This is a genomic window from Rhodopseudomonas rhenobacensis (assembly GCF_014203125.1).
Taxonomy (GTDB): domain Bacteria; phylum Pseudomonadota; class Alphaproteobacteria; order Rhizobiales; family Xanthobacteraceae; genus Rhodopseudomonas_A; species Rhodopseudomonas_A rhenobacensis.
This window is the reverse complement of sequence record NZ_JACHIH010000003.1, coordinates 1-55,812: the sequence shown is the minus strand read 5'-3', so window position 1 is coordinate 55,812 and position 55,812 is coordinate 1. Positions and strand designations below refer to the sequence as shown.

At 66.6% G+C, this 55,812-nt stretch carries 53 protein-coding genes (1 of these 53 only partly in view); 28 read left to right on the top strand and 25 right to left on the bottom strand.

Going from position 1 to position 55,812, the window contains the following annotated elements:
- The 5 genes from anfO to nifH all read right to left on the bottom strand — a co-directional run.
- Positions 1–399, bottom strand: partial view of a Fe-only nitrogenase accessory protein AnfO gene (gene anfO, locus HNR60_RS03845; RefSeq protein ID WP_184254482.1) — the 5' portion only. Its footprint begins 342 nt before the window's first position; the window shows 399 of its 741 coding nt (coding positions 1–399); its start codon is at positions 397–399; its stop codon lies beyond the left edge, outside the window.
- A gap of 4 nt (positions 400–403) precedes the next feature.
- On the bottom strand, positions 404–1,792 hold the full coding sequence (gene anfK, locus HNR60_RS03840; protein WP_184254480.1) for a Fe-only nitrogenase subunit beta: 1,389 nt from the start codon (positions 1,790–1,792) through the stop codon (positions 404–406).
- Positions 1,793–1,802: 10 nt separating this feature from the next.
- Positions 1,803–2,228, bottom strand: a complete 426-nt coding sequence (anfG, locus tag HNR60_RS03835) for a Fe-only nitrogenase subunit delta (RefSeq protein ID WP_184254478.1) — start codon at positions 2,226–2,228, stop codon at positions 1,803–1,805.
- Between the two features lie 10 nt (positions 2,229–2,238).
- Positions 2,239–3,813, bottom strand: coding sequence for a nitrogenase iron-iron protein, alpha chain (gene anfD / locus HNR60_RS03830; protein WP_184254476.1), 1,575 nt, complete (start codon positions 3,811–3,813; stop codon positions 2,239–2,241).
- 62 nt (positions 3,814–3,875) lie between these two features.
- Entirely contained in the window at positions 3,876–4,703 is an 828-nt protein-coding gene (gene nifH, locus HNR60_RS03825) for a nitrogenase iron protein (RefSeq protein ID WP_011475083.1), read from the bottom strand.
- A gap of 465 nt (positions 4,704–5,168) precedes the next feature.
- On the opposite strand from nifH, the gene HNR60_RS03820 reads away from it, so the two are divergent.
- Entirely contained in the window at positions 5,169–6,107 is a 939-nt protein-coding gene (locus tag HNR60_RS03820) for an efflux RND transporter periplasmic adaptor subunit (RefSeq protein ID WP_184254474.1), read from the top strand.
- A 6-nt stretch (positions 6,108–6,113) separates the two neighbouring features.
- Here HNR60_RS03820 and HNR60_RS03815 read toward each other — a convergent pair whose 3' ends face one another.
- Positions 6,114–6,977, bottom strand: a complete 864-nt coding sequence (locus tag HNR60_RS03815) for a caspase family protein (RefSeq protein WP_184254472.1) — start codon at positions 6,975–6,977, stop codon at positions 6,114–6,116.
- A gap of 365 nt (positions 6,978–7,342) precedes the next feature.
- Here HNR60_RS03815 and HNR60_RS03810 point away from each other — a divergent pair, with 365 nt between their 5' ends.
- From HNR60_RS03810 to HNR60_RS03800, 3 genes are all read left to right on the top strand, one after another.
- Positions 7,343–9,079: a hypothetical protein gene (locus HNR60_RS03810; RefSeq protein WP_184254470.1), complete on the top strand. Its 1,737-nt coding sequence runs from the start codon at positions 7,343–7,345 to the stop codon at positions 9,077–9,079.
- Positions 9,080–9,445: 366 nt separating this feature from the next.
- Positions 9,446–10,174 (top strand): thermonuclease family protein, encoded by a 729-nt coding sequence (locus HNR60_RS03805; RefSeq protein WP_184254468.1) that lies wholly within the window; start codon positions 9,446–9,448, stop codon positions 10,172–10,174.
- A 52-nt stretch (positions 10,175–10,226) separates the two neighbouring features.
- Positions 10,227–11,408, top strand: a complete 1,182-nt coding sequence (locus tag HNR60_RS03800) for a pyridoxal-phosphate-dependent aminotransferase family protein (RefSeq protein WP_184254467.1) — start codon at positions 10,227–10,229, stop codon at positions 11,406–11,408.
- Between the two features lie 239 nt (positions 11,409–11,647).
- Here HNR60_RS03800 and htpX read toward each other — a convergent pair whose 3' ends face one another.
- Positions 11,648–12,586 carry a zinc metalloprotease HtpX gene (gene htpX, locus HNR60_RS03795; RefSeq protein ID WP_184254465.1) on the bottom strand — a complete coding sequence of 313 codons (939 nt, stop codon included), beginning with the start codon at positions 12,584–12,586 and terminating at the stop codon, positions 11,648–11,650.
- 244 nt (positions 12,587–12,830) lie between these two features.
- Here htpX and HNR60_RS03790 point away from each other — a divergent pair, with 244 nt between their 5' ends.
- Positions 12,831–14,204 carry a cytochrome P450 gene (locus HNR60_RS03790; protein WP_184254463.1) on the top strand — a complete coding sequence of 458 codons (1,374 nt, stop codon included), beginning with the start codon at positions 12,831–12,833 and terminating at the stop codon, positions 14,202–14,204.
- On the opposite strand, the gene HNR60_RS03785 is transcribed toward HNR60_RS03790, so the two are convergent.
- The gene (locus tag HNR60_RS03785) at positions 14,176–15,225 is read right to left on the bottom strand and encodes an adenylate/guanylate cyclase domain-containing protein (protein WP_184254453.1); all 1,050 of its coding nucleotides are present in this window, start codon (positions 15,223–15,225) and stop codon (positions 14,176–14,178) included. The genes HNR60_RS03790 and HNR60_RS03785 overlap by 29 nt on opposite strands.
- Before the next feature lie 43 nt (positions 15,226–15,268).
- Entirely contained in the window at positions 15,269–16,111 is an 843-nt protein-coding gene (locus HNR60_RS03780; RefSeq protein WP_184254451.1) for an SDR family NAD(P)-dependent oxidoreductase, read from the bottom strand.
- Between the two features lie 170 nt (positions 16,112–16,281).
- On the opposite strand from HNR60_RS03780, the gene HNR60_RS03775 reads away from it, so the two are divergent.
- From HNR60_RS03775 to HNR60_RS03760, 4 genes are all read left to right on the top strand, one after another.
- A complete protein-coding gene (locus HNR60_RS03775; protein WP_246432802.1) occupies positions 16,282–18,111 on the top strand; it encodes a putative bifunctional diguanylate cyclase/phosphodiesterase in 1,830 nt (609 codons plus the stop codon).
- A gap of 422 nt (positions 18,112–18,533) precedes the next feature.
- Complete coding sequence (locus HNR60_RS03770; protein WP_184254449.1) at positions 18,534–18,974, top strand: hypothetical protein; 441 nt, start codon at positions 18,534–18,536, stop codon at positions 18,972–18,974.
- Positions 18,975–18,985: 11 nt separating this feature from the next.
- Positions 18,986–19,333 carry a c-type cytochrome gene (locus tag HNR60_RS03765; protein WP_184254447.1) on the top strand — a complete coding sequence of 116 codons (348 nt, stop codon included), beginning with the start codon at positions 18,986–18,988 and terminating at the stop codon, positions 19,331–19,333.
- A gap of 38 nt (positions 19,334–19,371) precedes the next feature.
- Positions 19,372–20,640, top strand: a complete 1,269-nt coding sequence (locus HNR60_RS03760; RefSeq protein WP_184254445.1) for an acyl-CoA dehydrogenase family protein — start codon at positions 19,372–19,374, stop codon at positions 20,638–20,640.
- Positions 20,641–20,669: 29 nt separating this feature from the next.
- Here HNR60_RS03760 and HNR60_RS03755 read toward each other — a convergent pair whose 3' ends face one another.
- Positions 20,670–20,915, bottom strand: coding sequence for a hypothetical protein (locus tag HNR60_RS03755; RefSeq protein ID WP_184254443.1), 246 nt, complete (start codon positions 20,913–20,915; stop codon positions 20,670–20,672).
- A 259-nt stretch (positions 20,916–21,174) separates the two neighbouring features.
- Here HNR60_RS03755 and HNR60_RS03750 point away from each other — a divergent pair, with 259 nt between their 5' ends.
- A complete protein-coding gene (locus tag HNR60_RS03750; RefSeq protein WP_184254441.1) occupies positions 21,175–22,317 on the top strand; it encodes an SbmA/BacA-like family transporter in 1,143 nt (380 codons plus the stop codon).
- Positions 22,318–22,488: 171 nt separating this feature from the next.
- On the opposite strand, the gene HNR60_RS03745 is transcribed toward HNR60_RS03750, so the two are convergent.
- Entirely contained in the window at positions 22,489–23,340 is an 852-nt protein-coding gene (locus tag HNR60_RS03745) for a dienelactone hydrolase family protein (RefSeq protein ID WP_246432801.1), read from the bottom strand.
- Positions 23,341–23,534: 194 nt separating this feature from the next.
- On the opposite strand from HNR60_RS03745, the gene HNR60_RS03740 reads away from it, so the two are divergent.
- Positions 23,535–23,756 (top strand): DUF2093 domain-containing protein, encoded by a 222-nt coding sequence (locus HNR60_RS03740; RefSeq protein ID WP_184254437.1) that lies wholly within the window; start codon positions 23,535–23,537, stop codon positions 23,754–23,756.
- A 4-nt stretch (positions 23,757–23,760) separates the two neighbouring features.
- On the opposite strand, the gene lpxK is transcribed toward HNR60_RS03740, so the two are convergent.
- The 5 genes from lpxK to HNR60_RS03715 form a co-directional block, all read right to left on the bottom strand.
- Positions 23,761–24,777, bottom strand: a complete 1,017-nt coding sequence (lpxK, locus tag HNR60_RS03735; protein ID WP_184254435.1) for a tetraacyldisaccharide 4'-kinase — start codon at positions 24,775–24,777, stop codon at positions 23,761–23,763.
- Positions 24,770–26,074: a 3-deoxy-D-manno-octulosonic acid transferase gene (locus tag HNR60_RS03730; RefSeq protein ID WP_184254433.1), complete on the bottom strand. Its 1,305-nt coding sequence runs from the start codon at positions 26,072–26,074 to the stop codon at positions 24,770–24,772. The genes lpxK and HNR60_RS03730 overlap by 8 nt, the downstream gene beginning before the upstream one ends.
- Before the next feature lie 108 nt (positions 26,075–26,182).
- A complete protein-coding gene (locus HNR60_RS03725) occupies positions 26,183–26,425 on the bottom strand; it encodes a DUF4170 domain-containing protein (protein ID WP_184254431.1) in 243 nt (80 codons plus the stop codon).
- A 40-nt stretch (positions 26,426–26,465) separates the two neighbouring features.
- Positions 26,466–27,281 (bottom strand): 3'(2'),5'-bisphosphate nucleotidase CysQ, encoded by an 816-nt coding sequence (locus tag HNR60_RS03720; RefSeq protein WP_184254429.1) that lies wholly within the window; start codon positions 27,279–27,281, stop codon positions 26,466–26,468.
- Positions 27,268–28,665: a metallopeptidase TldD-related protein gene (locus tag HNR60_RS03715; protein WP_184254427.1), complete on the bottom strand. Its 1,398-nt coding sequence runs from the start codon at positions 28,663–28,665 to the stop codon at positions 27,268–27,270. Before HNR60_RS03715 ends, HNR60_RS03720 begins: the two co-directional genes overlap by 14 nt.
- A 284-nt stretch (positions 28,666–28,949) precedes the next feature.
- Here HNR60_RS03715 and HNR60_RS03710 point away from each other — a divergent pair, with 284 nt between their 5' ends.
- Complete coding sequence (locus HNR60_RS03710; RefSeq protein WP_184254425.1) at positions 28,950–29,474, top strand: DUF6101 family protein; 525 nt, start codon at positions 28,950–28,952, stop codon at positions 29,472–29,474.
- Positions 29,475–29,488: 14 nt separating this feature from the next.
- Here the strand turns inward: HNR60_RS03710 and HNR60_RS03705 are convergent, their stop codons facing one another.
- The 4 genes from HNR60_RS03705 to HNR60_RS03690 form a co-directional block, all read right to left on the bottom strand.
- Positions 29,489–29,980 carry a hypothetical protein gene (locus tag HNR60_RS03705; protein WP_184254423.1) on the bottom strand — a complete coding sequence of 164 codons (492 nt, stop codon included), beginning with the start codon at positions 29,978–29,980 and terminating at the stop codon, positions 29,489–29,491.
- The gene (locus HNR60_RS03700; protein WP_184254421.1) at positions 29,947–30,276 is read right to left on the bottom strand and encodes a hypothetical protein; all 330 of its coding nucleotides are present in this window, start codon (positions 30,274–30,276) and stop codon (positions 29,947–29,949) included. The genes HNR60_RS03705 and HNR60_RS03700 overlap by 34 nt, the downstream gene beginning before the upstream one ends.
- A 186-nt stretch (positions 30,277–30,462) precedes the next feature.
- Positions 30,463–31,395: a 4-hydroxybenzoate octaprenyltransferase gene (gene ubiA, locus HNR60_RS03695; RefSeq protein ID WP_184254419.1), complete on the bottom strand. Its 933-nt coding sequence runs from the start codon at positions 31,393–31,395 to the stop codon at positions 30,463–30,465.
- 10 nt (positions 31,396–31,405) lie between these two features.
- On the bottom strand, positions 31,406–32,065 hold the full coding sequence (locus HNR60_RS03690) for a hypothetical protein (RefSeq protein WP_184254925.1): 660 nt from the start codon (positions 32,063–32,065) through the stop codon (positions 31,406–31,408).
- A 237-nt stretch (positions 32,066–32,302) separates the two neighbouring features.
- On the opposite strand from HNR60_RS03690, the gene HNR60_RS03685 reads away from it, so the two are divergent.
- From HNR60_RS03685 to HNR60_RS03645, 9 genes are all read left to right on the top strand, one after another.
- A complete protein-coding gene (locus tag HNR60_RS03685; RefSeq protein WP_184254417.1) occupies positions 32,303–32,755 on the top strand; it encodes a MarR family winged helix-turn-helix transcriptional regulator in 453 nt (150 codons plus the stop codon).
- 64 nt (positions 32,756–32,819) lie between these two features.
- Entirely contained in the window at positions 32,820–33,392 is a 573-nt protein-coding gene (locus HNR60_RS03680; RefSeq protein WP_184254415.1) for a cysteine hydrolase family protein, read from the top strand.
- Positions 33,393–33,400: 8 nt separating this feature from the next.
- On the top strand, positions 33,401–34,675 hold the full coding sequence (locus tag HNR60_RS03675) for an MFS transporter (protein WP_184254414.1): 1,275 nt from the start codon (positions 33,401–33,403) through the stop codon (positions 34,673–34,675).
- A 55-nt stretch (positions 34,676–34,730) separates the two neighbouring features.
- Positions 34,731–35,483: a 16S rRNA (uracil(1498)-N(3))-methyltransferase gene (locus tag HNR60_RS03670; protein ID WP_184254412.1), complete on the top strand. Its 753-nt coding sequence runs from the start codon at positions 34,731–34,733 to the stop codon at positions 35,481–35,483.
- A 119-nt stretch (positions 35,484–35,602) separates the two neighbouring features.
- The gene (locus HNR60_RS03665) at positions 35,603–36,769 is read left to right on the top strand and encodes an ATP phosphoribosyltransferase regulatory subunit (protein ID WP_184254410.1); all 1,167 of its coding nucleotides are present in this window, start codon (positions 35,603–35,605) and stop codon (positions 36,767–36,769) included.
- Positions 36,766–37,740, top strand: coding sequence for an ATP phosphoribosyltransferase (gene hisG, locus HNR60_RS03660; RefSeq protein WP_184254408.1), 975 nt, complete (start codon positions 36,766–36,768; stop codon positions 37,738–37,740). Before HNR60_RS03665 ends, hisG begins: the two co-directional genes overlap by 4 nt.
- Positions 37,741–37,830: 90 nt before the next feature.
- On the top strand, positions 37,831–38,862 hold the full coding sequence (locus tag HNR60_RS03655; RefSeq protein ID WP_184254406.1) for a glycosyltransferase family 2 protein: 1,032 nt from the start codon (positions 37,831–37,833) through the stop codon (positions 38,860–38,862).
- A complete protein-coding gene (locus tag HNR60_RS03650; protein WP_184254404.1) occupies positions 38,859–39,752 on the top strand; it encodes a ChbG/HpnK family deacetylase in 894 nt (297 codons plus the stop codon). Before HNR60_RS03655 ends, HNR60_RS03650 begins: the two co-directional genes overlap by 4 nt.
- 108 nt (positions 39,753–39,860) lie before the next feature.
- On the top strand, positions 39,861–40,706 hold the full coding sequence (locus HNR60_RS03645; protein ID WP_184254402.1) for a DUF2076 domain-containing protein: 846 nt from the start codon (positions 39,861–39,863) through the stop codon (positions 40,704–40,706).
- A 293-nt stretch (positions 40,707–40,999) separates the two neighbouring features.
- Here HNR60_RS03645 and HNR60_RS03640 read toward each other — a convergent pair whose 3' ends face one another.
- Both HNR60_RS03640 and HNR60_RS03635 read right to left on the bottom strand, forming a co-directional pair.
- Positions 41,000–43,186 (bottom strand): tetratricopeptide repeat protein, encoded by a 2,187-nt coding sequence (locus HNR60_RS03640; RefSeq protein ID WP_184254400.1) that lies wholly within the window; start codon positions 43,184–43,186, stop codon positions 41,000–41,002.
- Between the two features lie 78 nt (positions 43,187–43,264).
- Positions 43,265–44,065, bottom strand: a complete 801-nt coding sequence (locus HNR60_RS03635; RefSeq protein WP_184254398.1) for a L,D-transpeptidase — start codon at positions 44,063–44,065, stop codon at positions 43,265–43,267.
- Here HNR60_RS03635 and HNR60_RS03630 point away from each other — a divergent pair.
- On the top strand, positions 44,049–44,324 hold the full coding sequence (locus HNR60_RS03630; protein ID WP_184254396.1) for a hypothetical protein: 276 nt from the start codon (positions 44,049–44,051) through the stop codon (positions 44,322–44,324). The two genes, HNR60_RS03635 and HNR60_RS03630, sit on opposite strands and share 17 nt — an antisense overlap.
- A 59-nt stretch (positions 44,325–44,383) precedes the next feature.
- Positions 44,384–45,163 (top strand): protein phosphatase CheZ, encoded by a 780-nt coding sequence (locus tag HNR60_RS03625; RefSeq protein WP_184254394.1) that lies wholly within the window; start codon positions 44,384–44,386, stop codon positions 45,161–45,163.
- A gap of 277 nt (positions 45,164–45,440) precedes the next feature.
- Here the strand turns inward: HNR60_RS03625 and HNR60_RS03620 are convergent, their stop codons facing one another.
- Positions 45,441–45,950 carry a hypothetical protein gene (locus HNR60_RS03620; RefSeq protein ID WP_184254392.1) on the bottom strand — a complete coding sequence of 170 codons (510 nt, stop codon included), beginning with the start codon at positions 45,948–45,950 and terminating at the stop codon, positions 45,441–45,443.
- A 315-nt stretch (positions 45,951–46,265) separates the two neighbouring features.
- Here HNR60_RS03620 and HNR60_RS03615 point away from each other — a divergent pair, with 315 nt between their 5' ends.
- From HNR60_RS03615 to HNR60_RS03600, 4 genes are all read left to right on the top strand, one after another.
- Complete coding sequence (locus tag HNR60_RS03615) at positions 46,266–46,562, top strand: co-chaperone GroES (protein ID WP_184254390.1); 297 nt, start codon at positions 46,266–46,268, stop codon at positions 46,560–46,562.
- A gap of 94 nt (positions 46,563–46,656) precedes the next feature.
- A complete protein-coding gene (groL, locus tag HNR60_RS03610) occupies positions 46,657–48,309 on the top strand; it encodes a chaperonin GroEL (RefSeq protein WP_184254388.1) in 1,653 nt (550 codons plus the stop codon).
- 177 nt (positions 48,310–48,486) lie between these two features.
- The gene (locus HNR60_RS03605; protein WP_184254386.1) at positions 48,487–49,680 is read left to right on the top strand and encodes a hypothetical protein; all 1,194 of its coding nucleotides are present in this window, start codon (positions 48,487–48,489) and stop codon (positions 49,678–49,680) included.
- 132 nt (positions 49,681–49,812) lie between these two features.
- Positions 49,813–51,273, top strand: coding sequence for a phytoene desaturase family protein (locus HNR60_RS03600; protein WP_184254384.1), 1,461 nt, complete (start codon positions 49,813–49,815; stop codon positions 51,271–51,273).
- Between the two features lie 10 nt (positions 51,274–51,283).
- Here HNR60_RS03600 and HNR60_RS03595 read toward each other — a convergent pair whose 3' ends face one another.
- Together HNR60_RS03595 and HNR60_RS03590 are read right to left on the bottom strand one after the other, a co-directional pair.
- Positions 51,284–51,691: an META domain-containing protein gene (locus tag HNR60_RS03595; protein ID WP_184254382.1), complete on the bottom strand. Its 408-nt coding sequence runs from the start codon at positions 51,689–51,691 to the stop codon at positions 51,284–51,286.
- Positions 51,692–51,987: 296 nt separating this feature from the next.
- Positions 51,988–53,652: an L-lactate permease gene (locus HNR60_RS03590; protein WP_184254380.1), complete on the bottom strand. Its 1,665-nt coding sequence runs from the start codon at positions 53,650–53,652 to the stop codon at positions 51,988–51,990.
- 269 nt (positions 53,653–53,921) lie between these two features.
- On the opposite strand from HNR60_RS03590, the gene HNR60_RS03585 reads away from it, so the two are divergent.
- Positions 53,922–55,661 (top strand): SbmA/BacA-like family transporter, encoded by a 1,740-nt coding sequence (locus HNR60_RS03585; RefSeq protein ID WP_184254378.1) that lies wholly within the window; start codon positions 53,922–53,924, stop codon positions 55,659–55,661.
- Positions 55,662–55,812 lie beyond the last annotated feature (151 nt).

Genomic DNA, 55,812 nt, shown 5'->3' with positions numbered 1-55,812 from the left:
GGCTGCTGCGGCCTCGCGCTCCGCCACTTCGTCGAGCTTGGCCAGCACCGGGCCCTCGCCTTCCCAATTGTGGAAGCCCATGTCCTCGAGCAGCACGTTGTGGATGCCACGCAATCGCTGGCCGATGAAGACGCCGCAATGCGCGAGACCGCCGATCGCGCCCTTGAGTTGGCTCTTGAGGTGCGCGAGGCCGTGGTCGCGCTCGAGCGCCAGCGAGGTTTCGCTGACGCAGCTCCATCGTCCGTCAGCCCGCTCATAGAGCCGGACGAAGCCCGGCTCGAAAAAGCTGATCAGTTCGCCCGCGGCGTCGACGAAGGCTGCGATCCGCAGCCGGCCATCCGGCGCCGGGGCGCGGCGGAGCGCGGAGGCTCCGCCGCAGGATGAAGAACAACCACCCATGACATCACCACACGTTCAACAGCCACTCTTTATTCTTCTTGTGCTCCATGTCGGTGAACAGCGCATTGGCCATCTGCTCGGCGAGCCAGGTGGCGCCGCCGTAACCGACCACGGGGTTGCGGTAGATGCCGGCCCGGTCGTAGGTCGGGAAACCCACCCGCACCATCGGGATGTTGTAGTCGATCGAGATGAAGCGGCCCTTGGAGTGGCCGAGGATCAGATCGAGTTCGAGGCCTTCGTTCTTGATCCGGTTCTCCAACTCCCAGAAGTCGGCGTTGGTGATGATCTCCATCGGATAATCGACGTTGTCCTGCAGCGCCTTGATGCGGGGATCGTTGACGTAGCCGGCGTTGTCGTCGCCGAGCAGCAAGAGCTGCGGCCTCATCTCGAGGTCGAGGCAGTATTCCGCGAGGCCGATCACGAGGTCGGCGGCGCCGTAGATCGCCACCTTCTTGTCGGCGAGGAACATGTGCGCGACGTCAGAGATGGCGTCGAGCGCGATGCCGCGTTCCTTGACCAGGCTCGCCGGGATCGGCTTGCCGGTCACCTGCGACAGTTTCTTCACCAGCGCGTCGGTGTTGCGGATGCCGATCGGCGTCGGCCCGATGGTCGAGGGGATCTTGAACTTCTTCTCAAGATACTGCGCCGCCTTGCCGCCCTCGTAGCGGTTCAGCGCGAAGGTGTGCATCGCCGAGCCGGTGGCCTCGAGGTCGGCGATCGTGGTGTTGCCGTGCGAGACGGCGGTGCCGTCGGGCATCAGCGGGCTGTCGAAGCTCTCGATCTCGAACAGCACGTTGGCTTCGACGCCGAGTTCGGAGACCAGATGCTTGAGCTCCTTGACGTCGCCGGGATTCACCCAGCCGGTCAGCAGGTTGATCTTCTCCGACGGCTCGCCCTTCTTGGCGAACTTCTTGACGAAGTCGCGCACCGCGACGTCATAGCCCGACACCATGGAGCCGACGAAGCTCGGCGAGTGGATGGCCAGCAGATGCACCTCGCGGCCGGCGTATTTCTCGGCGAGCAGGCCCTCTTCCAGCTTGGTGATCAGGCCGTCGACGTCGTCGCCGATCACTTCGGTCGAGCAGGTGGTGATGATCGGTACCACTTTCACATGCGGGTAGCGCATCAGCAGCACGTCCACCGCGGTCTCGACGCGGTCGAGCGCACCGAACACCGCGCCGTCCTCGTGCACCGACGACGACGCGATCTCGAAGCTCTCCTTGAGATGCTGCGAGATCAAGAGGCGGACGAACATCACGCAGCCCTGGCCGCCGTGCACGATGCCGATGCAATCCTTGACGCCGATCGAGGCGAACTGCGCGCCGGCCGGCTGGCAGGTGAAGATCGGGTTGATGGTGCCGACGCGGTCCTTGACTTTGACTTGGCAATTCATGGCAATCTCCTCAGTAGTTCTGGACCGTCAGCTCTTCGTTGAGCGAGCCATCGATGGTGAGCCAGTCGATGCGGGCGTGCAGCTTGTCGATCAGGGGTCGGATCTCGTCCTTGCCCATCTCGGCGAGCCAGCCGCAGCGCTCGGTGAAGTTGCGGGCCAGCAGCACCGCGTCGACCCAGTAGCACTTGTCGAGCGGGGTCGGATTCTCCACCTCCTCGCCTACCAGGAGCTGCGCGGTCTTGCCGAGGACGCCGGCGTTTTGCTTGCGGCGGTCCCAGCCGCGGGAGTTGAACTGCCACAGGCAGTTCTTCATGATGTAGTTCTCCAACTCCGAGACCTTGGCGCGGGTCTCGGCGTCGACGTCGGCGAGCGGGTCGTGGTCGTAGAGCTTGACGTAGTTGGCGCGCGCCACGTCTTTCTTGCTGTTCTTGGCCATGGGATTCCCCTTACTCGGCGGCTTCGGCGGCGCTGCGACGCGGGTACACCGGATAGTCGGCGTCGGTCTTGGCGCGGATGGCGGCGATCGGATCGAACTTGCCGGAATAGCCGGTGATCGGCGACGCCTTGGCTTCGTCGGACAGATTGGCATCCGACAGCATCCGGCGGGTGACGAAACCCTTGTCGGTCGCGTAGTCGTCCTTGGAGATGTCGATCGCCGACAGCTGATGCATCGGCGAATACACCGCGTTGTAGATATCGCGGGCAAAGCGTACCCAGCCCTCGAAACCCTTGTAGGGGCCGTTGTGATAGGCGTGGGCGTTGAGATAGGGCACGCGCATCTTCTTGGCGACTTCGCCGGGGCGCTTGCCGGTGAAGATCACGTCGGGCTTCAAATTGCGCAACGCTTCCTGGTTTTCGAGTTCGTTGGGATCGTCGATCGCCAGCGCGCCTTCGCCGCAGCGCGAGACGCCCTTCTCCATGTCGCCCTGATGGCCGAACTTGGTGTAGACCGAGACCACCTTGACGCCCATCTCTTCCTGGATGGCATGCGCCCAGTGCCACAGCTTGGAGCCGCCCGGCCACAGGCAGACCTTCTTGCCCTGCAGGCGTTCCTTATACCAGGCGAGTTCGGGGCCCCACTTCGCGGTTTCCTCGGCGATGATCGCCTCGGCGCGGTCCTCGATGCCGAAGAACAGCCCGATCTTGCGCAAGCTGTCGCCGAGCGCCTTGTGGCCGAAGCCGTCGATGTCGAGCCGCGGAATGCCGTAGCGCACCCGCAATTCGTCGCAGATGTATTCGGCCGACCGGGCGCATTCCAGCACGTTGAGGTGGGCGCCGTGCATGGTGCGCAGATCGTCATAGGAGCCGTTGCCGGTGAAGGTCGATAGCACCTGGATGCCCATCCGCTTGAAGAAATCGACCATGATTTCCTGGTCGCCCTGGATGTTGTATTCGCCGACATAGTTGATGACGTAGTCGCCGGTGATCTTCGGCTCGATGGTGCCGACCTTCTGGTTGATCCAGGCGATGTTGATCTTGTGATGGCCGCCGGATTGGCTCGGGCCGGCGAAGCCCGGCGAGTTGCAGACGAAGATGTCGACGTCGGGCAACTCTTCCTTGACTTCGGCGGCGATCGCGTCGACGTCGTCGCCGATCAGCGCGGTGGCGCAGGTCTGGTAGATCGTCATCCGCTTGATCTCGGGGAACGCCTTGAACGCCTCGAGGATGTTCTGCTTCAACAGCTTCTCGGCGCCGAATACGATGTGCTTTTCCTTCACGTCGGAAGCGAAGGTGTATTTCAGCTGATAGTCATTGTTGTCGCTGATATAGCGTTTGGTCTGCCAGGTGTCGTAGGTGCAGCCGACCGGGCCGTGACTGAGATGGATCACGTCCTTCATCGGCGTGCCGATCACGTGCTTGGCGCCGCAATAGGCGCAGCCGCGCTCGGAGATCGAGCCGGGGATGGTGTTGAGATATCCCTTCGGCAGGCAGGACGTCAGATCCTCCCCCGGTCCCTTGACGACCGCGTGCTGCTTGCGCTCGGGGATGCATTTGCTGACTTCGAACTCATGATAGGGCATGGGCCTCGCTCCATGAAAGGGTTGGGGGACCGCGCGCCGGGGCGACCGGCGCGCGTGGGGGCTCAGTCCATCAGGCCGTATTTCACGACCATGGCTTCGAGTTCGTCCATCGCCATCGGCTTCGGGATCACGAAATCGGTGTTCTCGATGATCTTGCGGCCGAGCTCCTTGTATTCGTGCGCCTGGTTAGCGTCGGGCTGGAATTCGGTGACCGTCTTCTTGTTAAACTCAGCCTTCTGCACGATGTTGTCGCGCGGCACGAAATGGATCATCTTGCTGCCGATCGCCTTGGTGAATTCGGCCAAAAATTCCTTTTCGCCGTCGACGTTGCGGCTGTTGCAGATGATGCCGCCGAGCCGGACGCCGCTCTGCTTGGCGTATTTGGTGAGACCCTTGCAGATGTTGTTGGCGGCGTAGATCGCCATCATCTCGCCGGAGGCGACGATGTAGACTTCCTGCGCCTTGCCGTCGCGGATCGGCATCGCGAAGCCGCCGCACACCACGTCGCCGAGCACGTCGAAGAACACGAAATCGAGGTCTTCGGTGTAGGCTTCGTTCTCTTCCATCAGGTCGATGGCGGTGATGACGCCGCGGCCGGCGCAGCCGACGCCGGGCTCCGGACCGCCGGACTCGACGCAGCGGATATCCTTGAAGCCGGTCTTCACCACCTTATCGAGCGTCACCTTCTCGGCGCCCTCGACCCGCAGCGTATCCATCACGGTCGCCTGCGGCAGACCGCCGAGAATCAGACGGGTGGAATCGGCCTTGGGGTCGCAGCCGTGAATGAAGACGTGCTTGTCGTGGAAATGCGCCAGCGCCGCCGCGGTGTTCTGGGTGGTGGTCGACTTGCCGATGCCGCCCTTGCCGTAGATCGCAATCTTGCGTGTCACTTTGAAAACCCTCCGGGTTGATCGATGGATAGTTGTCGCTCGCCTCACAGCGCGATGCGGGCTCGGGCGAACGCTACGAGCTCAGCATTGGTATTGCAGAGGTCGTGCCAGCCGCCCGCGGCCGACGAACATTCGGAAAATCAGCGGATTTGTTGGGGTTCGCGCGCGGGCGGACGCGGCGTTTCGACCGCGATGTCATTTTCGGAAGCGATTTTTCACGTCCTGGTACGAAGTGGATCGACGCGGGAAAACGCGCCGGACGGTTCCGCAAGAAATGTGATGGATATATTCATCTCAATATAACGAGCTGGCACGGCCGCTTCGGGGGCGCGACTTGTGCTCCGCGCGAAACCGATCAGGGGCATCCGCGCGGCGCGGCCGCATCGTCACGGCGCCCTTGGCGCGCCGCCGTGGCTTCATTAGAGTCGCGCCATGCCGGACCCCGGCGCCTGGAACCCTCCGACGATGATACGTTCAGACCCCGACCAGGCTTTGCGCCCGCTGCCCGCTGCGGCCCGCGCGGCGCCGCGGCGGCGCTATGCCGGTCTGATGGTGGCGAGCGCTGCGATGGCCGCTCTGCTGGTGCCGCCTGCCCTCGCCGCCGAGCAACCGGAGGCCAAAGGCGCCACCGTCACGGTGGCGAATGCGAGCAAGGCCTGCTTCTCGGCCGTCGTCGAAGTGTTCGGTCTGCTGATGCCGCGCGAAGAGGTCGCGGTGCGGCCGGATCGCCCGGGATTGAAGGTCGCCGACGTTCTGGTCGATCCCGGCGAGACCGTGACCGCGGGACAGCCGCTGGCAAGGCTCACCCTGCCGGAGGGCGGCACCGCGCTGGTGCAGGCGCCGATCGCCGGCATCGTCAGCGCGTCGTCGGCGGTGATCGGCGCGGTGGCCTCGGCCAAAGGCGAGGCGCTGTTCAGCATCATCGCCCGCAACGCGTTCGATCTGGTCGGCCAGGTGCCGGTGCGTCATCTGCCGCAGCTCGCGGTCGATCAGACCGCCACGGTCAAGATCGTCGGCGCCGACGAGATGACCGGCAAGGTCCGCCGGGTGTCGGCGACGGTCGAGCCCAATAGTCAGCTCGGCCAGGTGTTCGTCACCGTCAATGCGACGAAGCGACTGCTGGCGAATTCCTCCGGACGGGCGATGATCAAGACCGGCGAAAGCTGCGGCGTATCTGTGCCGCTGACCGCGGTGCTGTACGGCGACGCCGGCACGGTGGTGCAGGTGGTGCGGCGGCAGCAGATCGAAACCCGGCGGGTCGAGACCGGGTTGATGTCAGGCGGGCAGATCGAGATTCGCGACGGGCTCGCCGAGGGCGACGTCGTGGTGGCGCGGGCCGGCGCGCTGCTGCGCGAAGGCGATCCGGTCCGGCCGGTGACCGCGACGGACGCGAAGGCGAAGTAGCTGCGGTTATTCGCCGGGCTTTTCGGCAGACGCCTCGACGCGGCCGAACGCGACATCGCCGTGCAACGACGACGACAGCACCGGCACCTGCGCGCCCGCGGAGGCGTGCGCCACTGCGCTCTTGGCCTTGCTGAAGGCGGCCTCGGCGCTGCCGGGCTGCGCCAGCGCGCTCAGCAGTTCGGCCATCAGCACGCTGTTCGGCGCGGCGGAATCGTCGGCGACCTTGCCGGGGCTGGCCGCCGACAGCACCAGCGCGTTGTCCGGCGCCTCGATCGGCGCCAGGCCGTGCGAGAAGCCGCGGAACCGGCGCTCATAGGGATTGCGGCGCGACGCATCGATCACCGCGAGCTGGGCGTCGGCGCCCTGCGCTTTCAGCGTCGCCAGCACCGCCTCGATGCTGACGCCGCTGCGGCGGACATCGGCTTCCTTCCAGATCGCGGCGTCGACCGGGATCATGTAGCTCTCGCGGCCGGCCTGAATGCCGTAACCGCCGAAATACAACATCACCACGGCCTCCGGCGCGATCCGCGCCGTCAGCCGCGCCACCGCGCGATCGATGTCGTCGCGGGTGGCGTCTTCCACCACGTCAACGACGAAGCCGTCACGGCGCAGCGCGGCGCTGAGAGCGCGGGCATCGTTGATCGGCTGCGCCAGCGGCGCACCGGCGTCGGGATAATGGCCGTTGCCGATCAGGAGCGCGAGCCGCGAGGCCTTGCCTTGCACTTCGCTCGGCTGCGCCGCGATCGGCGCCGCGTCGAGCGGACGCTTGATCAGCGCGGCATGCGCGCCGATGCCCAGCGACACCAGGCCGACCAAGGCGGCGGCGGTGGTGATCGACCGGCGGGAGATCTGAAATAATCCGAATGTCATTCAGTCATTCCTTGGCGCACGAAAGTATGTCGCGGAATTTCGTCAAAGGTTGCTTGGAATAACCAACGCAGTGCCGGGCGATGACGCCTATTTTGCGGCGCCGCAGCATGAAAACTCTTAGTGCGACGATGCTTTCCAGCCAGTTGGAACCCGCGCGTCACCACGCCGGGGACTTTAACCTCGGGATATTACGGTTATTCTTCAAGCGCTTGCGGCAATACGTGGGTTGACTGGAACCCGGAGCGCGCGGCGCCGGCATCGACCTTGGCGGAATTGTAATCCCGCCGGCTTCGTGCGATTTCTCAAGCACTTGCAGGCTTTGCCATCTCGCGAGGCGGCAAATAATACCGCTTGGAAAGTTCGCCATGGATGTTCGCTATATGGCCGGCGCCTTTTATCGGGCGCTGACCGCCGCCAAGGACGGTCCGTCGCTGTACGACATTTGCGACCCGGTGTTCTTGCGGCAAAGCTGTGGCAACTCGCATCTGGCGACATTTTACAGAACCGCGCTCAACAATCCCGCGCTCCGCCTAGTGCTGCGCCGCTCCGGGCTGCCGGAATTGCGCGATCCGATCCGGGTCCGCGCGCTACGCGACGCGCTGAGCGCGGCCTGCGACGACGACGCGCCGGACTGGGCGGCGATCGGCCAGCCGGTCGCCGATCTCGTCGACACCATCGAGCTCTCTCACCCGAAGCCGAAGCGCGTCGTGCCGCCGCCGCACCTGCCGCGGCCGGCCGATATCGACGCAGCGATCCGCGCCTGCGGCACTCATCTGTTGGGCTCGTTCGACCGCAACGGATTCATTCCGACCTATGCGGCGTTCAACCTGATCGGCGATCCGGATTGCGGCGGCCGCGAACTCTTGATGGCGCTGACCGGACTGAACGCGCGCGGCTACAAGAACTCGACGCTGATGTTCAACCTGGCCCGGGTGTTCATCGCGCGCTCCGCGACGGGCCGGCTGATCAACCCGCCGTGGATCGGCATTGCCGAGCCGATGTGGCAGCCGGTGCAGATCCGGCATCGCACGGCCTATTACGACGCGTTCTTCACCGAAGCGCTGCTCGCCTTCATCGACACCGACCTCGCCACCGGCGCGGAGAGCGCCGCTTCGCGCGATGCGATCGACCAGATGGTGGCGTTCTGCCTGAAGACCAGCCGCGAGACCGTGCGCGGCCCGGACGGCGGCACGGTCGACGTCGTCACCGCGCTGGCGCCGCTGCCGCATCCGCGGTTCAGCCGGTTCTTCTGGCAGATCAAGCAGCGGCTCGGCTTCGACGTCTATGTGCCCGACTGCGACACCACGGCCTGCTCGCTGTCGGCCGCGACCCAGGCCGGCTGCAATGACCCGATGCTGCAGCAGCCGCTGATCGACTTCTACGCCGGGCTGCAGGTCCGCGACGGCGGCAATGCGCCGAGCGTCACCGTGCCGCTCAACGACAGCATCGATTACGACGGCGGCATCGTCACCTGGATCGACAGCCTCGCCGGCGAGCGGCCGTTCGGCAACGACCTCGATCCCACGCTCAATCTCGACGTGCTCGAACTCAGCTTCCGCAATGCCGCGCGCTGGCAGGTGATCGAAACGCCGAAGCGGCTGGAAACGTTGCGGCGGATCATCGGCTTCCATCGCCGGCTGATCGAGAGCGGCCAGTTCGCCGATCCGAAATCGCACATCTACTATCTGCCGGAATTGTACTGCGCCTATTTCGGCCGCTGCACCGCCGCGCTGCGGGCGCTGCCGGAAGCCGTGCAACGCGCCATCGATCCCGACGACGCCTTCGCGGCGATGCGCGAAAAGGTGCTGGGTTATGTGCAGGACGAGCTGATCACCCGCGAGATCAATCCGTTCGACGCCGCCTTGGCGCTGATCGCGCTCGGCCATCTCGGCGCCGAACCGGACAGCTTCAAGGCGCCGCTCAATTGCATCCTCGACGCGCTCGGCGAGGGCTGGCGCGGCGCGCCGTTCAAGGCCTATGAGTGGAATAAGATGAAGACCCCGACGCGGATCCTGGTCGGCGGCCCGGAAGTCACCTCGGCCTTCGTGCTGATGGGGCTTGCGCTGGCACGCCGCGCGCTGGCGCCGCGGCCCGCGGCTTAGCGCTTCCGGTTGGCGCCGAAGCCTCCGACCGAAATGCAGTCGTCATTCCGGGGCGCGAGCACTTGCGAGCGAACCCGGAATCTCGCTGCGGATGCATGCGCCGGCCTGTTGCAAGATTCCGGGTTCGCTCGAGCTGTCGCTCTCGTGCCCCGGAATGACAGTGTAGGACTCTTGAAAGCGCACACTCCAACTGGAAGAGTATTGAGTGATGACTTGTCTCGCGAATTTGACTTCGCTCCGGCAGGGAATGCTGGCGTTGCGGCCCAACTCCGACCACAATCAAAGGTCGTGGTGACGCGCGCGTCGAGACGCTCGCGCCAAGACGCCCGCATCGCGACGCCCGCGTTGGAATGGCCGGTGGTAATCATGCTGAGACGATTTTGCTTTGCGATAGTGGCCGCGCTGCTGCTGCCGGCACTGGCCGAGGCCGCCGATGTCAGCGGCGTGCCGAAGATCCGCGACGGCGACCAGATCACGATCGCCAATACCCGCATCCGGCTCGGCGGCATCGACGCCCCCTCGCTGGATCAGCTCTGCCTCAACCCCAAGGGCGAACGCTGGACCTGCGGCGTCGCCGCGCATGACGAACTGGTCCGCCATGTCGGCACCAAGTCGTGGAACTGCCACGTCCAGCGCACCGATCGGTTCGGCCGCTCGGTCGGGCGCTGCGAGGTCGAGGGCGAGGACATCCAGAAATGGCTGGTGCAGAGCGGCTGGGCGCTGGCCCATGCGAAGATCTCGCACGACTACGACGCCGACGAGAAGGTGGCGCGCGACGCCAAGGCCGGGCTGTGGGCCGGCGCCTTCATCGCGCCGTGGGATTGGCGGGTGCGCAACAAGGCGACGACCATTCTCGGCGCCGTGAAGCCGCCGCCGACCGCCAACGCCATCCTGCTGGCCTCGGCGTCGGGCCCGGTGGCGCCGTCGCCGGACTGCACCATCAAGGGCAACGTCAACCGCTCCGGGCATTGCATCTATCACCGCCCGGAAAGCCGCTGGTACGCCAAGATCCAGATGCACGTCAGCAAAGGCACCCGCTGGTTCTGCTCGGTCGAGGAAGCCGAAGCCGCGGGATGTCGGGAGACGCGGCGGTAAGCCGCTCCTATCGCGGCCGCAAGTCACCACCGCTCTACGCAAGGACAACACCATGAGCGTTCGCGCCGGACGGGAATTTTTGGCGATTCCCGGCCCCACCACGATGCCCGATGCGGTGCTGCAGGCGATGCATCGCCCGGCGCTCGACATCTATTCCGACGCTATGGTCGAACTCACCGACGGCCTGCTGCGCGATCTCGGCCGGCTGTTTGCGACCCAAGGCCATTGCTACATCTACATCGCCAACGGCCATGGCGCCTGGGAGGCGGTGCTCAGCAACGTGCTGTCGCGCGGCGACAAGATCCTGGTGCTGGAAAGCGGCCGCTTTGCGCTCGGCTGGGGCATCGTCGCCTCCGGCCTCGGCATCGAGGTGGAAATCCTCAAGGGCGACTGGCGCCGCGCGGTGCGCCCGGCCGAACTGGAAGCCAGGCTGCGGCAGGACACCACGCATCAGATCAAGGCGATCGTGGTGGTGCAGATCGACACCGCCTCCGGCGTGGTCAACGACATTCCTGCGCTCAGCGCCGCGATCAAGGCCGCCGGCCATCCGGCGCTGCTGATGGTCGACGCGGTGGCCTCGCTCGGCTGTATGCCGTTCCAGATGGACGAATGGGGCGTCGACGTCGCGATGGCGAGTTCGCAGAAGGGGCTGATGACGCCGCCCGGGCTGTCGTTCGTCGCCGCCGGGCCGCGCGCGAGAGAGATGCATCAGCGCGCCGGATTGCGTGCGCCCTATTGGGACTGGACGCTGCGCGAAGGCCCCGAGCACTACATGAAATATGCCGGCACCGCGCCGGTGCATCTGTTGTTCGCGCTGCGCCAGGCGATCGACATGCTGTTCGAGGAGACGCTGGAGGGGTCGTTCCTGCGGCATCGGCTGCTCGGCGAGGCGGTGCGCCGCGCGGTCGCCGGCTGGGCGATGGGCGGCGCGCTCAGTCTGAATATCACCGCGCCGGCCGAGCGCTCCGACACCGTCACCACGGTGCTGGTCGACGGCGCCGATCCGTTGGCGCTGGGGCGCTATTGCAAGGAGAAATGCGGCGTGGTGCTGGGGCTCGGCATCGGCGAGCTTTCAGGCCGTGCGTTCCGCATCGCCCATATGGGCCACGTCAACGCGCCGATGGTGCTCGGCACGCTCGGCGTGGTCGAGATGGGACTGCGCGCGCTCAACATCCCGCACGGCCACGGCACCGAAGCCGCGATCGATTATCTGGGGGATAGCGTGGGGGCGTAGAGTCGGATTGCGACGCCAGCGCCAGACCTGACAGTCATTCCGGGGCGCGAGAGCGTTAGCTCGAGCGAACCCGGAATCTCGCAACGCGCGATCCCTCCCCCAGCGGCAAGATTCCGGGTTCGCTCGTTCTTCGAACTCGCGCCCCGGAATGACGGCCTTGTATTTGGCAAGCGCATCGCCTGTGCGACGATACGCTTGGTCGCCAAACTATCCCACGGCCCGCGGGCGGAGGTTCGGCGTTAACCCCACGGCCCCCGGCTACGCGGCGCGCCGCTCCACGGGCCGCGCGGCGCGGCGGCTGCGGCGCGGGCCGGACCGCGCGTGGTGACGCCGAGCGTGGCGGCGAGCTGCGTCAAGGCGGCGATGCGGTTTTCGGTCGAGGGATGGGTGGCGAACAGGTTGTCCATGCCCTGGCCGGTCAACGGGTTGATGATGAACATATGCGCGGTGGCGGGCGCCCGCTCGGCCTCAACGTTCGGCACCTGATGCGCGGCGTTGTCGATCTTGGCCAGCGCCGAGGCCAGCCAGCGCGGCTCGCCGCAGATCCGCGCGCCGAGATCGTCGGCGGCGTATTCGCGGCTGCGGCTGATCGCCATCTGCACCAGCATCGCGGCCAACGGTGCCACGATCATCATCACGATCGAGCCGATGATGCCGAGCCCACCATTGTTGTTGTCGCGGTTGCCGCCGAAGAACATGCCGAACTGCGCCAGCATCGAGATCGCGCCGGCGATCGTCGCCGTCACCGTCATCAGCAGCGTGTCGTGGTTCTTCACATGCGCCAGCTCATGCGCGATCACGCCGGCGAGTTCTTCGCGGCTGAGTGACTGCATCAGGCCGGTGGTCACCGCGACCGCGGCGTTCTCCGGATTGCGACCGGTGGCGAACGCATTGGGCTGCGGATTGTCCATGATGAACACCCGCGGCATCGGCAGTTGCGCGTTGCTGGCGAGGTCGGCGACCAGCCGCACCAGGTCCGGCGCGCTGTGCGCATCGACCTGCTGGGCGCCGTACATCGACAGCACCATCTTGTCCGAGTTCCAGTAGGCGAAGATGTTGGTGGCCGCGGCGACCACGAGCGCGATCGCGGCGCCCGAGGCACCGCCGATCAGGTAGCCGACGCCCATGAACAGCGCGGTCAGCCCGGCCAGCAGAATTGCGGTCTTGAAGTAGCTCATCGTCCTCTCCTGCAGCGCGCGTTGACTTACCCTCGCGCGGCTCACCAGAAGTGGTGATCGCGCGGGCGGCGCTCAAGATGCCGCGCTGCGGCAGCGCGTCGCGGTAGCGGGCGGCAGCTGCGACTGCCAATCACTGAAACCTTGCAAAAGCCGCGGGAACGCGAGACGCTTCCGCCAAGCGCGGCAGCCGCGGCTTGACCGCAGAGACGGCCGCGCGCGACCCAGGAAACACCGAGGATCCGCCATGTCGCTGCAGATGGCCGACGGCCGCGCATCGCTGGCGCCGCCGAAGCGCGGCGCGCTCAATCACATTCCCGGCGACGAGGGCTGGCCGATCATCGGCCGCACGCTGCAGGTGCTGGCCGACCCCAAGGGCGAGGTCGAGCGGATGGCCGAGACCTATGGCCTCGCCTATCGCAGCCGGGTGCTCGGCGAAACCAGCATCACGCTGCTCGGCCCCGAGGCCAACGAGCTGGTGCTGTTCGACCAGGCCAAGAATTTTTCCTCCACCCATGGCTGGGAGCCGATCCTCGGCCTGTTGTTTCCGCGCGGGCTGATGCTGCTGGATTTCGACGAGCACCGGCTGCACCGCCGCGCGCTGTCGGTGGCGTTCAAGGCCGGGCCGATGCAGTCCTATCTGGCGGCGCTGGATTCCGGCATCGCCGCGCGGGTGGCGCAGTGGCGCAGCGAGCCCGGCGAGATGCTGTTCTATCCGGCGATGAAGCAATTGACGCTCGACCTCGCCGCGACCTCGTTTCTCGGCGCCGAGATCGGGCCGGAGGTCGACGCCATCACCCGCGCCTTTGTCGACATGGTGGCGGCCTCGGTGGCGCCGATCCGCAAGCCGTGGCCGGGCACCGCCATGGCGCGCGGCGTGCGCGGCCGGCGGCGCATTGTGGCGTATTTCTCCGAGCAGATCCCGATCCGCCGCGCCAAGGGCGGCGACGACCTGTTCTCGCAGCTGTGCCAGGCGACGCATGAGGACGGCGCGCTGTTGTCGCCGCAGGACATCATCGACCATATGAGCTTTCTGATGATGGCGGCGCACGACACCCTGACCTCGTCGCTGACGTCCTTCGTGGCGCTGCTCGCCGCGCATCCGGAGTGGCAGGACAAGCTGCGCGACGAGGTCGCCGCGCTCGACGTGCCGGCCGGCGAGACGTTGCCGTTCGACAGACTGGAGGCGATGCCGCTCGCCGAGATGGCGTTCAAGGAGGCGATGCGGCTGAAGCCGCCGGTGCCGTCGATCCCGCGCCGCGCAATGCGGGATTTTGCGTTCCGCGGCTACGCGATTCCCGCCGGCACGCTGGTCGCGGTCAATCCGCTGTTCTCGCATTACATGCCGCAGATCTGGCCCGACCCCGACCGCTTCGATCCCACGCGCTTCACCGACGAGGCGACGCGGCAGCGGCACAAATTCGCCTGGGTGCCGTTCGGCGGCGGCGCGCATATGTGCCTCGGGCTGCACTTCGCCTATATGCAGGCGAAGTGTTTTACCCGGCATTTCGTGCAGAACCTCGACGTGTCGCTTGAGCCCGGCTACGCCCCGGACTGGCAGATGTGGCCGATCCCGAAACCGAAGGACGGCCTCAAGGTGACGCTGACGCCGCGGCAGTAGCGAGTGCAGGCTCCGCCAGCCCCATCACGTCGATGCCGTCGGCGCGGCCGCGGATCGGCAGCCGGCCGAGATCGCACAACGGCACCGGCGGCGGCGCGCCGAACCGCAGCAACGCCGCGCGCGAGGCCAAGAAGCCGCCGGCGATGTCGCGGCTCGACTGCTCCAGCCGGGCGGCGATGTTCATCACGTCGCCGTTGAACACGATGGCGCGCTTGATGTCGCCGATCTCGCCGACCGTCACGGTGCCGAAATGCAGGCTGCCGCGGATCTGCGGCGCGGCGCCGAACTCGCGCGCGAACTGCGGCGCGGCGCCCGCCAGCGCCTCGCGCATCGCCAGAAAGCAGCGCAGCGGCCGGCAATCGACGGCGCCGCTGCGCTCCGGCCAGGTCACGATCACCTCGTCGCCGACATAGTGCAGCACCTCGCCGCGAAAGTCCGCGACCTGCAGCGTCAACAGCCGGAAGGTGCGGTCGAGAAAACGGTGGATGCCGACGCCGCCGAGCCGCTCGGCAAGCCCGGTCGAGCCGGCGATGTCGACGAACAGCACGAAGCGGTTTTCCTGCACCGGGCTGTGGTAACGGCCGGTGATGAAGTTGGACAAAGCGCGGGTGCCGATCAGGTTGGTGATCGCCAGCACCAGATTCATCGCGATCGAGAACAGCCCGGAATAGATCGTCGCACTCCAGAACGAGGCGCGGTCGTCGTCAACCGGGACACCGGCCAGCACCGCACCGATCTCGTAGTACTGGATCGGGATGATGATCGCCGCATAGATCGCGCTGCGCACCAGCACGCTGAGGGTGAACGGCAGCCGTCCCAGCTGCTCGCGCAACGCGCCGTTGGCGATGAACAGCTCGAACACCGCGATGGCGCTGCTGATCAACAGGCCGTAGACGATCCCGGCGCGCAGGTCGCCGGCCGTGGTGTGGCCGCGCGAGATCACGAACACCAGGCCGCCGAGCAGGCCGCCGGTGAGCATGATCGCAAGTATCCGCATCTTCAGTTCAAGCCGCGCGTTCATGGTTCGCTCGCTGCGCGCCGCGCGGAAGCGCGACCGTTCCTGACTACTCCGCCGCTTTGTCGAACGCCTGCTTCAGCGCCGCCAACCCCTGCTGCTGCGCGGTCCAATTGCGGCCGCCGGTGATGGCGCCGTCGATGACCAGATCATGGCCGTTGATGAAGCCGGATTCGTCGCTGGCGAGAAACACCGCCGCATAAGCGATGTCGTCGGGCAATCCGGCGCGCGGGATCGGCTGCGCGGTCTTGTACACTTCGCGCATCGTCGCCGCGGTCTGCTCCGCGGCTTCCACCGACAACCCCAGCGCCTTGCCGAAAATGCCGGTGGCGATCGCGCCCGGCGAAATGCTGTTGACCCGGACGCCGGCCTCGCCGAGCTCCATCGCGACGCATTTGGTGAGGTGGATCACCGCGGCCTTGGCGGCGCCATAGACCAGCGACGACGAGAAGCCGGCGAGCCTTCCGGCGATCGAGCCGTTGTTGATGATGCTGCCGCAGCCCTGCCGGCGCATCACCGGGGCTGCGTGCTTCATGCCGAGCATCACGCTGCGCAGCAGGGTCGCCATCGCGGCGTCGAATCGTGCCACTTCGAGGCCTTCGATGCCGCCGGTCTGCGCCGGGCCGCCGGCATTGTTGAACAGGCAATCCAGCCGGCCGAACTGCGTCACCGCCTCGTCGATCAGCGCCCGCATCTGGTCTTCCTCGGTGACGTCGGTCTGGCGGAAGCGGCAGGCCGCGCCGAGCCGTTCGGCCAGCGCCTGCCCCTCGGCGACGCGTCGCCCGGCGACCACCACCTTGGCGCCTTCGGCGACGAAAATCTCCGCGGTGCGCAGCCCGATGCCGCTGGTCGCGCCGGTGATTACCGCGACCTTGCCGTCCAGCCGTCCCATCTCTCACTCCCCATGATGTCCCGCGGTCTGCATCTGCGCCGCGCCGTTGAGACTCTGTTAATGACAATCCGCGCCGGCGCAACGTCAAATGCGGCCCCCGGGCCGATAGCCCGGCGTTTTGCATGACGACTTAACTAAAATTACAAGACAGCTTGCGATGCTGCCACATCATGTCAAGCGCAGTCTCCAGCATGGTGTTGACCGGCCCCGCCGATATCACCCGCGACATCGATCCGCCGCCTCGCGGCGGCGGCGACGCCGCGCAGGGCGCCGAACTGGCCGCGCTGCAGGACATCATCCGCGCGCTGCCCTCGGCCGTCACGGTGCAGGACGCGGCGGGCCGCTTCCTGCTCGCCAACGACGCCGCCGCGACGCAATTCGGCATTTCGGCAGCGCAGTTGCTGCAGCTTTCGCCGACCGACGCCTTGCCGACCGAGGCGCTGACCGAGCGCCGCGCGCTCGGCATCGCGCTGTTGGCGGAGGGCGAGGCCCGGGTCTGCGAAGAGCGCATCGTCGCCGAGCGCGGCGTGCGGATCTACAGCACCGCGCATCGGCCGCTCGAGATCGCCGGCGCGCGCCTGCTGCTGTCGAGTTCGGCCGACATTACCGCGCAGAAGGAGGTCGAGCAGGCATTGTTCGACCGCGCCTATTTCGACCAGCTCACCGGCCTGCCGATCCGCAGCGTGATCGAGGCCCGCGCCAATGCGCTGTTGCGGAACGATCCGGAGGCGCGTTTCGCGCTGGCGTTCCTCGACATCGACAATTTCAAGCACATCAACGACTATTACGGCCACGCCATCGGCGACACGCTGCTGATCGAAGTGGCGAAGCGGCTCGGCTTCGAGCTGCGCAGCTCCGATACGCTGTCGCGGATCAGCGGCGACGAATTCCTGATGCTGCTCAACCCGGTGCAGAGTGCCAGCGAAGTCACCGACTACATCGATTTCCTGCAGCAGCGGCTGCGCGCGCCGTTCTACATCGACGGCTCCGAAGTGTTCGCCTCGGCCTCGATCGGCATCAGCCTGTATCCCGAGCACGGCCGCAGCTTCGACACGCTGCAGCAGAACGCCGACGTCGCGATGTATCAGGTCAAGAACGCCACCAAGGGCGGCGCCGCGATGTTCGACGTCGCGATGGAGCGCGAGGCGCTGGCGCGGATGAAGGTCGAGCAGTCGCTGCGGGTGGCGATTCTCGACAAGCGGTTCTGCTGCGCGTTCCAACCCAAGGTCGATATCCGGACCCGGGAGATCAAGGGCATCGAGGCGCTGGTCCGGCTGCGCGACGACAACGGCGTGATCCAGGCGCCGGGCACCTTCGTGGACCTCGCCGTCGAACTCGGACTGATCGACGAGCTCACCCATCTGGTGCTGTCGGAGATCATGAAATCGATCGACCTGATCAACGACAATTTCGGCCCGGGCGTCAGCATCAGCATCAACGTCGCCGCCAAACAGGCCGGCAATCCGACATTCATGCGCGCGTTCAGCGAGGCGCTGGAGGCGACCGGCTGCGCCGAGCGCTTCATGGTCGAAGTCACCGAAGACGCCTTCGTGGCAAAATCGCATTTCCAATCCGAGATCCTGCCGATGCTGCGCCGGCTCGGCGTCGGCATCTCGATCGACGATTTCGGCATCGGCTATTCGTCGCTGTCGGCGCTGGCCGATATCACCGCCGACGAGATCAAGATCGACCGCTCCTTCATCACCGACATTCACAAGCGGCCGCGCAGCCAGGGCATCCTCAAGGCGATCGAATCCTTGAGCGAGGCGCTCGGCATGACGGTGATCGCCGAAGGCATCGAAACCTTCGAGGAACTCACCTATCTGCAGGCGGCGACCAGGATCCGCTACGCGCAGGGCTATTACTTCTCCAAGCCGATTTTTCTCGAGGAGTTGAAGCCGGCGCAGTCGCTCACCCCCGAGGCCCGCACCGCGCAGCCGGCGCGGCTGCCGCAGCAGGCGCGACCGAGCACCATCCGCAGCCGCGGGCAGCGCCGCTGAGCACGACTCGACGCGCCCGGCTTGTCGTTACGGCTCTGCCCGTCGGGTGGGTTGGCGCGCATGCAAAACGCCGTGCTACACGCAAAGCGCCGTCATCCTGAGGTGCGAAGCCGCGGAGCGGCGAGCCTCGAAGGATGCGGCTGCGCACGATGCGGCAAGCTCCGATCGCGCGGCTCATCCTTCGAGACGCCCGGCTTCGCTGCGCTCAGCCGGGCTCCTCAGGATGACGGCGGTGGGTGGAGGCGGTGACGAATCCGGATTCTGCACGATCTCTCACGATCTCACCTCAGGAGTATTCCGGAGGCCGGCAAATTGCTGATAACACTGAGTTATCTGCGCCGCCCGGCTTGATCTATCGCAATGTGATAGCAACCCGGCTGGGTCATGATACCGGCATCAATCAGCCAACGCCGGAGGGCCTTATGCCAGCTCACGCCAAGCCATATCCATTCGTCGACAAGCTGATCGAAATGTTCGGCGACTGGCTCAAGCACCGCCAGGAAATCACCGAGATGTGCCAGTTCGACGCCGCCGAATTCGGCCGCATCGCCCACGATCTCGGGGTGACCTCCTCCGATCTCGACGAATTGGTTCGCAAGGGTCCGCACAAGATCGATGAGCTGCCCCATCTGTTGAAGGCGCTCGGCATCGACGAAGCGGCGATCTCCCGCGCCCAGCCCCTGGTGATGCGCGACCTCGAGCGGGTCTGCGCCTTGTGCAAGCACAAGAGCGAGTGCGACCACGACATCGCCGACGGCACGTTGAAAGAGCACTACGAGGCCTATTGCGGCAACGCGGTCACGCTCGACGCGCTGGAGCAGGAGGCGCACGCCGACGCGACCCCCGCGCCGGCGCACTCCTGATCGGGCGGCGGATGCGCCGCGCGGCCCTGATACAAGTCACGCTGACGGCGATGCTGATCGCCGCCAGCGCGTTTGCGTGGATGCCTGCCGCATCCGGCGCGGTATTGCCGGAAGCCGGCAAGGGCCAGCGTCTCGCCGCCGCCTGGTGCGTCGAATGCCACGCCATCGACGGCCATGGCATGCACGCCGGCCGCACCAAGGCGCCGAGCTTTCGCGCCATCGCCAATATGCCCTCGACCACCGCGCTGTCGCTGAAGGTGTTTCTGCGCTCCAGCCATCCCTCGATGCCGAATTTCATCATCGAGTCGAGCGACACCGATGAAATCGTGCAATACATCCTCAGCCTGAAGCGCAACTGATCGGGCGGCCCTCGCCTGATCGGAACGGATACCGCGGGATGGATTTCGAGTTCAGCGACAAGGTGGAACGGCTGCGCGCGCAGCTCTCCGACTTCATGCGTTTCCACGTCGAGCCGGCCAATCACGACTGGCACCGCGAGATCGCCGCCGGGCGCTATCCGCTGCCGCTGCTGGAACGGCTGAAGTCGCGGGCGTTCTCCGAGGATCTGTGGAATCTGTTTCTGCCGGGGCTTGGCCACGACCAGCCCGGCCAGCGGCTCAGCAATCTGGAATACGCGCCGCTCGCCGAGATCATGGGCCGCAGCCATTGGGCGCCCGAAGTGTTCAATTGCAGCGCGCCGGACACCGGCAACATCGAGCTGCTGCAGCAGTTCGGCACCCCGGAGCAGCGCGCGCAATGGCTCGACCCGTTGTTACTTGGCGAAATCCGCTCCTGCTTTGCGATGAGCGAACCGGACACCGCCTCGTCCGACGCCCGCAACATCCAGACCACGATCCGCCGCGACGGCGATGCCTACGTCATCAACGGCCGCAAATGGTTCATCACCGGCGCGCTGCATCCGAACTGCAAAGTGGCGATCGTGATGGGCGTCACCGGCGAACAGCTCGAGGCGAATTCCACCGAGCGGCATTCGATGCTGCTGGTGCCGATGGATACTCCCGGCCTGGAGATCGTCCGCAACATTCCGATCATGCACTACCATTCGCCCGAGGGGCATTGCGAATTGCTGTTTCGCGACGTCCGGGTGCCGCTAAGCAATTTGCTCGGCGCCGAGGGCAAGGGCTTCAGGCTGGCGCAGGACCGGCTCGGCCCCGGCCGGGTGCATCACTGCATGCGCACCATCGGGCAATGCGAGCTGGCGCTCGAATTGATGTGCGAGCGCGCGCTGGAGCGCAAGGCGTTCGGCAAACACCTTTCCGAGTTCGGCAATCTGCAGGACTGGATCGCGGAGTCGCGGCTGGAGATCGACCAGGCCCGGCTGCTGGTGCTGCAGGCCGCGCACCGCATGGACCGCGCCGGCAACGCGGCGGCGCGGATCGACGTCTCGGCGATCAAGGTGGTGGCGGCGCGGCTGCAGACCCGCGTGGTCGACCGCGCCATGCAGGTATTCGGCGCGATGGGGCTGACGCCCGATACGCCGCTGTCCTATCTGTGGACCTGGGGCCGCGCGATGCGGTTTCTCGACGGGCCGGACGAAGTGCATCTGCGCGTGGTGTCGCGCGCCGAACTCGCCAAGGCCAGGCTCGCGCTCGGCAACAATGCTTGGTATTTCGTGCCGCCGCCCGGTCTGGCTGCGCCGCGCTGATCGCGCGCCGCGACGCCGCAGCGCGGGTTTTACGCCCGCGCCTGGCTCGCCGCGGCGTCCGGCCGGATGATCAACGGCTTGGCGCTGCTCTTCGGCTTGTCGGCGACGATGGTGATCAGCCAGCGCGGCACCGCGCTGGCTTTGTCTTCGCGCACCGCGCGGACCAGGCCGGTGACGGTCTTGCCGCCGAGGCTCAAGGTGGCGCTGCGTCCGCTGAATTGAGCGATGCGGGACCGTCTGGCTTCTTTCAGGTCGGTCGTCTCAACCGTCTGCATCGGGCGATCTCCTTGTTCACCGCGAGTAGACCAAGTCAGCGTTACGCGGAAATTAAATTGAGGCCTCGTGCGATTACCGGGCAGGCGGCGCCACCGCGCGCGGCGGTTGCGCCATGCCTTGTATGCGCCCGCGGTTAGACGGACGGCGCGGTTCACAGCGCAGCGCCGGGCCCTTACAGTGGCGGGCTAGAGTCTGTGCGGCTGCGCGTCACCGCGGCCTGATCGAATTCGGAATCGCAAACACCGAGATAAACCCGCGATGAGCCTGTTTCCAACCACCGGAGCGGACGGCCGCCGCTTGGTGCTGTTCTGGCAATTGTCCCGGCGCTTCTGGCTCGGCGGCCACTGGCCGGTGATCGCGCTGATGGTGCTGATGCTCAGCGTGGTGCTGCTGCAATTGCTGGTGCAGGTCTCGCTCAATCTGTGGAACCGAAACTTCTTCGACGCGCTGGAGCGCCGCGACGGCTACGCGATGTGGGCGCAGGCCGAGCTGTTCTTCCCGCTGGCCGCGGCCAGCGTGCTGCTCGCCGCCACCTCGGTGTGGGGCCGCATGACCACGCAGCGCAAATGGCGCGAGGCGATGACCCGCGACATCATCGAGACCTGGGCCGCCAAGAACCACGACGGCGAGATCGAAGGCGGCATCGACGGCGCCGAGAATCCGGAATACCGCATCGCCGAGGACGTCCGCGTCGCCACCGACGCGCCGGTCGATCTCAGCCTCGCCTTCATCTCGTCGGGGCTGACCGCGGCGACGTTCTTCGGCGTGCTGTGGAGCGTCGGCGGCAGCATCGAATTTGAGCTGTTCGGCAAGCACCACGAGATCCCCGGCTATCTGGTGATCGGCGTGGTGATGTATTCGACGCTGATGACCAGCCTGATGCTGCTGCTCGGGCGGCGGATGCCGGGCGTGATCGAGACCAAGAACCAGGCCGAAGCGGAATTCCGCGCCGCCGCGGAAATCATGCGCGGCGACCGCGCCGACACCGACGGCGTGGCGCGGGCCAAGAAAGCCACGCTGCTGCAGCGGCTCGGCAAGGTCTTGGCGAGCTGGCGCGAGCTGTGCTGGCAACTCGCGCGGACCACGCTGGTGTCGCAGACCAACTTCCTGTTCGCGCCGATCGCCGCCTATATTCTCTGCGTGCCGAAATACGCCAGCGGCGCGATGACGCTCGGCGAAGTGACGCAGAGTGCGGCCGCCTTCGTCACCGTGCAGGGCGCGATCAACTGGCTGGTCGACAACTATCAGCGGCTGGCGGACTGGCGCTCCGCGGCGCACCGCGTCTCGGCGCTGCTGCTGGCGATCGACAATATGGATGATGGCGACGGGGTGAGCGCGCAGCGCGGTGATCCGAAACAAGCTGCGCCGGATTCCGGAAGCGAGTTTTCGGGATCGCGCTGAAGTTTCACAGTCGTCATCCCGGGGCATGAGCAGCGAAGCTGCGAGTGAACCCGGGATCCAGTAATCACCGCCCTGCAATACCGGATTCCGGGTTCGCTCGGCCTGCGGCCTCGCGCCCCGGAATGACGGTTGATTGTTTGTCGGGCGCATCGCCCGATACAAACTACCCCGCTATCGCCCCAACCATCCCGCGACGCGTTTTTCGGCGTCGGCGCGCGCTGTCGGGTCGGAGCCGACATGACCGTGGTCCGGTTCGTCGGCGCTGGCGCTGTGGTCGGTGTCGTGCAGCGCCACGTTGAGGCGGTCGAAGCCGTGCGCGGCGCCGGGATACACCACCAGCTTGGCGAGCGCGGAGCGGCCGCGGGCGCCGTCGATCATCTGCCGGCAGGCCGCGGGCGAACTGACGTCGTCGCTGCCGCCGATCAGCAGCAGCGTCGGCACCCGCGCGCTCCAGCCCAGCCCGGAGGACAGCCGGCAGTCCGGATAGAACGCCACCGCGGAGCGGACATCCGGCCCGCTTTGCGCGAACGCCGATTGCGGCCGCACCGCCCACAATAGCGCGCTGGCGCCGTTGGCAAAGCCGAGCAGGCTGATGCGCTGCTTGGTCACCCAGGGCTGCTGCAACAGCCATTGCCGCGCGGTGGCGATATCGGCGACCCGTTCGCGCCGCGCCTGCACCCTGCGTTCCTTGAGCCGGCATTGCGGCCCCAATTCGCGCGAGCCGTAGCTGTCCGGCAGCAGCACGGCGTGGCCGGCCTTCAGCAGGTGCTGGACCCAATCGACATAGCGGGCGCGCAGCGGCTCGGCACCGGCCGACAGCCCGCCGCAGCCATGCAGCGCGATCACCGTGGGGAACGGGCCGTCGCCACCCGGCTTGTACAGCAGCGCGTGCAGCAGCCCGGCGGCGCGCGGCAGATCGACCGCCTGCGGCGCCGGCAGCGCACTGGCCGCCGCCGCGGGCGCCGACCAGCCGAGCAGCAGAGCGACCGCCGCGGCGATGGCGCGGCGGCGCGATCCGCCCATGCGGGGCTCGGAGTTGCGAAGGCGGCGCAGGCGGGTCATGGTCGGGCGGCTTTCGATCACATCGGCAAGTGTCTGCCCAAATCGATGGCGGCGCCAGCTTGCAGGAAATGCCGGATGCATCACAACTCGGTGGATTTGAAATTGCGCGTCAGCGTCACATTTATGATAGAATACCCGAAACGAGGAGACTGGACGTGCTGAATAAATTTGGCCCCTCGGGCCTTGGCGAAGCCCAGGTGCAATATCTCGACGGCGACTTCCGCGTCACCTCCCCCGGCACCTATGTGAAGTGCGCCGTCACCGGCGTGCAGATCCCGCTCGACGAATTGAAATACTGGAGCGTCGACCTGAAAGAGGCCTACGCCTCGCCGACCGCGGTGCTGCAACGGCATTATCCCAACGCCGCCAAAGCCTGAGGCGTTACGGGCGCGGCGCCCGCGCCTTGGCGAGCGTCGCGATCAAGAAGCCGCGCAGCGCTTCGCCGTCGTCGAATTGCAGCGTCACCGCGAACGGCACCACCGATGCCGCGAAGCCGGCCTGCGCCGGGTCGCCCTGCAGCCGGACAAAATCCTTCTCGGTCGTCACCAGCGTGAGGCCCTCGCCGTGGGCGATTTCGCTCAGCGCCGCCAGATCCTGCGGCGAAAACGGATGGTGATCGGCAAACACCCGCTCGCCGGCGACATTGACGCCGGCCGCACGCAGCGTGGCGAAAAACCGCGCCGGATCGCCGATCCCGGCAAATGCCAGCACCGTCTTGCCGCGCAGCGCCGCCAGCGACGCGTCGGCCGGCTGAAACCGCGCCCGCAGCAGCAATCCGCCCTGGGCCATCACCGCTTCCGCGACCGGATCCGCCGCGCGGCCCTGCCCGACCACGATCAGCGCGTCGGTGCGCGCGAGCTGCGGCGGCAGCGGCGCGCGTAACGGCCCGGCCGGGATCACGCAGCCATTGCCGAGGCCGCGCGCGCCGTCGATCACGATCAGCGCGGCGTCCTTGGCGACCGCCGGGTTCTGGAAGCCGTCGTCCATCAGGATCACGCTGGCGCCGCGCGCCCGCGCCAGCGCCGCGCCGCCGACCCGGTCGCGCGCCACCACCACGGCCACGTCGCGCGCCATCATCAACGGCTCGTCGCCGACGTCGACGGCGCGGTGCCGCCCCGGATCGACGCTGATCGGCCCCCTGAGCCGGCCGCCATAGCCGCGGCTCAGCACCACCGGCCGCTCGCCGAGGTCGAGCAGCAGCCGCGCCAGCGCCAGCGTGGTCGGGGTCTTGCCGGCGCCGCCGCCGTGGAAATTGCCGATGCACACGACCGGCACGCCCACCGCGGTGCCGGGCTGCACCATGCGATGTGCCGCCACCGCGCCATAGAGCGCGCCGAGCGGCCGCAGCAGGGTGGAAAGCAGCGACGGCGGCCGGTACCAGAAGCCCGGCTCACGCATCGGCCGCGCCTTTTTCGATGCGCAGCTGCATCAGATAGGGCTCGAGCACGCCGAGCGTCCGCTGCAGCGCGCCGCCGAGCCGGCCGACCACCGCGCTCGAGGCTTCGAGCGCGCTTTGTCGCGCCGGCGCGTCGCCGAGCAGCCGGACGAATTGCCGCGCCAGCATCTCTGCGCTGTCGACCTGGATGGCGCCGCGGGCGCTATCCAGCGCCGCATAGACGTCGGTGAAATTGGCGACGTGCGGCCCGTGCAGGATCGCCGCACCGAGCTTGATGGCCTCGATCGGATTCTGCCCGCCGTGCTCGACCAGCGAGCCGCCCATGAACACCACCGGCGCCAGCCGATAGAACAGGCCGAGCTCGCCGATGGTATCGGCGACGTAGATCTCGGTGGCGGCGTCGGGCATTTCGTCGCGCGAGCGAAGTGCGACCTTCAATTCCGCGGCCGCCACCATGCAGGCGACGCCTTCGCCGCGATCCGGATGCCGCGGCACGATCACGGTCAACAGATCGGGGAAGAATTTCGCCACCGCGCGATGCACCTCGAGCAGCAGCGCCTCTTCGCCGTTGTGCGTCGAGGACGCCAGGATCACCGGGCGGCCGCGGGTCGCGGCCCTCAGCCGCTCCAGCTTGGCGGCGTCGGCCGGCGGCGGCTGCACGTCGAGCTTGAGATTGCCGGTGGTGACGACGCGGCGGCTGCCGAGCGCCGCGAACCGTTCGGCATCGACGTTGGACTGCGCCATGCAGATGTCGAAGCGGCCGAGCAGCGCCGCGATGGTCGCCGAGGCGCGCTGCCAGCGCGGGAACGAGCGGTGCGACATCCGGCCGTTGATCAGCAGCATCGGCAACCGCCGCGAGGCGCCGGCCAGGATCAGGTTCGGCCACAGATCGGATTCGATGAACAGCGCCAGGCTCGGCTGCCAGTGATCGAGAAACCGCGCCACATAGCGCGGCGCGTCGTAGGGGATGAACTGGTGGATGATGTCGTCGGGAAACCGCCGCGCCACCACCGCCGCCGAGGTCACGGTGCCCGAGGTCAGCAGGATGCGGATGTTCAGCGCGCGCAGCCGCTCGACCAGCGCGGCGCCGGCCAGCACTTCGCCGACGCTGGCGCCGTGGATCCACACCAGCGGCCCCGGCGGCCGCTCGAGCCGGCTGATGCCGCGGCGCTCATGGACCCGCGCGGAATCCTCTTTGCCCTGGCGCAGCCGTCGCGTGATCAACAGCCGCGACAGCGGCGTCACGGCGCCCGACAGCTTCTGATAGACGCGCAGCGTCAACGGCAGGCGACTAGCCATCGGCGGCCTCGCTCGGCGCGAGACCCGGGACGGCCCGCGACATCCCAAGCGGACGGCGAACGACGGATGCGTCCCGCAAGGGACGCAGCAAGCGACGGCGGTCCATGGTCAACGTGCTGGCTTGGTTTCTTGACCCGGATCGAGCAGCCGGTGCAGGTGCACCACGAAGTAACGCATATGCGCGTTGTCGACGGTCTGCTGCGCCTTGGCCTTCCACGCCGCATAGGCGGTCGCGTAGTTCGGAAACACGCCGACGACTTCCACCTGGCTGAGATCCTTGAAGGTATTGCCTTCAAGATTGGTCAACTCGCCTCCGAGGACGAGGTGAAGCAACTGCTCGTTGTCTGGCATTTATGTTTTCCCTACCGCCGGCAGACGGAGATCGCGAACGCTAGACCAAGGATTTGTTCCGGAAACGTTCGACGATATGCGCGTGGCGGTCGCGCCCAGCAGCCACCAGCACCCCATGCGTCACTTCCGGGCGATTATAGACGATGGCATCCCCCGCAAGCGTGGTCAGCCTACCATTGGCTTCGTGCACGATCAAATCCGCCGCCGCAAGGTCCCAATCGCGGCTCTGACCACCCGCAAACGCAACGTCGAGCCGCCGATCCGCCACCCGGCACAGCCGCAGCGCCAACGACCCGATTCGCGGGTACAGCGCAACTGAGGAGTCCGCGAGGCCGAGCCGTTCGGCCAACGGTTTCGGGCCGGCGATCTTGGAAAAATCCAGCGCGGTGCCGGCGGAGGCGGTGAGCGTCGCGCCGTTCAGCGTGGCGCCCTGGCCGCGCGCGGCGAAGAAGAATTCATCGGTGGACGGCGCGAACACCGCAGCCAAGAGCGGCGCGTCGCCCGCCACCAGGGCGGCCGAGACGCACCAGTCTTCGCGGCCGGCGAGGTAGCCCCGGGTGCCGTCGATCGGATCGATGATCCACAACAGGTCTTTGCCGAGCCGCGACGAATCGTCGGCGCTCTCTTCCGACAGCCAGCCGTAATCCGGCGTCGCCGCCTGCAAGCGGGCGCGGATCAGGTCGTTGACCGCGATATCGGCCTCCGACACCGGCGAGGATGCGCCCTTGGTCCAGTTGCGCAGCTCGGTGCGAAACATCGACAGCCCGAGCGCGCCGGCCTCGCGCACGGTGTCGGTCAGCAACGCGATATCGCGCGACAGGTTAGGATGCGCGATCTCGCTGCTAGCGTCCGGCAATCGTCAGCCCCTCGATGCGCAGCGTCGGCGCGTTGGTGCCATAGCGGAATTCGAGATTATTCGCCGCCGAAAGATGCTTGTACATCTCGATCAGATGCCCGGCGATGGTGACTTCGCTGACCGCATAAGTGCATTCGCCGTTCTCGATCCAGAACCCGGCGGCGCCGCGGCTGTAGTCGCCGGTGACGCCGTTGACGCCGGAGCCGATCAGATCGGTGACGTAGAAGCCCTCTTTGATATCCGAGATCAGCTCGGCCGGCGTCACCGTGCCGCCCTCGAGATGCAGATTGTAGGGGCCGGGCGACGGCGACGACGACACCCCGCGATGGGCGTGGCCGGTGGTGGCAAGGCCGAGTTCTCGCGCGGTCGCGGAATCCAAAAGCCAGGTCGTGAGCACGCCGTCCTCGACGATGGCGCGGCGCTGAACTGCGACGCCCTCGGCGTCGAACGTCTGCGAGCGCAAGCCGCGCTTGCGCAGCGGATCGTCGATGATGCGGATGTCGTTGTCGAACAGGCGCTCGCCGAGCCGATCTTTCAGGAATGAGGTCTTGCGCGCGATCGAGGCGCCGTTCGCGGCGTTGACCAGGTGACTGATCAGCGAGCCGGCGACGCGCGGATCGTACACCACCGGCACCTTGCAGGTCGCGACCTTGCGCGGATTGGCGCGCGCCACCGCGCGCTCGCCGGCGCTGCGGCCGACCTTGTCCGGGGAATCGAGATCGGCGGCGTGCGGCGCCGAGCTGTAATCGTAGTCGCGCTCCATCGTGGTGCCGTCGCCGACGATCGCGGTCATCGAGACGCCGTGGCTGGAGCGCAGATAAGAGCCGTGGAAGCCGGTCGAGGTGACGAGCACCATGCCGCCGATCCCCGACGAGGCCGAGGCGCTGCCGGATTTGCTGACGCCCTTCACCGCGAGCGCGGCCGCCTCAGCAGTGAGCGCGCGGCGCTCCAATTCGGCGGTCGAGGGCACGTTGCGATCGAGCAGATCGAGATCGGGGAAGTCGCGCGCCAGCAGCGCAGGATCCGCCAGCCCGACATATTTGTCGTCGGGTGCGACGCGCGCCATCGCCACCGCGCGCTCGGCGAGTTGCGCTGCATTGTCGCCGTGAATGTCGTTGGTCGAGACCACCGCCTGGCGGCGTCCGACCAGCACGCGCAGCCCGACGTCGTCGCTTTCCGAGCGCTCGGATTCTTCGACGCGACCGTCGCGGACTTCGACGCCTTGCGAGACGCTGCGCACCGCCACCGCATCGGCGGCGTCGGCGCCGGCGCGCTTCGCCGCCTCCACCAGACGCTGCGCGAGTTCGCCGAGCGCGGACTGATCGAACAAATCCGAGGAGTTGGACGGGGTGTTGGCCGACAGCGTGTGCGGTGAAGCGTTCACAAACGAATCCTGATGCTTGGAGGGGAAATCAGCTGCCCTGTCAGATGTGCGCGTTTGACGCGAACTTCAAGCGCCGATGCAGCGATCCGCGGGGAAATTCGCGAGGATTGTTCGGCGCTGCGCAAGGTCTCGTCAATCATGTCGGCCAAGGGTCTGTCAATCATGAGCGGCGATGCAAGCCCGGTCGGATTCGATTAACCAGGCTTTTTAAGCGATTTGCGAACTCGCTCTGGCACTGTCTCACACATCGACCGGGAGCATAATTCCGGCGGGGAGATAAAATCGTGAGGCGTCAAACAGCAACAAGCGGGAGCATTCCCGCCGGGTCGAGCCGCAGCCTGCGGCTCGACCCTCTCTCACTGCCGGTCCGCTTCGACGCGCAAGACAACCGCGCCGACGGCGGCATCCGACAAATCGAATTGCATCGCGAACGCGTGATCTTGCGCCGCGAAATCGGCGGCATGCGGATGGCGGTCAACGTCCGGGTCTGCGACTTCATCGGCATCGCATCGCGGACCACTGATGATGGCCGGATGCTGCTGCTGCAGCATCGCGATCCGTCGCTGTCGATTCCATTGTGCGTCGGCGCCGACTTCGACGAGATCGAGGCCGCGGCGTCGCAATGGAGCGCGATCTTCGCGCTGCCGCAACTGCCGGAAGACAAAAGCCGGGAGCCTTCGCAGCGCCGCCGCCGTCACAACGCCATCAAGGATCGCCGCCCGAAATTCCTGGCGCGCCGCAAAGCCGGCGACCTGCTCAACGAGGCCGGCAACTACCAGGGCGAAGACGAAATCATCGCACGGGATTGACTAAGCTATAGCCATTACGCAGCGAGGCGCTCGACGTTTCCCTTGAACCTGTTCCAGGCTTTTCGTCGCTCGATATACTTCAGCTTTTTCAGCGGCAAGTTTTGATAGCTGTTGATCATTTCCAACTCGACACCGAGAAACGTGCGCTGGATATTCTCGATCGGCGGCAACTCGCTTCTTTCGCCGTTGACGGTATCGATTCTGAGATTTTTTTCTCCCAGTAGATAAAAGTCATCGGGAATGATCTCGGAGCTGAAAATACGCACAATGAAGGGAGAAATCTCCTTCGGGGTGGCCTCGGCATTGTAGGCATGGAAAAGTAGCTTGTTCAGCGCGAGCGGACCACCCGCATCAATAATCGAAGTAACCAAGACCAGGGTCCACTGCGCCGACGCAATGTCCCATCCCCAACCCAGAAAATTTGGGTTGAGCCCGAGTGCTCGAAGTGCTTTCAAATAGTCGGCTCCGGCCTTCAGATGTTGAGCCGATACAGGCCTGCTAGCCATTCGATGACCCCATTTGACTCAAATGCAGCTTCGCAGATGTCCCTTGCAAGCTTGTTGGGAACTTTTCCGACCGCATAACCATGCTCCCGCCGCCAATCTAACACCATTTTTAGCGCTGGCGCGACTGGACTTCTCGGATCAAACGACAGCGGATCAATACCCAGCCGCTTGAAAAGGACCCGCAGGTCGTGTGTCCAGAGGTCAGGCGCCGTTTCCCGATCAGGCCAGCGATTGAGCCGTTCCTTCTTCATAATCGCCGCCTTCAAGCAACATTCGACGGCAAATCCCGCATTCATCCAAGCGCCGTCCGGACGTCGAACGTCGCGCAACGCGATCGCGTCGCCCCGATATCGACGACACAGCTCCAGCCATTCCTCGGAAGAGTTGACAGGTTGGTGAATTGAACGGTCCCCAATCGTTCACAAGTGCCGCGGCACATACTCAATCGCGGTGGATCAACTCCCGCTCATTTCATCCGCCGCTCAGTTCGCGCGCAAGATCGCGTCGAGCAACAGCCCCGCGGCGAGCAAAAGCCCCGCCTCGCGGTTCGACTTGAACAGCTTCAGGCACAACGGCGAATCTTTGATCCGCAGCCGCACGATCTGCTGCGTCAGATGCGCCGCGAAGGCCGCGAGCCCGAGCCAGGCCGGCCAATGCACCTCGGCCAAGGCCAGCGCGACGCCGATCAGCGCCACCGCGAGACCATAGAGCACGCTCAGGGCGAGATGGGTGCGTTCGCCGAACAACAGCGCGGTGGACTTGATGCCGATCATCAGATCGTCCTCGGCGTCCTGATGCGCGTACATGGTGTCGTAGCCGATCACCCAGGCGATCGAACCCGCATAGAGAAACAGCGCCGCCGGATCGATCCGGCCGAGCGTCACCGCAAAGCCCATCAGCGCGCCCCAGGAGAACGCCAGACCGAGCACCAGCTGCGGCCAATAGGTGATCCGCTTCATGAACGGATAGGCGGCGACGATGATCAGCGAGGCGATGCCGGTGGCAATCGCAAAGCCGTTGAACTGCACCAGCACCAACAGCCCGACCAGCGACTGCAGCACCATGAAGACGGCGGCCTGTTTGGCGGTGACCTGCCCGGCCGGGATCGGCCGCGACCGCGTGCGCTCGACCTTGTCGTCGAGGTCGCGGTCGGTGATGTCGTTCCAGGTACAGCCGGCGCCGCGCATCGCGAACGATCCGATGAAGAACAGCAGCGCGTACCACGGCAAATGGCTGACGTCATGGGCGACGCCGGCGGCCAGCGCCGCCGACCACCAGCACGGCATCAACAAAAGCCAGGAGCCGATCGGCCGGTCGAACCGCGCCAGCCGCAGATACGGCCGCGACCACAGCGGCGCCCAACTATCAACCCAGTTGCCGGTCGCATCCGCGACCCGCGCTGCCGCGATGTTCATCTGCCGTCACTCACCGCGCGAGCACATTGCCGTTGAGGGTGTCGAAAGTGCTGCCGCCGCTGCGCTTGGCGGTGGTGGCTTCCGGCATCGCGGTCGAGGAGCCCAGCACGTCGCTGAGGCTGGGGCCCGCCGGGCCGCGTTGTTGTTGCTGCTGCGCCACCGAACAGACCTTGGTCTGCATCTGCTCGGTGCGCTTGTGGCCGGTCTTGAGCTGATCGGCGACCTGGGCGGGAATGCCGCATTTCTGGCTGTTGGCCTCGATGAATTTGATCATCTTGATTTCGGCCTGGGAGAAATTGCCGATCAGCTTGCAGGCCTCGTCGGGCGGCGCGCGGCGCTGACCGGCGGCCTGGATCGCCTTGCCGCGCTTCTCGGCGTCCTCGCGCAGCGGCGTGAACTTTTTCATGCAGTCGTCGCCGCCGGGCGGCCCGGCCTGCTGCGGCTGCGGCGCCCCGAAGCCGCTGGAGACCGGCGGCGCGCCGGTGGAAAACGCGCTCGGCGCCCCGACCGAGGCGGCCGGAGCCGCGCCATTTACCGGCGGGAACGGCGAAGCGCTGGGAGTCGACGACTGGCCCGGCAGCGGCGCCGGAAAGGCACCCTGCGCCAGCGCGGAAGCGGCCTGCAGCACACAGCCGGCCACGGTCAACGGCACGATGAAACGGCGGACGATCAAGACGGCTCCTCCGGCAAAGTTCGAATGGCCCCCAGAATTAGCCCGACGACTGAGCCCCGAGAACGGCGGTGGCACGGCCCGTGAGGGCGGCACGCTGTCGGGACCTTTTACGATTCCTGGATGCCCTTAACAACCCGCCGAATAGGGCGGCAGCGCGGCGCCGCGTCGCGGCGCTCGCGAGAATGTGTGAAGGAAACCTTTGTAGTTTGCCTTCGCATCGACTAGATGTCCCCCATGAGCTTGCAGAACGACCCTCCCACCGCCCCCGATGCCTTGACCCTCGCCCACGAGCTTCGGCTGGTGATCGGCCGGCTGAAGCGCCGGCTGCGCGAACAAGCCTATCTCGGCGACCTGACCTGGTCGCAGGTGGCGGTGCTCGGCCATATCGATCGCGAGGGGCCGGCGACGGTGACCGCGCTGGCCCGGGCCGAGGGCATGCGGCCGCAATCGATGGGCGCCACCGTGGCGGCCCTCGAGGCCGCCGGACTGGTCAGCGGCGCGCCCGACCCCAAGGACGGGCGGCAGACCCTGCTGTCGCTGACCCCGGCCTGCCGCGACCTGATCGTCGCCGGCCGCGCCGCCCGCGAGGATTGGCTGCAGCGGGCGATCCAGAGCAACCTCACCGCCGAAGAGACCGTCCAGCTTTCCGCCGCCGTCGTGCTGCTGAGGCGGCTGGCGGCGCCATGACCGGGCGCGCCCGCTGAACCGAAGCGCCCGCCTCCCCGATCGCCCCCGACCAAAAGGACACCCGATGGCTCTCACCGCGCTCGACCCCCGCACCGCGCTGGTGGTGATTGATCTGCAGAACGGCATCGTGGCGATGCCGACCGCCGAGCCCGTCGCCCCGATCGTGCAGCGCGCCGCAGCATTGGCCGAGGCGTTCCGCCGTCACGGCCGCCCGGTGGTGCTGGTCAATGTCGCGGGCGGCGCGCCCGGCCGCACCGAGCAACCGCGCCGGCTCGGCGAATTGCCCGCAGGCTGGACCGACCTCGTGCCGGAGCTGAACCGGCAGCCCACCGACCACCTTGTCACCAAGCATAGCTGGGGCGCCTTCACCGCCACCGACCTGCACGACTATCTGAAATCGCAAGCCGTCACCCAGCTGGTGATCGCCGGCGTCTCCACCAGCATCGGCGTCGAGACCACCGCCCGCCAAGCCTACGAGCTCGGCTTCAACGTCACGCTGGCGGTCGACGCCATGACCGATCTGCGGCCCGAGGCGCACGCCAACAGCATCGCGCGGATCTTTCCGCGGCTCGGCGAAACCGGCACCGCCGCGCAGATCATCGCGCTGCTCGACGGCAATCCGCCTTCGACCTCGTGAGCGATGCGGTGAAAGGCACCTTCCGCTCATTGCGCGGCTTCAACTACCGGGTCTGGGCCGGCGGCGCGATCGTGTCCAATGTCGGCACCTGGATGCAGCGCACCGCGCAGGACTGGCTGGTGCTGACCGAGCTGACGCCGAACAACGCCACCGCGGTCGGCATCGTGATGGCGCTGCAATTCGGCCCGCTGCTGCTGTTGCTGCCGCTGAGCGGCTATGCCTCCGACCATTTCGACCGCCGCAAGTTGCTGCTCGCCACCCAGGCTTCGATGGGGCTATTGGCGCTCGGGCTTGGCCTCCTGACCATCAGCGGGCAGGTGCAGCTGTGGCAGGTCTATGTGTTCGCGTTCCTGCAGGGCTGCGTCACCGCGTTCGATTCCACCGCGCGGCAGACCTTCGTCTCCGAACTGGTCGGCGAGGCCGATCTGTCCAATGCAGTGGCGCTGAATTCCACCTCGTTCAATGCCGCAAGGCTGATCGGCCCGGCGCTCGCAGGTTTGCTGATCGCCGGGGTCGGCACCGGCTGGGTGTTTCTGATCAACGCCGCCTCCTTCGTCGCCGTGCTCGGCTCGCTCAGCCTGCTGCGCCGCGACCAGTTGCATCGTGGCGACAAGGCGGCGCGTGGCAGCACCGGCTTCGCCGACGGCTTTCGCTACATCTGGCGACGCAGCGATCTGATCGTCGTGCTGGTGATGTTCTTCCTGATCGGCACCTTCGGCGCCAATTTCGCGATCTTCATTTCCACCATGTCGGTCACGGTGTTTCACGCCGGCGCCAGCGAGTTCGGCCTGTTGAGCTCGATGATGGCGATCGGCTCGGTCGGCGGCGCGCTGCTGGCGGCGCGGCGCGACAAGCCCGGCATCGGGCTGCTGCTGACCGGCGCCGCGGTGTTCGGATTGGGCCTGGCGCTGGCCGCGGTGATGCCGCAGTTCTGGCTGTTCGGGCTGGCGCTGATCGTGGTCGGGATGGCGGCGCAGACCTTCACCACCACCGCCAACAGCACCGTGCAGCTGTCGACCGAGCCTGCGATGCGCGGCCGGGTGGTGGCGATCCTGCTGGCGCTGGCGCTCGGCGGCACCCCGATCGGCGCGCCGATCGTCGGCTGGGTCGCCGACGTGTTCGGCGCGCGCTGGGCGCTCGGCGTCGGCGCCGCGGCGGGCTTCGCTGCAGCCCTGGTCGCGGTGGTCTACCTGGTGACGCACCGCCAATTGCGGCTGCGCCGCGAGGCCGGCGGCTGGCGTCTCCGCCTCGACGCCGCCGAGCCGCTGCGCGATTCCGGTTGATCGCGGAGAGCCGCTGCGCTTCAACAACGTCCCCACCTCGCTTCTCCGGATGCCCATGCCCCAGATCGAATTCCGCAGCCCGCGGCTCTATGTCGACGCCGACCTCTCAGCCGGCCTGCAGGTCGCGCTGACCCGCGAGCAGGGCAATTATCTCGGCAACGTGCTGCGGCTTGGCCCCGGCGCCGCGGTGCTGGTGTTCAACGGCCGCGACGGCGAATGGCAGGCGATGATCGGCGCCGGCAAGCGGGTCGACCGGCTCGACATCCTGTCGCGGGCCCGCGCGCAGGACGCATTGCCTGACGTCACTTACGTGTTCGCGCCGCTGAAGCACGCCCGGCTCGACTACATGGTGCAGAAGGCGATCGAGATGGGCGCCTGCGCGCTGCAGCCGGTGCTGACCCGGTTCACCCAGGTGACGCGGGTCAATACCGAACGGATGCGCGCCAACGTCATCGAGGCCGCCGAACAATGCGGCATCCTGTCGATCGCCGCGGTCGAGGAGCCGCTGAAGCTCGAGCGCTATCTCGCCACGCGCAACACCGAACGCCTGCTGGTGTTCTGCGACGAGGCCGCCGAGGTGGCGGATCCGGTGGCAGCGCTCGCCGCCGCCCGCGCGCAGGCCGGCGCCGGCATCGATGTGGTGATCGGCCCGGAAGGCGGCTTTGCCGAGGAGGAACGCGCGCTACTGCTGCGCCAGCCAACCATCCTGCGGCTGGCGCTGGGCCCGCGGATCATGCGCGCCGACACCGCCGCGGTGGCGGCGCTGACCCTGGTGCAGACCGTGCTGGGGGATTGGCAGGGCGCCTAACACGCTCCGGTTGCATCTGGCGTCCGGCGCAGCCCTAGCCCATTCGACGGTCGAATCTGTCATGCCGCCATGCTAAGGGCTGCGCCGACTTCACAAAAAACCTTAGCCGAGACTTCAAGATGACCAACACCGCCGCTCCTGCGACCGTGTCCGCCGGATGGGCGGACGCCCTGCTGGCCTCGTTCGGGCAGGCCGGCTACACCAAGGCCGAGCCGGCGATCCTGCAGCCGGCGGAGCCGTTCCTCGATCTGTCCGGCGAAGACATCCGCAAGAGCCTTTACCTCACCACCGACGCGTCCGGCGAGGAGCTGTGCCTGCGGCCCGACCTCACCATTCCGGTGGCGCGGGACTATCTCGCCTCGCCAAGCGCGGGAAAACCCGCCGGGTTCTGCTATCTCGGGCCGGTGTTCCGGCAGCGCGGCGGCGGCCGCAGCGAATTTTTACAGGCCGGCATCGAATCCTTCGGCCGGCTCGACCGCGCCGCCGCCGACGCCGAGATGCTGGCGCTGGGGCTGCAAGCCACCGCGGCGTTCGGCGTCACCGACGTCGATATCCGCACCGGCGACGTGGCACTGTTCATCGCGCTGATCGACGCGCTCGACCTCTATCCGGTATGGCGGCGGCGGCTGATCAAGGACTTCAACCGCAAATCCGATCTCGCGCAGGACCTGGAACGCCTCACGCTGGCGACCGCGACGCCGCGCAACGAATATGAGGGCGTGCTGGCCGCACTCGCCGGCTCCGACCGCAAGGCGGCTTTGGCGCTGGTCACCGACCTGATGTCGATTGCGGGCGCCAGCAATGTCGGCGGCCGGTCGGTTGCGGAAATCGCCGACCGCTTTCTCGAACAATCGACGCTGAAGGGCGGCGCGCTGCCGCGCGACGCGCTCGACAAGATCAAGCGCTTCCTCGCCATCTCCGGCAGCCCCGGCGACGCCTTGCTGCAACTGCGGGCGCTCGCCGCCGACGCCAAGCTCGACATCAACGCGGCGATCGACGAGTTCGAAGCCAGGATCGGCTTCATGGCCGCGCGCGGCATCGACCTCTCCGCCACCAGGTTCTCGACCTCGTTCGGCCGCGGCGTCGACTACTACACCGGCTTCGAATTCGAAGTGCACCGCAAGGACAATGGCGACGAGCCGCTGGTCGCCGGCGGCCGCTATGACGGCCTCCTCTCGCAGCTCGGCGCCGCCGAGCCGATCGCCGCGGTCGGCTTCTCGGTGTGGATCGAAGCCCTCACCGAACTCGCCAACCCCGCCACTCGCAGCGCCGGGAGCGCGTCATGACGACCTTCGTTCTCGCCGTTCCGTCCAAAGGCCGGCTGCAGGAAAACGCCGAAGCGTTCTTCGCCCGCGCCGGCCTCACGCTCTCCAAGCTCGGCGGCGCCCGCGATTATCGCGGCACCATCGCCGGCCTCGACAATGTCGAGATCGCGTATCTCTCGGCCAGTGAGATCGCCGCCCAGCTGGCGCGCGGCACGGTGCATCTCGGCATCACCGGCGAGGACCTGATCCGCGAGAGCATCGCGGACGCCGACAAGAAGGTGGCGCTGCTCGAGGGCCTCGGCTTCGGCGGCGCCAATGTGGTGGTCGCGGTGCCGCAGGCCTGGATCGACGTCCGCACCATGGCCGACCTCGACGACGTCACCACCGGGTTTCGCGCCCAGCACAATCGCAGGATGCGGGTCGCCACCAAATACATCAACCTGACGCGGAATTTCTTCGCCATGCACGGCGTCGTCGACTATCGCATCGTCGAGAGCGCCGGCGCCACCGAGGGCGCCCCCGCGGTCGGCACCGCCGAGATGATCGTCGACATCACCTCCAGCGGCGCCACGCTGGTCGCCAACGGCCTCAAGGTGCTCGACGACGGCGTGATCCTGCGCAGCCAAGCCAATCTGGTGGCGTCGCGCGCCGCCGATTGGAGCCCCGAGGCGTTGGAGACGGCGCGCGTGATCCTCGATCGTATCGCCGCGCGCGCCCGCGCCAACAAATACAAGGAAGTCCGCACCCGCTTTGCGGGTTGCGATGCAGCACTATTGACCGAGGCGCACAACCGCTTCGGCGTGGTGTCGCCGTTCGGCGGCCCGACCTCGTCCGGCATGATCACGCTGCACTGCCCGCCGTCGCAGCTCTACGCGCTCGGCAGCTTCCTGCGCGACCACGGCGCCGACACCGTGTCGATCGCCTCGTTGGACTACGTGCTCGACCGCGAGAACCCGCTATTCGCCAAGCTCGAGAGTTTTCTGCGGCAATAATCCGCCGCGGGACCGCCTAGGCCCCGTGGCGACAGCGCGCCACAAGTGCCATATGGTCGTGGCACAGACCGCGCGCTTGGAAACCGATCGATGATTCTAGGTTCTGACCTGTCCGCCCTCGGCACCGGCACCGCCGCAGCGCGAAAGCTGTCGCTGGTGGTGCCGCTCTACAACGAGGCCGCCGGCCTGCCGCAGCTGCACGAGCGGCTGGTGGCGCTGGCCGCCACGCTGCGGCAGCGCTACGGGCTGGCCTGCGAAGTGATCTATGTCGACGACGGCAGCGCGGATGCCACGCTGAGTGTCGCCCACGGCCTGGCCGCGCCGACGCTCGACGTCCAGGTGGTGTCGCTGTCGCGCAATTTCGGCAAGGAAGCCGCGCTGATGGCCGGGCTCGACCACGCCGGAAACGGCGCGGTGCTGTTCATGGACGGCGACGGCCAGCACCCGCCGGCGCTGGTCGAACAATTGGTGCAGCACTGGATCGTCGACGGCTACGACGTCGTCTACACCGCCAAGGCGCATCGCGACAACGAATCCTGGCTGCGCCGCACCGCGGTGCGCGGCTTCTACGTGCTGATCAATTGGGGCGCCCGGCAGAAAATTCCGGAAGACGCCGGCGATTTCCGGCTGCTGTCGCCGCGCGCCGCAGCGGCCTTGCGGCAATTGCCGGAGCGCAACCGCTTCTTCAAGGGGCTGGCGAGCTGGATCGGCTTCCGCCAGATCCGCGTCGACTATGAGCCGGAGCCGCGCTCGCACGGCATCACCTCGTTCAATGCCGCGCGGCTGGTCGGGTTGTCGATCGAAGGCCTGACCTCGTTCTCGGTGGCGCCGCTGCGCATCGCCAGCCTGCTCGGGCTGCTCTTGGCGTTTGTCGCCTTCCTGTTCGGGCTGTCGATCCTGTGGGAGACCATGGTGAGCGGCAAATCGGTGCCGGGCTATCCGTCGCTGGTGGTCGGACTGATGACGATCGGCGGCGTGCAGCTGATCATGATCGGCATCGTCGGCGAATACATCGGAAAAATCCTCTCCGAGCTGAAGGCGCGGCCGATCTATTTCGTCGCCGAACACAGCGTCAAGCGCGCCGAGACCACCAGCACCAATGAGCGGACCGCCGCCGAATGAGTAGCGCCGCGCCGCGCCGGATCTGGCTGTGCGCCGACGATTACGGCCTCAGCCCCGGCGTCAACCGCGCGATCCGCGAACTGATCGCCGCCAAACGCATCAACGCCACCTCGGTGATGATGGTGGGCCCCGCGATCGGCCGCGACGAGGCCGAGGCGCTCAAAGCCGTCGTCGCCGACAATCCGGATTGCGCGATCGGGCTGCACGCCACGCTGACCGCGCCGTTCTCGCCGCTGACGCTGCAGTTCCGGCCGCTGGAGGGCGGGCTGTTCCTGCCGCTTGCGCAGCTGTTGCAGCAGAGCCTGCTGCGACGGCTCGACCGCGGCTTCTTTCGCACCGAGCTTGCCGCGCAGCTCGCTGCCTTCGGCAACCTATTCGGCCGCGCCCCGGATTACGTCGACGGCCATCAGCACGTGCAGCTGTTTCCGCAGATCCGCGACGCCTTCCTGGAGGCGGTGGCGGAGGCCGCGCCCGACGCCTGGGTGCGGCAATGCGGCCGGGTGCAGCCACTGTCGCAGCGCGTCGCGATGCCGAAGGCGCTGCTGCTCGACGTGCTGAGTTCGCCGTTTCGCGCCCGCGCCACGCGCGCCGCGCTCGGCTTCAATCCGGGATTTGCCGGCGCCTATGATTTTCTCAAAGCGAACGATTTTGCCGGGCTGATGCGCGGCTTTCTCGACGGGCTGCCGGACCGCGGGCTGGTGATGTGCCATCCCGGCTATGTCGACGACACCCTGATCGCGCTCGATCCGTTGACCGATCAGCGCGAGCGGGAGCGCGCCTTCCTGCACAGCGACGCCTTCGTCGAGCTGATCGAAGCGCACCAGGTCACGCTGCAGCGCGTTGCCGCGCCGCCGGCCGGGCCGGTCAGTTTGTCGCATACCGAAATTTAATCCGCCGCGACACTTATTGCGACATAAACGCCACTTACATCTCCGGCACCCACCGTGCGGCCGCGCAAGCGCCCGCGAGTGGGATGATAGGTTGCCGTGGAGAACATCATGACACCGCAAGAACGCCAGTTGGTCGACGATCTGTTTGATCGGCTCGCCCGCGTCGAAACCGCGCCGCGCGATCCGAATGCCGCCGACGCAATTGCGCAGGGGCTGCGCCGTGCCCCCAACGCCGTCTATGCGCTGGTGCAGACCGTGCTGCTGCAGGACGAAGCGCTGAAGCGCGCCGATGCCCGGATTCAGGAACTGGAAGGCGGCGCCGCGCAAGAGCCGCAGCGCCCCGGCGGCTTCCTCGATTCGATGCGCGACGCGCTGTTCGGCAACGAGCAGCAGCCGCGCGGCTCGGTGCCCAATGTGCGGCCGCCGGAGCCCGCCAGCCGTCCGGCCTGGAATACCGGACAGGTGCTGCCGCAGGGCGGCGGCTTCAATCGTGAGCCCTATGGCCAACCCGGGCAGCCCTACGGCCAGCCGGCGCAGCCCTATGGCCAGCAAGGCTATGGCGCGCAGCAACAGCAGCCGGGGTTCGGCGGCGGCGGCGGTTCGTTTCTCGGCACCGCGGCGGCCGCGGCCGCCGGCGTGGTCGGCGGCTCGATGCTGCTCTCCAGCATTCGCGGCATGATGGGCGGCGGCAGCGGCCAGCAGAGCTTCGGCGACCAGGCCGGGCTCGGCAAGGACGGCGCCGAGACCCGCAGCCCGTGGAGCAACGATCAGTCCGGCGGCGATCTCGCCAAGGACGCCGGCCTGAACGACGTCGGCTCGTCCGGGCAGCGCGCCGACGACAGCTCATCCCGCCAGGGCATGTTCGATCAGGCGTCGAACGACGATACTGATCACGACGATATGGATATGGATTCCGACGATTTCGACGACGGCGGCGACAGCGACTACGCGTGAGCTTTCGCCATCCGGCGCAGCCCCGCTTCGCCACCCTCCGACTACGACAACGGCCGCCCCGCAAGGGCGGCCGTTTTGCGTGCGCGAGTGAGATCATTTTCGGTTGGGATTGAAGCATCCAACCCAAACGCCGTCGTCATTCCGGATTGCGAGTTCGCAAGAACGAGCAAGTCCGGAATCCATATCCCCTGCAGGGGTTATGGTTTCCGGGCTCGCTCGCAGCTATCGCTGCTCTCGCCCCGGAATGACAGCCTGGAAATGTTGAACCGCATCAATCAAAACTCGAAAAGTCGCTATCCCTGAACGGCGATATGGTCCGGCGGCAGGCCGCTCTGCAAGCGCTGATGCATTGCGCTGTAGGCCGCCTCGAGGTGCCTCGCAAACAGTTCGGTGTTGAACAACGGCGCGGTCAGACGATTGTCATTCAGCCTGCGCCGAATGTCGCCGATTCTGCCCGGGGCTGTCGCAAGCTCGACCGCGAGCCGCTCGTACTCGTCCATCGACGTCGTCACCAGCTCCGGCAGATCGGCAGCGTGCAACAGGCTCGCTGCGACCCGTCCGGCAAATGTGCTTCCCAGACAAGTCAACACCGGCACGCCGGCCCACAACGCGTCGCTCGCCGTGGTATGGGCGTTGTAGGGTAGCGTGTCCAACACCAGGTCGGCGGCGCGCAGTCTCGCCAGGTGATCCTGCACCGCCATGAACGGCGCAAACACCAGCCGGCCTGCATCGACGCCCCTCGCCGCGGCCTCTTTGCGCAGATTGGCCGCGGCCGTATCGTTGTCCGTCAGCAGCCACAGCACGCTGCCGTCGACCTGCTCGAGAATCCGCATCCAGCAGTCGAACGTCTGCGGCAGGATTTTGGCCGTGCTGTTGAAACAGCAAAACACAAACCCCTGCGGCGGCAAGCCAAGATCGCCGCGACTGAAGCTTGTGTCGGCAATCGCGCGCCTGGCGTCGTTCGGCTGATAACTGTGCGGCAGGCTCACCACCCGCTCGTCGTAATATGGATACTGATGCTCGGGAATGACGACGCGATCGGCAATGATGTAATCCATGAAAGCCGCCCCCATGGTGCCGGGATAGCCGAGAAAACTCACCTGGATCGGAGCAGGCCGCCTCGCGAACACGTTCGTCCTGGCGTCTTCGGTGAATCCCTTCAAATCGACCAGGATGTCGACCTCCATCGCTCTGACGAGCGCGGCGATCTCGTCATCGCCCTTGTCGGCGGCTTCGACGAAGCTGTCGAACGACGACTGCAGCCGCCGGCGGATTTCCGATCCGTCGTCGGGGCAGCACGATATGGCGATGGTTTGCAGCTTCGATCGGTCGTGGCACTCGAACAGCCCCGCCATCAGATAGGCCGTCGCATGCTGATGGAAGTCGGACGACAGATAAGCGACGCGAATCCGATCGTGGCGGTAGTGTTCGCCCTTCCACAGCGGCTCGCCGAATCGTGCAACATGAACCGCGACCCAGCCTCGGGCGGATTTCAATTGCTGCTCGGGCGAGGACGGGATCGCCAGAAGGTTGAACGGCAGCGCGCACGCCGTCTCGAGACTGCGATCCGAAACCAAATCGGCGCAGGCGGCGTCAAACCCGCTCCAATCGCAGATCCGCATTTTCGTCGACAGCCAGATGCCCTTGAGGCCGGCGAGGTCAGGCCGCGACGCCAGCGCCTGCTGATAGGCGGCGATCGCTTGATCGCACCGGCCCAGCTTGCGCAGCGCCTCGCCCCGCCACGGCAGCGCCTCGGTCAGCTCCGGCTTGAACGCCAGCGCCTTGTCGCAGGCCGACAGCGCATCGGCGAAACGCTTGAGCTCGAACAACGAGATCGCACGGCCGAGCCAGGCTTCGGCCAGTTGCGGCTTCAGCGCCAGCGCCTTGTCGTAGGCGACCATCGCCTCGTCGCGACGCATCAGATGGCCGAGGCAATTGCCGCGGCCCACCCAGGCCTCCGCCAACCCCGGTTGAAGTGCGAGCGCCCGATCGAACGCGCTCAGAGCCTCGTCATAGCGCCTCAGCTCGCTGAGCGCTTTTCCCTTGTTATGCAATGCATCGGCGTAATTCGGCGCAAGTGACACGGCCCGATCGAAGCTGCGGATCGCGTCGTCGTATTGTTTGAGATCGTTGCAAACGACGCCGCGATTATTCCAGGTCTCCGGCACAAGCGGATTGAGGCGGATGGCGTTGTCGAACTGCGTGAGCGCGTCGCGGGGTCGATCGAGCGCCTTCAGGATCACGCCGTAATTATAGTAGGACGTATCCGAGCTCTGATTGAGCCTGATCGCCTTGGCGATCACCTTCTCGGCTTCGGCGTGCCGCCCGGTGTTCATAAGAACAATTGTCAGGAGATTGAGAGCTGCGACGTTCTTCGGCTGCGCCTTCAACAGCGCTCTGAACCGCGGCTCGGCCTCGTGAAGCCTGCCGGATTGCAGCGCCCTGACGGCGTCTTGAAACTCTCGTTCCACACTGTTCATGGCGGACGTTCTCGCGGACGGACGGTACGGACTTCATGTCACAGCTCCGTTCCCGTCCGCAACAACACTCGGTGTGGTTCAGATCACGATCACCCGGGCGCCGACATTGACCCGGCCGTACAGATCGATGACGTCCTCGTTGCGCATCCGGATGCAGCCCGAGGAGACATTGGTGCCGATCGTCCACGGCTCGTTGGAGCCGTGAATGCGGTACAGCGACGAGCCGAGATACATCGCCCGCGCACCGAGCGGATTTTGCGGGCCGCCTTCCATGTGCCGCGGCAGATCGGGCCGCCGCGCCAGCATTTCCGGCGGCGGCGTCCAGTCCGGCCATTCCTTCTTCGCCGAGATCTGCTTGACGCCGCTCCAGGTGAAGCCGGGGCGGCCGACGCCGATGCCGTAGCGCAGCGCCTTGCCGTCGCCCTGCACCAGGAACAGGAACTTGTTCGGGGTGTCGACCACGATGGTGCCGGGCTTTTCGCTGCCGTGGTAATCGACCAGCTGCTTTTCGTATTTCGGATCGAACGGCTGCTGCTGCGGATCGACCGCCTCTTCGCTCTGCAGCAGTCCCTGCTGCGGCGGGCCCGGCAGCAGCATGCGCTGCCGCGGCTCGTAATAGTCCGGCGGCGCCTGATAGCGTGGCGCCGGCTCGCCGTAGCCGGGCTGCGCCGGGCCGTCGCTGAACAGGAATTCGATGAAGCCGCCGCCCATCCGCGCGCGTTGCGCCGACGCCATGCGGGTCGGCGGCGCCGGCTGATCGGCGTAGATCACGGAAGGTTGCGCGCCGGGCATTTCGATTTCGATCGCCGCGGCGGGAGAGAAGCCGGCACCCACACAGGACGCGCCGGTGAGCAAGGCGAGAGTGGCTTTTTTCAACATCGACGTACTCTGCACTGTTTCGTCGGGAACGCGCCTGAAGGAGCGCTTGCGTGAACGCGATCAGTTAGAAACAAAAACGCATCGCTTTGGTAAACAGATCCGGGCTTTGGATTCACCACGACCGCAACTCGCCGCGTTCCTGACGACAGCGTTTATTTTCGATGAACGCGACACCTGCATGGTTAACCGCGCGTATCAAGGGTCCGGCGCGCTGCGAACAGCCTCGATAGCAAGCCGCGGGCACCTGCCGCGGCCGTGAACGCGTCGTTAAACAGATCGCGCTAACAACAAGATAGTGAATGAGGGTGAGACAATCCAATGGCCGTTCAGCGTAAGCGCTTCCGCATCGAAGAAACCAGTTTGGGCGTCGCGCCCGAGCAATTCCTCGTCGAGAGCGAGAACGCTCCGAAGCACAGCGAAATCATGAGCGAGCTGCGGGCGATCCGGGAGCAGATGGCGATGCCGAACGGTAACGTGGCCCACAACGTCGTCACCGGCGAATTGGCCGCCTCGAACGAAAGGCAGATCGCCGAGGCCAACGCGCTGTTGGAGAGCTACCGCGCGCAGATCGAGCAGTGCGAGAAGCTGAAGGTCGAACTCGACCTGATCCACGACGCCATCAGCCGCACCAAGCGCGAGATCGCGGTGCTGCACGGCAAGAGCTTCGACGGCGATGAAATGGCCAAGGTCAACGGCGAGCTCGGCGCCGTGGTCGGCGGCACTGAAGAAGCCACCCAGCTGATCCTCGAAGCCGCCGAAGCGATCGACCAGGCCGCCAGCGCGCTGACCAAGGTCAACTCGCCGGACCAGCAGAAACTGATCAGCGAAGAAATCCAGGAGCGGGTGATCTCGATCTTCGAGGCCTGCAATTTCCAGGATCTCACCGGCCAGCGCATCAGCAAGGTGATGACCACGATGAAGTTCATCGAGAATCACATCACCGCGATGATGGACATCTGGGGCGGCGTCGACGCCATCAAGGCGCACGCGCCGCCGATCGTCGACACCCGCGAAGGCGACGACAAGCTGCTCAACGGGCCGAAGCTCGACGACGAGGGCCACGCCTCGCAGGACGACATCGACGCGCTGTTCAACTGATCCGCCGCCGCAGTGCCGGGCGGCAAGCTGATCGCCGCAATCCCGTCCCGTGAGCGCTTGCGCTTCAAGATTCCCAGACTGTCATCCCGGGGCACGAGCCGGAAGCGCGTTCACGCGCGTCTTCGACGCGCCACCACTGCGAGTGAGCCCGGGATCCATAACCCCTGCAGGGAGTATGGATTCCGGACTTGCTCGTTCTTGCGAACTCGCAATCCGGAATGACGGCTGCATTTGGGTTCGATGCTTCAATCCCAAGCGGCGCAAAGCCCCTGAGACGCTACGCGCGCGGCGCGCAGCGCACATAGACCATGTTGCCGTAGCGGTTGGCGGCGTCCTTGTCGATGAAGCGGGTGACCAGGATGCGACCGTCGAACGAGACGATCTCGCGGTCCTGATCGCCGCCGGCGGGACCGGCCGGGCCGATGTAATTCTTGCCGCTCGGCGAGCCCTTCAGCCGCAGTTCCTGCGGCGTCGCCTGGTCGGCGAGATGCATGATCACCCCGCCGGAGGTGCCGGCGCCGATCACATAGGGGTTCTTGCACTGGCCGCGCGCGGCGTTTTCGGTGCGCGCCCGGTCGTTCGGGTTCATGTAGGAGGCGAGCCCCCAGCGGCCGACGATCTCGTCGGCGCGGATGCTGGCCGGCATCTCCGGCGCCGGCGGCGGTTCCGCTACCGTCTGCTCCGAGGACCCGAAACCGCCGAACGAGCCGCACGCCGCCAGCGAGACCGCCAGAACCGAGGCGGCTCCCAGATTGAAAATCGCGCGTGCGTTGACTGTCATGACCATCCTTATCCCCGACGAAAACTCATCTGCCCGCCCCGCGGTCGCAGACAAGCGCAAAACTCCTGGCGGAGCAATGCAGTATGTTGAGACGACGACCCGCGCCGACCGGCTGCGACCATCCTATACCGACCTCACCAAGGTCTTAAGCGGTTGCTTGACAGGATCGGTCGCAAGCCATATTCCCGGGACGCAATTAGCACTCTTGCAGCCCGATTGCTAAGAGAAATGCGGACCGTTCGGATCGCCGATTGGATCCGCCCACTGAGCATTCGATCTCAGTCGAGTTTGTCAAAAGCAAGCCTCATCAAAGGAAGCCCCATGGCCAAGACCAATTTCCGCCCCCTGCATGACCGCGTTGTGGTCAAGCGTATCGATGCCGAAGCCAAGACCAAGGGCGGCATCATCATCCCGGACAGCGCCAAGGAGAAGCCCCAGGAGGGCCAGGTGGTCGCCGTCGGCCCCGGTGGCCGCGACGAAGCCGGCAAGCTGATCCCGATCGACATCAAGACCGGCGACCGCGTGCTGTTCGGCAAGTGGAGCGGCACCGAGATCAAGCTCGACGGCGAAGAGCTGTTGATCATGAAAGAGTCCGACATCATGGGCGTGCTGAGCTAAGCCGCAGCCCCCTTCACCTTTTTCAGCCTCATCCTTCGAGACGCGGGCCGACGCCCGCTCCGGAGGATGAGGCGCATCTGGAGCAGACATTCAAATGGCAGCCAAAGACGTCAAATTCGCCGGAGACGCGCGCGATCGCATGCTGCGCGGCGTCGACATTCTCGCCAACGCGGTCAAGGTGACGCTCGGTCCGAAGGGCCGCAACGTCTTGATCGAGCGCTCGTTCGGCGCCGCCCGCATCACCAAGGACGGCGTCACCGTCGCCAAGGAGATCGAGCTCGAGGACAAGTTCGAGAACATGGGCGCGCAGATGCTGCGCGAGGTCGCCTCCAAGACCAACGACCTCGCCGGCGACGGCACCACCACCGCCACCGTGCTGGCGCAGGCGATCGTGCGCGAAGGCGCCAAGTCGGTCGCCGCCGGCATGAACCCGATGGACCTCAAGCGCGGCATCGAGATCGCCGTCGCCGCCGTGGTCAAGGACCTGGTCAAGCGCGCCAAGCCGGTGGCCTCCTCCGCCGAGATCGCCCAGGTCGGCACCATCTCGTCGAACGGCGACGCCGCGATCGGCAAGATGATCGCCCAGGCGATGCAGAAGGTCGGCAACGAAGGCGTCATCACCGTCGAAGAAAACAAGTCGCTGACCACCGAAGTCGACATCGTCGAAGGCATGAAGTTCGATCGCGGCTACCTCAGCCCGTACTTCGTCACCAACGCCGAAAAGATGGCCGTCGAGTTCGACGACGCCTACGTGCTCTTGCATGAGAAGAAGGTGTCGGGCCTGCAGTCGATGCTGCCGGTGCTGGAAGCCGTGATGCAGTCCGGCAAGCCGCTGGTGATCATCGCCGAGGACGTCGAAGGCGAAGCGCTGGCCACCCTGGTGGTCAACCGGCTGCGCGGCGGCCTCAAGGTCGCAGCCGTCAAGGCGCCGGGCTTCGGCGATCGCCGCAAGGCGATGCTGGAAGACCTCGCGATCCTGACCGGCGGTCAGCTGATTTCGGATGACCTCGGCATGAAGCTCGAGAACGTCACGCTGAAGATGCTCGGCCGCGCCAAGAAGGTGGTGATCGACAAGGAGAACACCACCATCGTCGGCGGCGCCGGCAAGAAGCCCGATATCGAAGCCCGGGTCGGCCAGATCAAGGCGCAGATCGAGGAAACCAGCTCGGACTACGACCGTGAGAAGCTGCAGGAACGGCTCGCCAAGCTGGCCGGCGGCGTCGCGGTGATCCGCGTCGGCGGCGCCACCGAGGTCGAGGTGAAGGAGAAGAAGGACCGCGTCGAAGACGCGCTCAACGCCACCCGCGCCGCGGTGCAGGAAGGCATCGTCCCCGGCGGCGGCGTCGCCCTGCTGCGCGCCAAGAAGGCGGTCGGCCGCATCAGCAACGACAATCCGGACGTCCAGGCCGGCATCAACATCGTGCTGAAGGCGCTGGAAGCTCCGATCCGGCAGATCGCCGAGAACGCCGGCGTCGAAGGCTCGATCGTGGTCGGCAAGATCCTCGAGAACAAGTCGGAGACCTTCGGCTTCGACGCCCAGACCGAGGAATATGTCGACATGCTCGCCAAGGGCATCGTCGACCCGGCCAAGGTGGTGCGCACCGCGCTGCAGGACGCCTCCTCGGTCGCGGCCCTGCTGGTCACCACCGAATGCATGGTCGCGGAACAGCCGCGCGACGCGGCCCCGGCGATGCCGGGCGGCGGCAGCATGGGCGGAATGGGTGGCATGGGCGGCATGGGCTTCTAAGCCCGCGCTGTTCACACACCCCCGATCGATCGAAGGCCGCCTCCGGGCGGCCTTCTTTTTTGCCGCGGGTTTTTTCGCCATTGTCGCAGCGGATTTGGTAGGAGGGCGTTGGTCTGATTCATTCAGCGCCGACGACGCCCGACCCCCGGTTCGTTGCTGCCCTGCGAGGATGTCCCCATGCGCGCGCTTGTTTTCGGTTTGATCTGCCTGTTGCCCGGCTCCGAGATGGCGCTGGCGCAGACCAAGGCCACGCCCAAAGCCGCGGCGCCGACCGCGGAGACGCGGTATTTCTCCTCGCTCGACGGGCTGATGGACGGCAACGCCGACGTCATCCTGCGGGAAACCCGTCAGGGCAAGACCGTCACCGCCGCGACGCTCGACGTCTGCTATCCGGCCGAAAAGGGCAGCGACCGCAAGGACCGCTTCGTCGCCGATCTTGCGGTCAACGGCCAGACCCTGACCGGCTCGACCCAGAGCCTCGGCGACAAGCTGCCGGTGACCATCAAGCTGACCCGCCGGCCGACCGGCGACACCTTCGAGTTCAAGGGCCAGATCGGCATCGGCAAGACCGTCACCGAGGTGTCGTCGACCGACAATGCAGATCTCAGCGAAAAGGAATACCAGGACAACCAGACCACCGACGACAGCATCGCGGTGGCGCCGCGCGACTTCACCGAGGTCTCGCCGGAGGCGGTGGCGGTGCGGGTCAAGCTCGACACCGTGGTCGAGTTCCTCAAAGCCCTGAAGGGCCAGAACGTCGCGGTGTCGCTGGCCAGCCTGACGGTGGGCTGCGACGCGCTGCGCGCCGGCGAGCAGGTGATCAACATCAGCGTCGATCCCGACCGCGCCGCGGCGCTGATCGCGCGCGCCAAGGCCACGCCGGGCGTGGTCGCGGCCGGCTGGACCAGCGGCATCATCGACATGGGCCGCGCGCTGCGGCTTCCCGCAGCGGAATGGCGCGACGCCGACAAGCTCAATCGCGACAAGCTGTCCACCGCGATCTCCGACGTGCTGAGCAAGACGCTGTCGGCGAAGCTGGCGTCGTCGGTGTGGAGCGACGACACCGGCAAGCTGACGCTGACCTTCAAGCGGCCGAGCCGGGTGATGCCGGCGCTCGGGCTCACCGAAATCGTGCAGTTCACCGCGCTGGCCGGGCCGGACAAGCCGGACGCCACCGATCACATGATGCTGTGGGTCTCCAGCCCCTCGATCTCCACCGCCGATGAAGCCGAAGGCCCGAAGCTCGGCCTGACCGACGCGGCGAGCAGCGACGAGGAAGCCGAGCCGAAGGACGACAACGGCTCGCTCGACGCGCTGGCCAAGGATTTCCGCGCCCAGCGCTGGGATTCCGACAAATCCGCCTGGAAGTGAAACGGCGCGTTACGCACGTCGGCAGCGCCGGATGCTGCCGGTTTGACATGCGGCGCCGGAGCGGCAATGAACGCCGCAGCCCTGCCGAGGCGTCGGCGGGGCGCTTTTCCGCAATCTGAGGTTTTCCGTTTAATGGCGCGCGTGGACGTTGTGATCATTGGCGCCGGCCTCGGCGGTTTGACGGCCGGGGCTATTCTCGCGCGCGAGGGCCGCACGGTGCTGGTGATCGAGCGCAGCAACTCGGTCGGCGGCGCCGCCTCGAGCTACAAGGTCGGCGACCTGTTCGTCGAAGGCTCGCTGCACGCCACCACCGATCCGCACGAGGCGCACGATCCCAAACTCCAGGCGTTAATCCGCGCGGGCGTGCTCGACGCCGTGCAATGGGTGCCGGCCGGATCCTTGTACGAGGTGCGCGGCGGCCCGCTGCCGCAGCCGTTCGTGCTGCCGGACGATCTCGCCGCGGCGCGCGCCGCGCTGCTGGCGGGTTTTCCGAACGCGCAGGCCGGCCTCGCAACACTGTTCGACGAGCTCGACCGCCTCACCGCTTCGCCCGACCAAGCCGGCGACGAGCAACTGTCGCTGGCGCAGAAGCTCGATCAGCTGTTCGGCGCCGACGAAGCGGTCAAATGCGCGGTCGCCGGCAACCTCGCCTATTATCACGACGACCCGGCGACGCTGGGCTGGCGGCAATTCGCGGCCGCGCAAGGCAGCTACCTGCGCAGCGGCGCGCGCTATGTGCAGGGCGGCTCGCAGCGGCTGTCGAGTGCGCTGGCCCGCGCCATCAAGCGCGCCGGCAGCGAGGTGCTGATCCGCCGCGTGGTCAGCGCGATCACGATGGATGGCAATGGCGCGGTGAGCGGCATCGTCCACACCGCGCGCGACGGCAGCGATCCGCAGAGCGTCGACGCCGCGCAGGTGATCGGCAACGCAGCCCCCACGGCGCTCGCAGCGATGCTGCCGGAGGACGCCGGCGCGCGGTTGATTGAGAGCTACGCGGCGCAGCCATCGTCGATCTCGCTGTTCGCGCTGACGCTCGGGCTGGCGAAGCCGCCGCGCGAATTCGGCGTCAGCGCCTATTCGACGCAACTCTTGCCGGACTGGATGACGAGGCTGGCCGACTACGCGCAGGGCACCGCGCTGATGGCCGGGGAGCCCGCCGGCCGGATGCCGCCGCTGGCGATCGCCGACTATGCGGCGATCGAGTCGGGCGTCCCGGCGCCGCCTTACGTGCTGTCGGTGGTGGGACCCGATCAGATCTCGAACTGGAGCGCGCAGGATGCCGACGCCTACCGCGCCAAGCGCGCGCGCTGGCAGGACGCCATCGTCGGCTATCTCGACGCGCAGTATCCCGGCCTTGCCGCCGCGGTGACGCATTCCTCGTTCAACACCGCTTTGTCGGTGCAGCAATATCTCAACGCGCCGCAGGGCGCGGTCTATGGCTTTGCGCCGCTGCCGGGCAGCCGCGCTGAGCGCTCGCCGCGCACCGTGCTGCCGGGGCTGTATCTGGCCTCGGCCTATGCGGGGTTCGGCGGCTATTCGGGCGTGGTGCAGTCGGCCGGGGTGTGCGCCGACCTGGTGTTGCAGCCGCGCTGAACGCGCCGGCTCAGTTGGTGTTGATCCGGAACCGCAGCGGCTGCGCGCCCTGCAGGGTGACGAAATCGCCCTGCCGGGTCCAAGTGCTGGCCTCGGTGAGCGCCGCCAGCAGCGCGTCATCGAGTGCTGCGCGCGGCGGCGGACAATCGCGCGCCTCGAGCGCGCCGGCCACGAAGATCACGGTGTTGCCGGCCACCGAGAACTGTCCCTTGCCGCCCTTGCACCACAGCTCCAGCCGGACCTCGCCATTGTCGCCGATCTCGAGACTTGGGATCCGCTTCGAACCCGGCTGCGGCGCCGCATCGAGCGTCATCTCCAGGCCGAACGGGAATTCCTGCTGGGCCTGCGCCGGAAGCGCCGCCAACGCGACGATCGCGGCAACAGACAGCGCCTGCAAAGACGTGATGATGGACGGCATCCGACCTCTCGAAGCAATTTACGATGGGCTGCCGTTCTACCGGGCGCGGCCGGGCTTGGCTAGCGCGGGAGCATCCGGTGAGCACATTGGCGTGAACGTCGAGGGTGCGATGCCGCGAACCCAAAACGAAGCCGTCATTCCGGATTGCGAGTTCGCAAGAACGAGCAAGTCCGGAATCCATATCCCCTGCGGGGGTTATGGATCCCGGGCTCACTCGCGGCTTGCGCCGCTCGTGCCCCGGGATGACAGCTTTGCATCTATGATGCGCACCAAGCAATCGGCCGCCGCGTCATCTACTATTTCAGCACCATCGCGGTGAACGGATAGACGTAGGCCTGCAGCGTCACCAGGCCGCCGACCAGGCAGGCCAGCGCGATCGAGTGCAGGAACACGTAGCGCAGGATCGAGCCTTCGTGGCCGTACCAGTTGGTCGCGGTGGAGGCCACCACGATCGATTGCGCGTCGATCATCTTGCCCATCACGCCGCCCGACGAGTTGGCCGCCGCCATCAGGATCGGCGACAGCCCGAGTTGCTCGGAGGTGATCTTCTGCAGATTGCCGAACAGCACGTTGGAGGCGGTATCGGACCCTGTCAGCGCCACGCCGAGCCAACCCAAGAGCGTGCCGAAGAACGGATACAGCACGCCGGTGGCGGCGAACGCCAAGCCCAGCGTGGCGTCGACGCCGGACAGCCTGGTCAGCGTGCCGATCGCCAGCATCGCCGAGATGGTGATCAGCGAGATCGCGCAGAGCCGGATGGTGCGGCCGTATTCCTTGATCATCTTCAACGGCGAGAAGCCCATCAGGAAGCCGGAGATGATGGCGGCGATCAGCATCCCGGTGCCGGTGAACGACAGATAGGTGAAGGCGAACACCGCGCCCTCCGGCGTCGGCTTGGCGGCGACCGGCGGCACCTTGAGGATCATTTTGTCCAGTTCGGGCACCGGATAGGCCCAGGTGAAGATCGAATTCGCCCAGGTCTTGAACGCGCCGTTGCCCCAGATCAGCATCACGATGCAGACGATGATCCACGGCAGCAGCGCGCCCCACAATTGCGCCTGCGTCAGCGGCGTCTTGTCCATCGGCTTCGGCGCAGTCATGGTGGCGGCGGATTCGTCCTTGCCGCGCAGCGACGGCGACAACCACAGCTCTTTGGGCTGCCAGACTTTGAGGAACAGGATCAGGCAGCCCATCGAGATCAGCGAGGCGCCGATGTCGACGATCCACGGATTGATGTAGTTCGAGATCACGAATTGCGGGATCGCGAACGACAGCCCGGTGACCAGGATCGCCGGCCAGATCGCGATCATGCCGCGCCAGCCGGCGAACGCGCAGATCAGCCAGAACGGCACCAAGAGCGAGAAGAACGGCAATTGCCGGCCGACCATCGCACCGAGGACATAGGGGTCGAAGCCGGTCACCGAGGCCAGCCCCTGGATCGGGGTGCCGAGCGCGCCGTAAGCCACCGGCGCGGTGTTGGCGATCAGCGACAGGCCCGACGCCGCCAGCGGCGAGAAGCCGAGCCCGATCAGGATCGCCGCGGTGATCGCCACCGGGGTGCCGAAGCCCGAGGCGCCCTCGAAGAACGCGCCGAACGCAAAGGCGATCAGCAGCAATTGCAGCCGGCGGTCGGTGGTGACGCCGCCGATCGCCCGCTGCAGCAATTGGAACCGGCCGGCCTCGACCGTGATCCGGTACAGGAAGATGACGTTGAGCACGATCCAGCCGATCGGGAAGAACCCGGTGACGACGCCGAGCAGCGAGGCGCGGATCGACATGTTGGCCGGCATGGTGAAGACGAAGATCGCGATCAAATTGGCGAGGATCAGCGCGATGATCGCGGCCAGATGCGCCTTGACCTTGCCGCTGGCGATCAGCACCAGCAGCGTGACCACCGGAATGGCCGCCGCAATGGTCGACAACGTCGCATTGCCGAGCGGGTTATAGAGCTGGTTCCACATCGCAGGCCTCCCCATGGTCTGTTTTGAGCGGCGCGACCGTTGGCCGGTCTGCGCCGTGGCAAGGTGGGGGAGCCGGCGAAATTGCCAGGGAGCGCGGCGTGGTGCCGGGCTCCGCTCACAAGCGCGCGAATTGGGAAGGCTCCCGCCCCTCGCCGTTGCCGCCATGGTAGGATCGAGTCGAAGCCTGCGACAAGCTGGCGTCCGTCAAAATACCTACGACTTTCGTCTATAATTGGCGTTTCCGCCCGCCTTTTTCTGGAGAGCCCCTGGTGAACAATATCCGCTCCACCCTCGCGACCGTCTGGCGGATCGCGGCGCCGTATTTCCGTTCCGACGACAAATGGATGGCCTGGGGGCTGTTGTCGGCGGTGATCGCCATCGAACTCGCCGTGGTCGGATTGATGGTGTTGTTCAACCGCTGGAACAACGTGTTCTACAACGCGCTGCAGGAGAAGAACTTCGACGTCTTCACCTACCAGATCGGCTATTTCTGCGTGTTGGCGGCGATCTTCATCGCGCTCAAGGTCTATCAGCTCTATCTGAACCAGTGGCTGCAGATCCGCTGGCGCCGCTTCATGACCGAGCGCTATCTCGGCGGCTGGCTGCACGATGCCCGGCACTACCAGATGCAGCTACTCGGCGACGCCGCCGACAACCCGGACCAGCGCATCGCCGAAGACACCCAGCTGTTCGTCGAGCGCACGCTGGCGCTCGGCGTCGGGCTATTGAGCTCGATCGTGACGCTGGCCTCCTTCGTGGTGATCCTGTGGGGGCTGTCGGAGGCGGCGCCGCTGCACGTGTTCGGCCGCGACATCCCGATTCCCGGCTATCTGGTGTGGGGCGCGCTGATCTACGCCATCGTCGGCACCTGGCTGACCCACCTGATCGGCCGGCCGCTGGTCGGGCTGAACTTCCAGCAGCAGCGCTTCGAGGCGGATTTCCGCTTCAACCTGGTGCGCGCCCGCGAGAACTCCGAACAGATCGCGCTGTTGCGCGGCGAGCCCGCCGAGCGCGAGCGGCTGGCGCTGCGGTTCGCCCGGGTGGTGGAGAACTGGCTCGGCATCATGACCCGGACCAAGAAGCTGACCGCGTTCACCGCGAGCTACTCGCAGGCCTCCATCATCTTTCCTTACGTGCTGGTGGCGCCGGCCTATTTCGCCGGCAAGGTGCAGCTCGGCGGGATGATGCAGACCGCGTCGGCGTTCGGCAGCGTGCAGGACGCGCTGTCGTTCTTCATCACCGCCTACCGCACGCTGGCGGAATGGCAGGCGGTGGTGGCGCGGCTCGACGGCTTCGAGCGCTCGATCGAAACCGTCACCGCGCTCGCCGCCGAGGCCGATCTGGTCCACGTCGCCACCGCCGAGAGCTCCGGCATCGCCTTCAACAAGCTCGCGGTCAACCTGCCGGACGGCACGCCGCTGGTCTCTGCCGACGGCGTGCAGCTGCGCGGCAACCAGCGCACGCTGATCACCGGGCCGTCGGGCTCCGGCAAATCCACGCTGTTCCGCGCCATCGCCGGGATCTGGCCGTTCGGCTCCGGGAAGGTGGTGGTGCCGACCGGCGCCACGCTGATGATGCTGCCGCAGCGGCCGTATTTCCCGGTCGGGCCGCTGGACGCCGCAGTGAGCTATCCGGCGGAAACCGGCAGCTTCACGGCGGCGCAGCTCTCCGAGGCGATCAGTGCGGTCGGCTTGCCGGCGCTGGCGGCGCGGCTCGAGGAGCACGGCCATTGGAACCGGATGCTGTCGCTCGGCGAGCAGCAGCGGCTCGGGCTGGCCCGCGCGCTGCTGCACAAGCCGGACTATCTGTTCCTCGACGAGGCCACCGCCTCGCTCGACGAGCCCTCCGAAGCCGCGCTCTACCGGCTGCTGCAGGAGCGGCTGCCCGGCACCACGCCGGTGTCGATCGGCCATCGCTCGACGCTCAACGCCTTCCACCAGCACGACATGACGGTGGCGCGCGACGGCAACCACTTCGCGCTGCAGGACCAGGTGCGGCTGCCGGCGTGAGCTGGCCGAAGCGCCGCGGCATCACTCCCTCTCCCCGCTTGCGGGGAGAGGGTGGCGTGACACGCGTAGCGTGTCGCGCCGGGTGAGGGGGCGCCGCGTTATGCCGAGGCGGGGGGGGGCCACACCCCCCCCGGCGGGGGAGCGGCCCCGG

Bases quoted from the DNA above. Each gene is read 5' to 3' on its own strand.
- anfK (WP_184254480.1), bottom strand. From the start codon at position 1,792: ATGAATTGCCAAGTCAAAGTCAAGGACCGCGTCGGCACCATCAACCCG.
- anfG (WP_184254478.1), bottom strand. From the start codon at position 2,228: ATGGCCAAGAACAGCAAGAAAGACGTGGCGCGCGCCAACTACGTCAAG.
- anfD (WP_184254476.1), bottom strand. From the start codon at position 3,813: ATGCCCTATCATGAGTTCGAAGTCAGCAAATGCATCCCCGAGCGCAAG.
- HNR60_RS03820 (WP_184254474.1), top strand. From the start codon at position 5,169: ATGATACGTTCAGACCCCGACCAGGCTTTGCGCCCGCTGCCCGCTGCG.
- HNR60_RS03815 (WP_184254472.1), bottom strand. From the start codon at position 6,977: ATGACATTCGGATTATTTCAGATCTCCCGCCGGTCGATCACCACCGCC.
- HNR60_RS03810 (WP_184254470.1), top strand. From the start codon at position 7,343: ATGGATGTTCGCTATATGGCCGGCGCCTTTTATCGGGCGCTGACCGCC.
- HNR60_RS03805 (WP_184254468.1), top strand. From the start codon at position 9,446: ATGCTGAGACGATTTTGCTTTGCGATAGTGGCCGCGCTGCTGCTGCCG.
- HNR60_RS03800 (WP_184254467.1), top strand. From the start codon at position 10,227: ATGAGCGTTCGCGCCGGACGGGAATTTTTGGCGATTCCCGGCCCCACC.
- htpX (WP_184254465.1), bottom strand. From the start codon at position 12,586: ATGAGCTACTTCAAGACCGCAATTCTGCTGGCCGGGCTGACCGCGCTG.
- HNR60_RS03790 (WP_184254463.1), top strand. From the start codon at position 12,831: ATGTCGCTGCAGATGGCCGACGGCCGCGCATCGCTGGCGCCGCCGAAG.
- HNR60_RS03785 (WP_184254453.1), bottom strand. From the start codon at position 15,225: ATGAACGCGCGGCTTGAACTGAAGATGCGGATACTTGCGATCATGCTC.
- HNR60_RS03780 (WP_184254451.1), bottom strand. From the start codon at position 16,111: ATGGGACGGCTGGACGGCAAGGTCGCGGTAATCACCGGCGCGACCAGC.
- HNR60_RS03775 (WP_246432802.1), top strand. From the start codon at position 16,282: ATGTCAAGCGCAGTCTCCAGCATGGTGTTGACCGGCCCCGCCGATATC.
- HNR60_RS03770 (WP_184254449.1), top strand. From the start codon at position 18,534: ATGCCAGCTCACGCCAAGCCATATCCATTCGTCGACAAGCTGATCGAA.
- HNR60_RS03765 (WP_184254447.1), top strand. From the start codon at position 18,986: ATGCGCCGCGCGGCCCTGATACAAGTCACGCTGACGGCGATGCTGATC.
- HNR60_RS03760 (WP_184254445.1), top strand. From the start codon at position 19,372: ATGGATTTCGAGTTCAGCGACAAGGTGGAACGGCTGCGCGCGCAGCTC.
- HNR60_RS03755 (WP_184254443.1), bottom strand. From the start codon at position 20,915: ATGCAGACGGTTGAGACGACCGACCTGAAAGAAGCCAGACGGTCCCGC.
- HNR60_RS03750 (WP_184254441.1), top strand. From the start codon at position 21,175: ATGAGCCTGTTTCCAACCACCGGAGCGGACGGCCGCCGCTTGGTGCTG.
- HNR60_RS03745 (WP_246432801.1), bottom strand. From the start codon at position 23,340: ATGGGCGGATCGCGCCGCCGCGCCATCGCCGCGGCGGTCGCTCTGCTG.
- lpxK (WP_184254435.1), bottom strand. From the start codon at position 24,777: ATGCGTGAGCCGGGCTTCTGGTACCGGCCGCCGTCGCTGCTTTCCACC.
- HNR60_RS03730 (WP_184254433.1), bottom strand. From the start codon at position 26,074: ATGGCTAGTCGCCTGCCGTTGACGCTGCGCGTCTATCAGAAGCTGTCG.
- HNR60_RS03725 (WP_184254431.1), bottom strand. From the start codon at position 26,425: ATGCCAGACAACGAGCAGTTGCTTCACCTCGTCCTCGGAGGCGAGTTG.
- HNR60_RS03705 (WP_184254423.1), bottom strand. From the start codon at position 29,980: ATGGCTAGCAGGCCTGTATCGGCTCAACATCTGAAGGCCGGAGCCGAC.
- HNR60_RS03700 (WP_184254421.1), bottom strand. From the start codon at position 30,276: ATGAATGCGGGATTTGCCGTCGAATGTTGCTTGAAGGCGGCGATTATG.
- ubiA (WP_184254419.1), bottom strand. From the start codon at position 31,395: ATGAACATCGCGGCAGCGCGGGTCGCGGATGCGACCGGCAACTGGGTT.
- HNR60_RS03685 (WP_184254417.1), top strand. From the start codon at position 32,303: ATGAGCTTGCAGAACGACCCTCCCACCGCCCCCGATGCCTTGACCCTC.
- HNR60_RS03680 (WP_184254415.1), top strand. From the start codon at position 32,820: ATGGCTCTCACCGCGCTCGACCCCCGCACCGCGCTGGTGGTGATTGAT.
- HNR60_RS03670 (WP_184254412.1), top strand. From the start codon at position 34,731: ATGCCCCAGATCGAATTCCGCAGCCCGCGGCTCTATGTCGACGCCGAC.
- HNR60_RS03665 (WP_184254410.1), top strand. From the start codon at position 35,603: ATGACCAACACCGCCGCTCCTGCGACCGTGTCCGCCGGATGGGCGGAC.
- hisG (WP_184254408.1), top strand. From the start codon at position 36,766: ATGACGACCTTCGTTCTCGCCGTTCCGTCCAAAGGCCGGCTGCAGGAA.
- HNR60_RS03655 (WP_184254406.1), top strand. From the start codon at position 37,831: ATGATTCTAGGTTCTGACCTGTCCGCCCTCGGCACCGGCACCGCCGCA.
- HNR60_RS03650 (WP_184254404.1), top strand. From the start codon at position 38,859: ATGAGTAGCGCCGCGCCGCGCCGGATCTGGCTGTGCGCCGACGATTAC.
- HNR60_RS03645 (WP_184254402.1), top strand. From the start codon at position 39,861: ATGACACCGCAAGAACGCCAGTTGGTCGACGATCTGTTTGATCGGCTC.
- HNR60_RS03640 (WP_184254400.1), bottom strand. From the start codon at position 43,186: ATGAACAGTGTGGAACGAGAGTTTCAAGACGCCGTCAGGGCGCTGCAA.
- HNR60_RS03635 (WP_184254398.1), bottom strand. From the start codon at position 44,065: ATGTTGAAAAAAGCCACTCTCGCCTTGCTCACCGGCGCGTCCTGTGTG.
- HNR60_RS03625 (WP_184254394.1), top strand. From the start codon at position 44,384: ATGGCCGTTCAGCGTAAGCGCTTCCGCATCGAAGAAACCAGTTTGGGC.
- HNR60_RS03620 (WP_184254392.1), bottom strand. From the start codon at position 45,950: ATGGTCATGACAGTCAACGCACGCGCGATTTTCAATCTGGGAGCCGCC.
- HNR60_RS03615 (WP_184254390.1), top strand. From the start codon at position 46,266: ATGGCCAAGACCAATTTCCGCCCCCTGCATGACCGCGTTGTGGTCAAG.
- groL (WP_184254388.1), top strand. From the start codon at position 46,657: ATGGCAGCCAAAGACGTCAAATTCGCCGGAGACGCGCGCGATCGCATG.
- HNR60_RS03605 (WP_184254386.1), top strand. From the start codon at position 48,487: ATGCGCGCGCTTGTTTTCGGTTTGATCTGCCTGTTGCCCGGCTCCGAG.
- HNR60_RS03600 (WP_184254384.1), top strand. From the start codon at position 49,813: ATGGCGCGCGTGGACGTTGTGATCATTGGCGCCGGCCTCGGCGGTTTG.
- HNR60_RS03595 (WP_184254382.1), bottom strand. From the start codon at position 51,691: ATGCCGTCCATCATCACGTCTTTGCAGGCGCTGTCTGTTGCCGCGATC.
- HNR60_RS03590 (WP_184254380.1), bottom strand. From the start codon at position 53,652: ATGTGGAACCAGCTCTATAACCCGCTCGGCAATGCGACGTTGTCGACC.